This is a genomic window from Collinsella sp. TF05-9AC, from assembly GCF_003438495.1.
Taxonomy (GTDB): domain Bacteria; phylum Actinomycetota; class Coriobacteriia; order Coriobacteriales; family Coriobacteriaceae; genus Collinsella.
In genome coordinates this window covers 4826-62496 of sequence record NZ_QSSH01000012.1, presented here as the reverse complement: position 1 = coordinate 62496, position 57671 = coordinate 4826, and the positions used below count along the sequence as shown (strand labels likewise).

Genomic DNA, 57671 nt, shown 5'->3' with positions numbered 1-57671 from the left:
GGCCGGCCCGGTCCGCGTTCGGGTAGCGTGCGTGGAGCTGCATGGTAACGTGCAGACAAGATAAATGACCGTTCACGACAGAACCCGGCTTATAGGCCCACTTGGCAACTATGTTGACGCTGCGAACCCGTCAGCGCGGCAATCTGCCTTTCAAGCCTTCGGGCATGACCAAAAGGTCAATGCCCTCGTCTTTCAAGGCACCTTGCTCGCGCCGACGGGTTCTCGCTTTCGTTGACGGAATCATCGGCGGTTCCGTTCTATTTAGGCGGTTAACCGATGTGCCCTTTGCCGTATTATTGAGGCTGTTTGTTGCCGCGCTTAGTTTTGTTGAGGGGCTTTGTTGGACAGCTATTTTACTCTGCAATCGAATATTGAGGTTTCGGGCGAGTTTGTGGACCGCAAGAGCCGGTTTATTGCCCAGCTGGTCCATATTGAGTCCGAGGATGAGGCGAATGCCTTTATCGAGACAGTTCGCAAGCGCCATTACGACGCTCGACACAATGTTCCCGCGTGGATTTTGGTCGATGGACGCGAGCGCCAGAGCGATGACGGTGAGCCGAGCCGCACGAGCGGTATGCCGACGCTCGAGGTGTTGCGCGGCGCAGGGCTCAAAAATGTTTGCTGCGTAGTGACGCGCTATTTTGGTGGCACGCTGTTGGGTCCTGGTGGCTTGGTGCGTGCCTATACTGCGGCGACGCAGGCGGCGGTGGCGGCTGCTCGGGAGGCCGGGCGGATCGTCGAGATGACGAGCGTCGTGCCTGTTGACGTGCATGTGGCCTATCCGCAGTATGAGCAGGTGCTTCGTTTGGCGCAGGATTCGGGTGCCAAGGTTTCGGATACCGATTACGCGGATGCCGTGACACTTCATTTGGTGTTTAAAGCGGGGGAGCAGGGGCCGTTTTGCGCTAAGATGCGCGAGCTTATGGCGGGGCGCGAGGAGATCGAGGTCGGCGATCCCGAATTTGCCGAGTTCTAACGACGACGGCCGGCGTGCTTTTGGATGAATCCCAAGCGCGCCGGCCGTGGTTTTATGTTACTGCCGTTTACTCGGCAAGCTGCTTTAGCATATCACAGGCGATCTCGATGGCATCGTCGATGCAACCAGGGCAGCTGCGGAGCGGACCCTTATCCGATCCGATGCCCTTGAGCGTGCCGCAGACGGTCGTCGTGTTCTTCTCGCCAAAACGCTTGGCGATTTCGCGCGACAGCTTGTAGGTCTGGCCCTTGGTCTTGGGGTTTTCCATGCCGTCGCTCATTACAAAGCCCATGATGGCCACGGCTCCCGAGATGGCGCCGCAGGTTTCGGTCATGCCGCCCATGCCGGCACCAAAGCCCTCGGTGAGGGTAAAGGCGATCTGGGGGTCGAGCCCGACGGCGGGCGCGAGCGTGCAGGCGACGGCCTGGGCGCAGTTAAAGCCACGGGCGTGGTACTCGGCAGCCTGAGCCTGACAGGCGGTGATGTCGAGCTGGGCCGTATCGATTTGCTTCATCGTTGTCTCCTTGGTCACGGTGTACCCGCCTATGGTACCCGTGACGGTGCGTGTAATCATCGAGAGCTTCATGGATGCCTCATTTTATCTATCGAGCAAATGCCCAAGGCTTGAGATAAATACCCCTGATCAATTTGTCCCATAACCTACCTTGGGGATGGGTTGAGAGGGGTGCAGGGTAGCGGTATCGTGAACCGAATAAAACTAAAACCCAGGCAAGGGAGCTAGATATGAGCGAGCAGACCATCGGTACGACGTGTGTTCAGGGCGGTTATCGCCCGGGTGATGCAGAGCCGCGTCAGGTGCCTATCTACCAGTCAACCACGTGGAAGTACGATACGTCCGAGCACATGGGCAAGCTGTTCGACTTGGAGGAGTCGGGCTACTTCTATAGTCGTCTGCAGAATCCCACGTGCGATTTGGTTGCCGCCAAGATCTGCGAGATGGAGGGCGGTACCGCTGCGATGCTCACGAGCTCGGGCATGGCTGCGAACTTCCTCGCGATTTTTAACGTGGCCGGTGCCGGCGATCACGTGGTCGCAAGCTCTGCCATCTACGGCGGTACCTACAACCTGCTTGCCCATACCATGGGTCGTATGGGCTTGACCTGCACGTTCGTTGCCCCCGACTGCACCGACGAAGAGCTCGAGGCAGCCTTCCAACCCAACACCAAGCTCGTCTTTGGCGAGACGATCGCCAATCCCGCCCTTGCCGTGCTCGATATTGAGCGCTTTGCCAAGGCCGCGCACGACCACGGCGTACCGCTGATGGTCGACAACACCTTCCCGACGCCCGTGATGTGCCGTCCTTTTGAGTGGGGCGCCGACATCGTTACGCACTCCACCACCAAGTACATGGATGGACATGCGGCCTACCTGGGCGGCGTGATCGTCGACCACGGCCAGTTTGACTGGATGGCCCATGCGGACAAGTTCCCGGGTCTCACCACGCCCGACGAGAGCTACCACGGCGTGACCTATGCCGAGAAGTTCGGTCGCGAGGGCGCCTTCATTACCAAGGCCACCGCGCAGCTCATGCGCGATCTTGGTCCCATGCAGAACCCACAGGCGGCATTCTTCCTGAACAGCTCGCTCGAGAGCCTGCACGTGCGCATGCCGCGTCATTGTGAGAACGGCCTGGCCGTTGCCAAGTTCCTGCAGAGCCATCCCAAGGTGCGCTTCGTGAGCTATCCGGGTCTGGAGGGCGATAAGTACTATGACCTGGCTCAGAAGTACATGCCCAACGGTACCTGCGGCGTTGTGAGCTTTGGCTTTAACGGTGGTCGCGCGGCGGCCGAGACCTTTATGAAGAGCCTCAAGCTTGCCCAGATCGCCACGCACGTTGCCGACGCCCGCACGTGCTGCCTGCATCCCGCTAATGCCACGCACCGCCAGATGAACGATGAAGAGCTCATCGCCTGCGGCATCTCCGCTGACATGGTGCGCCTGTCGTGCGGCCTTGAGGACACGGCCGATCTGATTGCCGACCTTGAGCAGGCGCTCGAGCAGTGCTAGGCTAGCGTGCGTGCGAGGCGTGGGACGGCTTTTCGGCTGACGACGTCCTCATAGTTCCGATTCCGTAGGCGGGACCCCGATCGTGTCCGTTTGTAGGCGATTGGGGTCCCGTTTTTGCGTTGCACGATAGAAAGGATATACATGGAGAAAACTGCCGAGCAGCTGCGCCGCGAACACATTGCCCTAGAGGGCGATACCCACGGTAAGAATAAATGGGCGATTCTGTTCACCGTGCTCGTCATGACCTTTATGGCGTGTCTGGATGCGAGCATCGTGACGGTGGCGCTCCCAGTGATGCAAAAGGAGCTGGGGGTGGGTCTCGACCGCATTCAGCTCGTGAGCTCGGTGTATCTGCTCGCGACGTGCGTCGCCATGCTGCCGTTTGGCCGCTTGGGCGATGTACGCGGCAAGGTGAATGTGTTCCAGCTTGGTGTAATCGTCTTTACGGGTGGCTCGTTGCTTTGCGGGCTTTCGGCTTCGCTCGAGGTGCTTATCTTGGCGCGTTTCGTGCAGGGCGTTGGCTGTGCCGCCGCGATGGCCAACAATATGGGCATCATCACCGAGTCGTTTCCGGCGCGTGAGCGCGGCCGTGCCATGGGCATTCTGGCGACCTTTGTGGCTCTTGGCATGATGTGCGGCCCCGTGCTCGGCGGCGTGCTGGTGGCGAGCTTTCCCTGGGAGAGCATCTTCCTTATCAATCTGCCCATTGGCGTCATCTCGTTTATCGTGGGGCTCTATACGCTGCCGCATGTGAAGCCGGAGGCTGGCGAACGCCCTATGCCGTTGACAGAGGCGGCGCGTCGCTGCTTTGCGAGCTCGGCTTTCACTATTAACCTGGCTTGCATGCTTATCGTGTTCGTGGGTATCGGTGCCTCCGAGTTTGTGCTGCCGTTCTACTTTCAGGATGCCCACGGCTTTAGCTCCGATATCTCCGGCCTGTTGTTTTTGGCGATGCCGGTCGTGAATGCCTTTGTGGGCCCGCTTTCGGGCTCGGTGTCCGACCGTGTTGGTTGTGAAGCGCCCACGGCCGTTGGCCTGGGCGTGTACGTGTGCGGTCTCTTTGCGGTGAGCACGCTTGACGAGCACTCTTCCATCTTGATGATTGTGTGCTGCATCGCGTTTATGTCGTGCGGCACGTCGATCTTCCAGAGTCCCAATAATTCGCTGTATATGGGTTCGGCTCCGCGTGAGGCGCTTGGCTTTGCGGGCAGCTTGAGCAGCTTGGCGCGCTATGCGGGCATAGCGCTGGGTATTACGGCGGCGTCGCGCATCCTGTATGGACAGACGAGCGCGGCGATGGGCAAGACGGTCACGAGCTATGTGGCGGGTCGTCCGGACGTGTTCCTCTTTGGCTTCCGTTTGGTATTCTACGTGCTGATGGCCGTTGCTACCGTGGGCTTTGCGCTCACATTGGTACGTTTGGTGAGGACGCGCACCCGGCATTAGCGTGTTGGGAGGCTGTCTGCCACGAATCGGGCCTATCTACTGGTCTTGCAGCTTTATGGTGCGATGCGGCTTGTGGGGCGGGCGGGGGTCGGTCCGTGGTAGACTATCGAACAACGTTTATTAATCGCGCGGTATCGTTGCCGCGAGAAGGGGTTGCGCCATGCAGGAGCTTGAGGATCGTATTCGCCATGACGGCATCGTAAAGGCCGGTAACGTCCTTAAGGTTGATGCCTTCCTCAACCACCAGTGCGACGTTGAGCTGTTTGACCACATGGGTGCCGAGTGGGCCCGTCTGTTCGAGGGCGTCGAGATCAACAAGATCCTGACGATTGAGGCTTCGGGCATTGGCATGGCTTGCATCGCGGCTCAGCATTTTGGCGGTGTGCCGGTGGTCTTTGCCAAGAAGGCGCAGTCCATCAACCTCGATGGCGAGCAATATGCCACGACCATCTACTCCTTTACCAAGCAGAAGGAGTACCCGGTCATCGTTGGCAAGCGTTTCCTGTCCGAGGGCGACAAGGTCCTGATCATCGACGACTTCTTGGCCAACGGCTGCGCGCTCGAAGGTCTTATCAAGATCTGCGAGGCTGCGGGTGCCGAGGTGTCCGGTATTGGCATTGCAGTGGAGAAGGGCTTCCAGGGCGGCGGCGATAAGCTCCGTGAGCGCGGCTTCCGCGTCGAGAGCTTGGCCCGTATCGCCGATATGGACTGCGAGACCGGCGAGATTACCTTCGCCTAAGCGCGCAACACAAGCGATTGGTATGCGATGTGACAAAGGGACCGTCCCTTTGTCACATTTTTTGTATGAGGGGAGGTGTTGATATGGATGAGAACAAGATGGGATGGCGCGAGTATGCGCGCTATGCCGAGATGTCGGCCGAGGAGTTGGCGCGCGATTGCGAGGTGCAGGTGTTTCGCGCGACAGGTCCGGGCGGACAAGGCGTCAACACGACGGACTCGGCGGTGCGCATGAAACATATCCCTTCGGGAATTACCGTGACGGCGCGCGAGAGCCGCAGTCAGTTCCAAAACCGTAGTAGCTGCCTACGTAAGCTGCGCGCTGAGCTTGAGCGTCGCGGGCGTCCACCGCGCCGACGCGTAAAGACCAAGGTGCCTCAGCGCTCTCGCCAGCGCAGGCTCAATGACAAGCACTTCAACGCCATAAAAAAGGCCAACCGTCGCAAACCGGGCAGCGACGAATAGCTTCCTCATAAGTTGCGGTGAAATAGGGACTGTTTTGCGGCTTTAACTGCATAAACAGTCCCTATTTCACCGCAACTTATGGGGGGTTAGCGGGTTGGGTGCCAGACTTCGAGAGCGGCGGGAAGGACGTCGACCTCGATGCGCGAGGCGACAACGGGCTCGCCGTCGGCTTGGATGGGGTAGTCGGGCTCCTCAAAGGTGAGTGCGGCATGGCGGCAGCGGCGCATACGAACCGGCGGCAACTTGGTATGGTGACCGTCCTTGGCCGAAAGAAACATAGGCAGGGCAACCGCGCGAGGGACAGGGCCGCAGGCGTAGCAGACGTCGAGTGCACCGTCGCAGGGGTCGGCATCGGGGCAGATGCGATAGCCCGAGCCATACGTGGGGCCCAGCTGAATCGCCATAACGATCGCGCGTACGCGCTCGGCGGGCGCGCGATCAAAGCTGACTGTCATGGGGTAGTTGCGATAGCGCAGGCCAAACTGCTCAAGTCCCGAGAGGGTGTAGAGCGGCGCGCCCGTCAAACCGGTCTTTTTGCGCAGCTCGGTGGTGCCAAGGCCGATAGCAGCATCGATGCCGATCGAAAGCGTCTGGTCGTAGTACTCAACGGTAGCCTCGCCGCTGCCGCATGCGGGGTTCCATGAGCGAATCCGCCCGATGTCCTGACGCTGCAGCTCACAGGTGAGCAGCGCGCCAAAATTCTTGCCGGAGAAATCTTCGATACAGAGCGTTTGGGCAAAATCGTTGCCGGAGCCTACGGGCAGGACGGCAAGGGCAGGACGGGCGTCCTCATTCTGCGTCATGAGTCCATTGACGACCTCGTGGATCACGCCGTCGCCGCCAAGGGCGATAACGGTGCGATAGCCCGTTGCCTGCGCGGCGAGTTCCTTGGCATGTCCCATGCGCTCGGTCAGCACCAGGTCAAACTGGGATGCGCGTGCTGTCATGTCCAAAAAGCGTTGCAGGCGCTCGGCAACTTTGCGTGCCGCACCCGACTGGGCGGCTGGGTTGGCGATGATGAGCGTGCGACCAAAATCAGTTGCGTGCATGGGGCGACTCCCGGCGTGTGACATGACGGTGCGGTCGCGCTCAGGTCGAATTGCCCCCGATTGTGGCTGCACGGTGATTATTAGATCTACTCTATCAGGTCGTTGTGGCGCTCGATAGCCTCCGCTACCGTACCGCCCTCATCCACAATAAGAGAACGGCGCTTGGGTGAGATGATGCGCTGGGCGGGGTACACGCCGCGGTGGCCGCCGGCGAGATAGCTGATAAACGCCACGATGACAAAGAACCCGGCGGCCGTGCCGTGGAACAGGTCGATGGCCATCATACAGGTGGTGATGGGCACGTTGAGGCCGGCGCAGAAGACGCCGAGCATGCCGAGAGCCGCCAGAAAACTGGGGTCGAGACCGGTGAGGCAGCCGATCCAGCCACCGAGTGCCGCACCGATGCCAAACAGGGGCGTGACCTCGCCGCCTTGGAAGCCCGCGCCCAGGGTAAGCGCTGTGACGACCAACTTGATGGCTGCGTCCGCCAGGGTGGTGTTGCCTGCAAATCCGGCGCCGGAAAGCCACGTGGAAAGGCCGGCGTAGTCCCAGGCGTCGAGGAGGGCATAGGCGGCCAAAACCACGAGTGCGCCGATGAGTGCGCGAACAAGGTAATTGGTGATAAAGCGACCGTACAGGCTCTTGACGGTTCGAACCGACCAGGCAAAGAGACGTGCCGTCAGACCGAAGATGATGGCGCTGATAACAACGATGACAACCGTCCGTGGTGTCATGGTGGGAACGCTGGCGATGACATTAGCTTCGTACTCGGTACCCAGGACGAGTGATGTAAAGTAGCCGGTAAACGAGGCGACCAGGCAGTAGATGCCCGCGGTGTAGTCGATCTTGCCGATAAAGCACATCTCCATGCCAAAGAAGGCTCCGGCGAGGGGTGAACCGAATACGGCGCCAAAGGCCGACGAGATGCCGGCGAGCATGAGGTCGTGGTGATCATGCTTTTTGAGGTGGGCGAGGCTCGAGATGTTGCTGGCGATGGTGCCGCCAATCTGCACCGCGGCTCCCTCGCGACCGGCCGACCCGCCCGTGAGGTGCGTGAGCGTGGAGCAGACGAAGGTGAGAACGGCCATGCGCATATGGATAAGGCGTGTGCCCAGGGCGGAGTCGATGACCAGGTTGTTACCTCGTTTGGCGGCAAGGCCGTGGTTTTTGTACACCCATGCGGTGGCAACGCCCACAACGGGAAGCAACGCGTAAATCCACACGTGGTGCTCGCGATAATCGGTCGCGATATTCAGCGAGGCCAAAAATGCCCAAGCGGCAACACCCATGGCGAGCGAGACGATGACGACGAGCGCGAGCAGTTTGGCGCTTGCAAACAGGTTGCGGGCGTTGCGGCGTGTGTCGGCGGCCAAGAGCTGCTCGGAGCGGGTGAGTTGACGCCTGCCGGCCATGATGACGTCGCTAAGGGAGAAAAAGCCGCCATCGTCGAGCGGCTGGGAATGATCCTGCGCTTCGTTTGCGCTTTCGGGTTTGTTGTTATGAGCCATATATTCCTCTTTTAGGTTGCAACGCAAGCATTATAAAACGCGGCAAGCGCGACGAGCCGGTGGGTTGGTTTCCATTCTGTTTCGCGGCTTGCGGCCGACAGGTGTATTTGCGGGTACAGGCCAAATCGCGGTCGCGCGTCGGGGATTATACTGAGACAAGCATAAAGAATCGGCGCTCCTGTTGTGCGCCGTGGCATTAAGAGGTGCATATGGCAGAGAAACTCATTCCGCTGGAGGACGCGCAGTCGATTGTTCTGTCGCACGTTGCTCCGACCAATCTCGTAGAGATTCCCGTGTGGCAGGCGGCTGGTTTTCCCTTGGCCGAGGATGCTGTGGCCGATATCGACATTTCGCCGTTTGCCAACAGCGCTATGGACGGATATGCCGTGCGCTCGGCGGACTTGGCGCAGGCGTCTGGTGAGACGCCGGTGACGCTCGACGTTATCGGACACGAGGCTGCGGGCCATGTGTTTGAGGGTGCTCTTGGCCCGGGCGAGACGGTCCGCATTATGACAGGCGCGCCGGTGCCCGAGGGTGCCGACGCCGTAGTGAAATACGAGATCGTCGAGGTGCTTGTCGGCGATGGCAACGAGGGCTCGCACGTCCGCTTCTCGGCGCCGGCCAAGGTGGGGGAGAACGTTCGCTCTGCCGCCGAGGAGGCCCATGCCGGCGATGTTGTGATACACGCCGGCGAGGTCGTGGCTCCGGCGGGCGCGGGCTTGCTGGCAAGCGCCGGTTACGCGAGCGTGAAGGTGCACGCTGCCCCACGTGTGGGCATCATCTCGCTGGGCACGGAATTGGTCGCACCGAGTAAAGTACCGGCGCGCGGTCAGATTCGCGATTCCAACTCCTCGGCGTTGATGGCCGAAGCACTCGATGCAGGAGCCGAGCCCGTGTTCTACGGCATTGCGTCTGATGATGAGCAGGCGATTGCCGAGCTCGTGCATCGCGCGGTGCAAGAGTGCGATTTTGTCATTACGAGCGGAGGCGCCTCGGCGGGCGATTACGACTATGTGACGGCACTCGTCCGGCGCGAGGGCGAGGTGCTGTTCGATCGCATCTCGATGCGTCCGGGCAAGGCCATCACGTTTGGCTTGCTCGGGGGTAAGCCCTACCTGGGGCTTTCAGGCAATCCGGCTGCGGCGTATGTGGGCTTTGAGATGCTCGCCCGTCCGGCGATTCGCAAGATGCGCGGCTTTGCCGAGGGTCCGCGTCCCGTGCAGCAGGCGACGCTCACACACGGTGTGAAAAAGCGCCAGGACCGACGCTTCTTCGATCGCGCCACGGTTTTGCGCGACCCCAAGACCGGTGAGCTGATGGTGACCGAGGCCAAGACGCAGAATTCGGCGCTGCTCGGCACGATGCAGCGGGCCAACTGCCTGCTGCGTATTGACGAAGGACCGTGCGAGCTCAAGGCGGGAGATGTCGTGGACGTTGTTCGCGTCGACCTGCCCGAGGGCACCGTGTTGTAGGAGGAATGCTGTGGAGTTGAAGATATCGATTGTGACGTGCTCGGACACGCGTGATCTTGCCCAGGACGAGGCTGGAGCCGCACTCGAGGAACTTATCGAGGCACAGGGCTGGACGGTCGCCTCACATGTGGTCGTGCGCGATGACGTCAGCGAGATTGGTGATGCCATTGTGGAAGCCGCCGATGAGTGCCACGCCAATGTCGTGCTCACCTGCGGCGGCACGGGGCTTTCGATGCGCGATGTGACGCCCGAGGCGACGCGTGCCGTCTGCGACCGCGATGTGCCGGGTATTGTAGAGGCGATTCGCGCGTACTCCATGACCAAGACGCGCCGCGCCATGCTCTCGCGCGCTATTTGCATGCAACGAGGTCATACACTTGTCGTAAACTTTCCCGGTTCTACGAAGGCCGCCCGCGAAAGCTGGGAGGCCATAGCAGACCAGCTGGAGCATGCGGCTCAGATGACAGCGGGCGGCGGACATACCAACTAAGCGGTTTACCTGCGGCGGGGCGACCTGAACGGCTGCTCCGCCTTTGTTTTCCACCGAAGCGACGCCGAGGTGCACGCTAACTCGAAACTATATTCTCTGACGAGAATAATTTCTCACTATCATTATTCGCGCGAAAGTATAATCTGATTGCAGATTATAGCCCGCGGTGGGGTACCCGGGCACAAGGTCCGAAAGGGTTGAATATGTTCGATATGGTTTCTCGCCGCGGATTCGTCTCGCTTTCTGCTGTCGCCGCTGCCGGCCTTGGTCTTGCCGGCTGCTCGGGCAGCAAGACGTCCGAGCCGGCCGGATCCGATGCCGGTTCTGCCAAGGCATCTTCCAAGAAAGCTGTCGAGCTGCAAGTCTTTGCCGCCAACTCGCTTGAGAAGGCTCTGCCCGAGGTCCAAGAGCTTTACACCGACCAGACCGGCACCACCTTTGCCGACACGCAGTTTAAGGCCTCCGGCGACCTCGTTGAGCAGATGCGTGCCGGCGCCACGGTCGACGTGCTCATCACGGCCTCCAAGGGCACCATGGATGACGCTGAGACCGCCGAGCTCGTCGACGCCGACACGCGTGAGGACATGTTCGTCAACGACCTCGTGATCATTCGCGCCGAGGGCTCCGACACCAAGATCGAGGCCATTGCCGACGTCGCGAATCTGGACGGCAAGATCGCCATTGGCGACGCCAAGACCGTCCCCGCCGGCAAGTACGCCAACCAGGCGCTGGCTTCCGTGGGGCTCTATACCGGTACCGAGGGCGACGACGGCGAGTATGCTCCCGAGATTGCCGACAAGGTCGCACTGGCCGATAAGGTGGGCACCGCCGCCGCCTATGTCTCTACGGGCGACTGCGTAGCCGGTTTTGTCTACAGCTCCGATATCTTCCGCTACGACGGCATCGAGGAGGCTTTCGTGTGCCCCGAGGATTCGCACAAGCCCATCGTGTACCCGGGTGCCGTTGCCGAGAGCTCCGAGCATGCCGACGAAGCCAAGGCGTTCATCGACTTCTGCCTGTCTAACAAGAAGGCTCAGAAGATTTGGGCTAAGTACGGCTTTGAGCTTTCCGCGTAGTGCGGCTTGGCGCGATAATTCCATCGTTTTGTGTTTCACTCCGTCCTTGTATTCGCTTGGAGCTTTTCGTGCTTAATAGATTCCGCGTGCTTGTCGCCTGTGCTTTGACCTTCGCGCTTTGCTGGGTGCCGGGATTTGCGTTTGCTGGGGACGCTGAGGACGGGGCCCAGGTTGCTGCGACCGCTCATGGGCTTTCCTATGGGATTGAGGGTTTTGAGCGGTTAGCCAAGGGGACCGCTCGTGCCATGGAGGGCCAGCCTGAGGGCTACCGGTTTCCCGTTGCCGAGGACGTGGACCTTGTAGTGGCGCCTGCTGCCGATCGCGTTGTGGTGTGGATATCGCCCAAGGCGGTCGAGAAGTATGGATTGGATCCGCAGGACAACGAGTGCGTATCGGGTCTCAAGGCCCTCGTCTGTGAGCTCGACAGCGCAAACTGCATGGGAGGTGCGCAGCTAGGGGACGTGGATCTTCCTTGGTATGTCACGGCGGAAACAACGTTTGATGCCGGCGGGTATACCTATGGCTTTGACGAGCGTGGCGCGGATGGGGACCGCTATGTGGTGATTGCATCAGCCTCGGGTGATGCCAAGGGCGGCGCGCGTTGGCTTGATAGCGCTCAAATGGTAGAAGCATCGTCTGTCGTGATGCGGGATGAGCAGGGGCCCTTGACCTCTCTGGCTTCCTTTTTGGGCGACATCGACTATCGCCCGTTTTGGGTGTCCATAAAAACGAGTGGCCTTGCCCTGCTGATCTCCTTTGCGCTGGGCCTGTTCGCCGCGTGGAAGACTATGGGTACCTCGAGTCGCATCAAGGGCCTGCTCGATTCGGTCTTTACGGTTCCTATGGTGCTGCCGCCCACGGTCTGCGGCTTTCTGCTCCTCATGCTGTTTGGCCGCTCGACCGGGGTGGGCCAGTGGCTCATCGCGCACGGCATCTCGATCGTCTTTACCTGGCCCGCGGCGGTGATCTCTGCCGTCGTCGTGTCGTTCCCGCTCGTCTATCGTACGGCGCTCGGAGCCTTCGAGAGCCTCGACACGCAGATGCTCGATGCGGCGCGCACGCTGGGCTGGTCCGAGCGTCGCATCTTTACCAAGCTTATGATGCCGCTCGGCTGGCCCTCGATTGCCGCCGGCACGGTGCTTGCCTTTGCCCGCGCGATGGGCGAGTTTGGCTGCACCCTGTTCTTTGCGGGCAACTACGCTGGTATTACGCAGACCATTCCCATCGCCATCTACTTTGAGTGGATGGGCGGCAACACGTCCGTGGCCCTCTTTTGGGTCGTCGTCGTAATCGCCTTTAGCTTCTTGGTCATCCTGTTTATCAACATGTACACCGCTCATTCGCAAAAGTATCGCGAGCGGGGCCTTTCCCGTGCGGAGCGTAAACAGGCCAAAGATCTCGCCGGACAGGCCGATTCGCTCGACCCGGCGGGCGGCGATGCCCTGCGTATCGATCGCGAGGCGCTGACCGAGCTCATGCGCGATGATGCCGCTTTGCAGGGAGGTCGATAGGCCATGTCGCTCGTTCTGGATATCAAAAAGCGCTATCCCGGGTTTATGCTTGACATGCAGCTTGAGGCCGGCGAGGAGCGTGTGGCGCTGCTGGGTGCTTCGGGTTGCGGCAAGAGCTGCACGTTGCGCTGCATCGCCGGCGTGGAGACACCCGACGAGGGCAAGATCGCCGTCAACGGTGTGACCTTTTATGACTCGTCGGCGGGCATCAACCTGTCGCCCCAGGAGCGCAAATGCGCCCTGCTGTTCCAAAACTATCAGCTGTTTCCCAATATGACGGTGGCCGATAACGTGTGCGCCGGCGTAAAGGATGCGGGCGACGCCGCGGCGCGTAAAAATCTTGCCGAGCGCTACCTGGGCATCTTTGGTCTGGCCGATTTCGCCGATCGGTACCCCGCGCGCCTCTCGGGCGGCCAGCAGCAGCGCGTGGCACTCGCTCGCATGGTGGCGGCGCATCCCGGCATCTTTATGTTCGACGAGCCCATGAGCGCGCTCGATGCGTATCTCAAGAGCGCGCTTGAGCAAAACATGCTTGACCTGTTCGACGTATGCAACCGCACCGTGCTCTACGTGAGTCACGATATCGACGAGGCGTGCCGTCTGTGCGAGCGCATCTGCGTTATGCATAACGGGCATGTGGAGGAGATCGGCTCCGTCGAGGACGTGGTCCGCCGGCCGCAAACCTTGGCCGCGCTGCGCTTGACGGGCTGCAAGAACACGAGCCGGGCGCGCAAGATCGGCGACGAAGAAGTTGAAGCCCTCGACTGGGGCATGACCTTTAACGTGGGTCGCGAGGTTCCCGATAATGTGGAGTACCTGGGCATTCGCGCAAGCTACTTCCATGTTGACAATCGCGCTGAGCGGGGTCGCAACAGCTACGACCTGCACGTGGCGCGCGTGAGCGACTCGCGTTTTGAGCGCCTGGTGCTGTTGGATGCGCCGCGGGCCGATGCGCCCACCCGTCTTCAGTGGAAGGTCAACAAGGTGAGCATGCCTGTCGACGAGCTGCCGCAAGCAGGCGAGACGCTGCGCATGCATTTTGATGCCAGCAGGATCCATTTGGTTTGTCGATAGCGCTGGGTAATGCCGTCGGGGTATAAGCCTCGGCGGTTTTGTTTGCCGTTCGCTGAATGAGAGATGACAAACTCTTATTAATCAAGATAATAATTTATTAAACGACGGCACACGATGCTGTCGTACGAATGTCAACGGTGTTCGCATGGTCGATGACCGTTGATATAGTTGACATCAACTGGTTAAGGAGGGTGCGCACATGCCGCAGACGACATACATTTGCCGCGTTGCCGCGCGTGCCCTATATATCGCTCGGAGCCGCATATGAGCAGGTATGTTCACGGCTCCGGGAGAGACGACGCACAACTAAATAATCGACCGCAAAGCAGGTTCCCTAAAATTCCGGGTTTGAGCACGGTCGGGCAATCGCCGTCCGTCGTGCATCGATACCGTTGTTATCCGATTTTGGTTCGAGAGGGGGAACCGTCATGGCTGAAGAATTTGATTTCCATCCGATGTGGGAGAGCCTCGGCATGAATCTTGCCGACCATGATATGCTGCTGGGCGCCGTGGGCCAGATGTACGGGGACATGTTCCTGACGCAGAACAATCGCCCCAAGTCTACGTCCTACCTGGACTTTGTGGCCACCAACATCCACAGCGGCCGCATTAAGGAGATGCTCGACAAGAAGGAGGCCGGCGAGGCCACCAAGATCGTCGGTTCGTTCTGCGTGTATGTGCCCGAGGAGATTGTGCTCGCCTGCGACGGTATTCCTGTGGGCCTGTGCTCGGGTGCCGACTGGGCAACGGACAAGGTCGAGGAGCACCTGCCGCGCAACACCTGTCCGCTCATCAAGAGCTTTGCCGGCTTTAAGCTGGGCGAGGTCTGCCCCTACATTGAGTCGAGTGACCTGGTGGTAGGCGAGAACACCTGCGATGGCAAGAAGAAGGCCTACGAGTTCTTTGCAACGCAAAAGAACATGTACGTCATGGATATTCCCAACGTGCACGACGAGTCTACGCTCGTGACCTGGAAGGCCGAGGTCAAGAAGCTCGCCGCCAAGATCGAGGAAGAGTGCGGCGTCAAGATTACGCCTGAGCGTCTGAAGGCCGCCATCCACGCCGTCAATGAGAAGCGTCGCGCCCTGCAGCGCCTCGCTGCCACGCGCGCTGCAGACCCTGCGCCCATCAGCGGTCTCGACAGCCTGCTGACCGTTCAGGCCGCCTTTATGGACGACACGCCGCGTCTGACCGGAGCCATCAACGATATGGCGGCTGAGTGCGAGCAGCGTGTCGAGGCCGGCGAGGGCGTGGCGCCCAAGGGGACCAAGCGCATCCTGTACACCGGTACGCCCATGGCCGTGCCCAACTGGAAACTATTCAACCTCATCGAGAAGGCCGGCGGCGTTGTGGTAGGCGAGGAGTCCTGCACGGGCTCGCGCTACTACAAGGACCTGGTCGACGAGTCCGGCGAGACGGTCGACGAGATGCTCGATGCCATCGCCGAGCGCTACTTTAAGATCAACTGTGCCGTCTTTACGCCCAACGACCAGCGTATGAAGGATATTGTCCAGATGGCCAAGGACCTGCATGCCGACGGCATCGTGGACGTGGCCCTGCAGTTCTGCACGCTTTACGAGATGGAGTCCTTTGCCGTGGAGAAGGCCGCCGAGGAAGCCGGCATTCCGTTTTTGCACATCACGACCGACTACGCCGGCGAGGATGCAGGCCAACTGCAAACCAGGATCGAGGCTTTCTTGGAAACCATTTAGGGCTATCCGTCCCGGCGGCTTCCCCAGGCACCCGATCTTGCCGTTCAAACCATCGCTTGCGTACCAAAGTATGCGGCGCTCCTCTTTCACGGCAACCTCGGGCACCTTGGAAAGTTGTTTTCCTGGTTGGTTAAAAGGTTTAGGAGGTATATGTCGAAAAATATTGAGCAGTCGTTGCCGTCCACGTTTGAGGAGTTCAACGAGCAGCGCAAGGCGGCGTTTATTCGCGTCAAGGATTATAAGCAGGCGGGTAATCGCCTGGTCGGCTTTTTGTGCAGCTATACGCCACTCGAGATTATCGATGCCGCGGGGGCCGCAAGTGTCGCTCTGTGCGGTACGTCCGATGAGGTGATTCCCGAGGCCGAGAAGGTGCTGCCGGCAAACCTCTGCCCGCTCATCAAGTCGACGTACGGTTTTGCCTATTCGCAAAAGTGCCCGTTTACGTACTTTAGCGACATGATCATCGGTGAGACCACCTGCGACGGCAAGAAGAAGATGTACGAGCTGCTGGGGGAGCTTAAGCGCACGCACATCCTGCATCTTCCGCAGGGTCGCGATCGTGCCTATGAGCGCGATGGCTGGTATGAGGAGTGCCGCCTGCTCAAGGAAGAGCTCGAGAACTTCTACGGTATTACGATCACCGATGACGACCTGCGCGCCGCTGTCCGTCGTCGCAATCGCTTGTGTGCGGCCCAGCTCGAGATGTTCGCGCTGCAGGCCAACCAGCCGGCGGCCATGAGCGGCGTCGACCTGATGAGCACCATGTTCGCCGGTACGTTCAGCTTTGATATCGAGGCCTATACGCAGCAGCTGGAGCAAAAGGTCGCCAAGCTGCGTGAGTCCTACGAGGCTGGCGAGCGCCCGATTGCGGCGGATGCCAAGCGCATTCTGATCACTGGCTGCCCGGTGGGCGGCGTGATCAACAAGATCGGCCGCACCATCGAGTCCAACGGTGGTGTGGTCGTGTGCATGGACGACTGCTCGGGCGAGCGCACGGCGGCCATGATGATCGACCCGGATGCTCCCGACATCCTGCGCGCCATCGCCGACCGCTACCTGGACATCAACTGCTCGGTCATGACGCCTAACGAAGGCCGCATGGGAAACACGCTGGCTATGTGCGAGAAGTACCATGTCGATGGCGTGGTAGAGAGCGTGCTGCAGGCCTGCCACACCTTCAACGTTGAGAGCGCGCGCATGCAGGAGGCTGTCGAGGGTGCGGGCATTCCGTACATGATGATTGAGACCGATTACAGCAATGGCGACATGGGTCAGATTGAGACCCGCATCGCCGCCTTCATCGAAACCCTCTAGCTTTCTCAGGCACCGGATCTTGCCCCTCAAACCGTCGCTTGCGTACCCAAAGTACGCTGCGCTCCTCTTTCGGGGCAATCTCCGGCACCTGAGAAACCTAGAGCTAAGGCGCCTGAACGCGCCGCTGTCTTTGATGTTTAGATTGGGAGAGAGCCATGATAGGGGTCGGGATCGATATCGGGTCTACGGCGGCTAAGGCTGCTGTGGTCGACGGGGAGGGTTCGGTGGCGTGGACGTGCGTGCAGCCAACCGGGTTTTCCTCGGTCGATGCTTCCGAGCGGCTGCGCGAGGCACTGGCAGCGGCTGGCTATGACGTGACGGGTGACGATGTTCGCGTGGTCGCGACTGGCTACGGTCGTGTCGCCGTGCCCTATGCGCACAAGGTCGTGACCGAGATTACCTGCCACGGCACCGGTGCCGTGCGCCTGTTTGGCGATCACGGCACGGTGATTGACGTGGGCGGCCAGGACACCAAGGTCATTCAGCTTAAAAGTGGCCGCGTGGCCAAGTTTGCCATGAACGACAAGTGCGCCGCCGGCACGGGGCGCTTCTTGGAGATCATGGCCGACCGCCTAGGCATTACCCAGCAGCAGATGGCAGACCTCGCCCGCACCGGCGAGCCTACCAAGATCAGCAGCATGTGCACGGTGTTTGCCGAAAGCGAGGTCATCAGCCTGATCGGTCGCGGTGAGCCGCGCGAGAACATCGCCCGCGGTGTGATCGACAGCGTGGTCTCGCGCGTGGTGACCATGGCCGGGCAGGCCGCGGGCGCCCCGTACTACCTGACCGGTGGCCTGTGCGAGAACGCTTACGTTGTGGAGCGGTTGGGCGAGCTGCTGGGGTCGCCGGTGACCACCTCGCCCCAGGCTCGCTTTGCCGGAGCGATCGGCGCGGCGATTCGCGCACAGGCGCTCAATTAATGCACCCGCTGCAGGCTCGCATTCATGCGTATACTGGGAGAAAATGATTGACCGAAGAGGGAGGAGGTATCGATGGCTGACGATCAGATTAAGCTCACGTCCATGACGGCCGCGAGCGGTTGAGCCGCTAAGTTGGCTCCCGGAGTCCTCGTCCAGGTCCTGGGCGACTTACCCAATGTGCATAACGACAACTTGCTCGTGGGGTTCGATACCTCCGACGATGCGAGCGTCTTTCGCGTCGGCGATAACCTGGGCCTCGTTCAGTCCGTCGACTTCTTCCCGCCGATGGTCGACGACCCGTTTCTGTTTGGCCAGATCGCCGCGGCCAACTCGCTGTCGGACATCTACGCCATGGGCGGGCGGCCGAGCCATGCCATGAACCTGCTGTGCATTCCCAGTTGCCTGGGCGTCGAGGTCGCAGGTCAGATTCTGGCGGGCGGCGCCGACAAGTGCGTCGAGGCGGGTTGCTCCATCGCGGGCGGCCACACCATCAACGACGACGAGCCCAAGTACGGCCTGTCCGTGAGCGGCTTTGTCGCGCTCGATCGTATGCTTGCCAATAGCGGCGCGCGCGTGGGCGACGTCCTGTTGCTGACCAAGGCGATCGGCTCGGGCATCATCACCACGGCCATTAAGGGCGAGCTTATCGAGCAAGACGAGGCCGCGGCCATGTTTGACTCGATGCGCACCCTCAACGAGGCTCCGATTCGTTTGGCCGAGGGACTTGAGCTTCACGGCTGCACCGACATTACGGGCTTTGGCCTGATCGGGCATGCGTGCGAGATGGCCGAGGGCTCGGGCGTGCAGATTGAGCTTGCGTCGGGGGCGGTGCCGCTCTTTGATCAGGTGCTTGACATGGCGCGTCTGGGCATTATCCCCGCGGGCTCCTACCGCAACCAGGACTTCTTTGACCCGCGTGTGGCTGTCGACGAGGACCTGGAGCCGGGCATGCTCGACGCGCTGTACGATCCGCAGACGTCTGGTGGCCTACTCATCGCGGCACCTGCTGCCGATGTGGATGAGCTTGCGCGCCGTTTGCATGCCGAGGGGTGCATCGCCGCCGCCGTCGGTCGCGTGTGCGAGCCGGTGCCAGGCGGTCCTGCCGTCCACGTTGTCCGTTAACGACACGTTTATTGAGCTACGTGCCGTTCTAAAACGATTTATTCGAAAGGAAAAACTATGTCTACCAAGATTGAAGTCAATGCCATGGGCGATGCCTGCCCGCTGCCCGTCGTCAAGACGCTCAAAGCCCTGAAGCAGCTCGATGGCGAGGGCACTGTCGTGACCTCGGTCGATAACGAGACCGCCGTCAAGAACATCTCCAAGATGGCGCAGGAGAAGGGCTGTACGGCCTCGGTCGAGAAGGTTTCTGACGCCGAGTGGCACGTGACCGTGGCGACCTCTGGCGCCGTTGCCGTGGCTGATCCCGAGCAGGATGGCGCTGCCCTCTGTGATGCCAGCGCCGGCAAGGGCAAACTTGTCATTTCCGTCTACACCGATTGCATGGGCCGTGGCGACGACGAGCTGGGCCACAAGCTCATGAAGGCGTTTATCTTCGCCGTGACGCAGCAGGAGGAGCTGCCCGCGACCATGCTGTTCTACAACGGCGGCGCCAAGCTCACTGTCGAGGGCTCACCGGTACTCGACGACTTGAAGGGTCTGGCCGAGCAGGGTGTCGAGATCCTTACCTGTGGTACCTGCCTCGACCACTATGGCATTAAAGACCAGCTTGCGGTGGGCGAGGTCACCAACATGTACGTAATTGTAGAGAAGATGGAGCAGGCCGTGCGCGTCGTGCGCCCGTAGCGTATTGGTTGGAGTTGCCATGAGGGAGAAGCGCCCGGCGCTTGTCATCACGTTTCCCACCACGGCGGCCGCCATGGGGTGCGAGACCCTATGCATCGAGCGCGGACTTCCCGGGCGCACGATTCCCGTGCCCGGGGAGGTCGCTGCCGGCTGCGGTCTGGCGTGGAAGGCGTTGCCTGCCGATGAGGAACTGCTGCGCAGCGAGCTTACCGCGGCGGGCGTTCCTACCGAGGGCTATACCGTGATTGATATGTGGGAGGTCGTGCGATGATCTATCTGGATAACGCGGCGACGACCATGCACAAGCCGCAGACGGTCATTGATGCCGTGACGCAGGCGATGTGCTCGCTCGGCAATGCCGGGCGCGGCGCCACGTCGGGTGCCCTCGATGCCGCTCGTACGATTCACGCTTGCCGTGCCAAGCTCGCGCGCCTTTTGGGTTGCCCGAGGGCGAACCATGTGTGCTTTACGCCCAACTCAACCGCGGCGCTCAACACCGTCATCAATGGCGTGGTTCGCCCCGGCGACCGTGTGGTCACAACAGTGCTCGAGCACAACTCCGTGCTGCGTCCGCTCAACCGCTTGGCGGTAGAGCGGGGTGTGACCGTTGAGCATGCGGGCTGCGACGCGAACGGCGCGCTCGACTACGACGAGCTCGAACGGCTGGTCACGCCCGGTACGCGTGCCGTGGTGGTGACGCACGCCTCCAATGTGACCGGCAACGCGGTCGACATTGCACGCGTAGCCGCCATGGCCCATGCGGCCGGTGCACTCGTGATCGTCGATGCCTCGCAGTCTGCCGGCACGGCGCATATCGATATGCAAGCCATGGGGCTCGACGTCGTGTGCTTTACCGGCCACAAGGGGCTCATGGGACCCCAAGGCACCGGCGGTCTGGCCGTGGCAGAGGGCATTGACGTGTCTCCGTGGGCCATGGGCGGCACGGGCGTGCACAGCTTCGACCCACTGCAGCCGCTTGAGTGGCCTACGCGCCTGGAGGCGGGCACGCTCAACGGTCACGGCATCGCGGGCCTTTCTGCCGGCCTCGACTTTATCGAGGCCCAGGGTGGGGTCGAGGCGATTGCTGCCCACGAGCGTGCGCTCGCTGATCGCTTCCTTGCCGGGGTGCGCAAGATTCCGGGGATTAAGCTCTACGGTGCGTTTGACCAGCCGATGCGCTCTGCGATTGTGTCGCTCAACGTGGGCGATATCGATTCGGCCGAGATTTCGGACGCGCTCATGCAAGGGTGGGGGATTGCGACGCGCCCCGGCGCCCATTGCGCCCCGCTCATGCACCGTGTGCTGGGGACCGAACGCCAGGGCGTCGTCCGTTTCTCGTTTGGGTATTTCAACACGACCGAAGAAGTCGACACGGCTATCGATGTTCTGTGCGATTTAGCCTGCTAAAGCTGCTAGACCGTTTATACTTGCGGGACGGGTGTTTTTGCCCGTCCCGTTTTTGTTTCGACCCGAAAGGTGGTCCCATGGCTTCATCCGCCCCGCGCGGTCTGCGCTCCGACCATGTCGTCACCGTCGGCATCGCCCTGTTCTCGATGCTCTTTGGCGCCGGCAACCTCATTATTCCGCCGCTGCTGGCGCTGCAGGCAGGTTCTGCCACGCCGGTCGCCATGCTCGGCTTTCTGATTGCCGCCATCGGCCTGCCCGTCATGGGTTTTATCGCCGTGGCGCTTGCTGGAACGGCGCGCGAGCTTGCCGGCCGCGTGCACCCCAAGTTTGGTGAGTTCTTTGTCGCGGCGGTGTATCTGGCCATCGGCCCGTGCCTGGCCATTCCGCGCACGAGCTCCACGGCCTTCGAGATGCTGGTGCCGCTGCTGCCCGAGGGCGTCTCGCTCGGCACGGCTCGCCTGGTCTTTGCCATCGGGTTCTTCGTGGTCGCGTTTGCGCTCACGTTGCGCCCGGGTGTCATCACACGCGTACTCGGTCGCATTACGGGCCCCGCGCTCATTGCGCTCATCGTGCTGGTCGTGGGCGCTGCCGTGATCTCGCCGATGGGTCCCGCTGCCGCGCCGCAGGCTCCCTACAATGCCGGTGCTGCCGTGCAGGGCTTTTTGACCGGCTACCAGACCATGGACCTGCTCGCGTCGCTCGCCTTTGGCATCATCATCGCCGAGACCATCCATGAGCTCGGCGTTACCGACGATAGGCGCGTGGCCTTTGAGATTTCGCGTTCCGGTGTGATCGCCGGCGTGCTTATGGCCGTCATCTACTGCGGCCTGGCGCTTGCCGGCATGCAGCTCGGCACGGTCATGCCCGATGCCACTAACGGCGCCGCCATCCTCGCCCGCTCTGCCTCCATGCACTTTGGCCTTGTCGGCACGGTCGTGGTCTTTGCAATCTTTTTCCTCGCCTGCATGAACGTGTGCATCGGCCTTATCAGCTGCTGCTCGCGTTACTTCTGCGAGACGTATGTGGTCGAAGGGGGAGCGGAGGCTTCCGAGGAGGCCATGCGCCGTCCCTTTGCGATTCTCGCCTTTGTGTTTGCAGCGTTTTCGTGCGTGCTCTCCAACGTGGGCCTCGACGTGATCCTTATGTTCTCGGTGCCCATGCTCAACGCTTTGTATCCCGTTGCCATTGTGCTGGTGCTTATGGGCCTGGTGCACGGCTTTTGCGATGCGCATCCGCAGGTGTGGGTCTGGGTCGGCGGCGTTGTCGCGGTGCAGAGCGTAATCACTTCGGTCCGCGATGCGTTCTTTGCTGGCGCGTGGCTGCCGTTCGATGCGTTGCCGCTGGCAGATATCGGTGCTGCGTGGGCACCGGTTGCTGTGGTGGCGTTTGTGATCGGTCTGGTTCATAGCCAGTTTGTCGCACATTCGAGGAGCTAAGGTTTCTGCGCTTGCACAGGCGGGGAGTCTCCCCTATAATTTCCTTCGCTTTGGGACACGCAAGGTTTAGACCTTAGCTGCTCAACACCTTCGGGACGTGGCGCAGTTTGGTAGCGCGCCTGCTTTGGGAGCAGGATGTCGCAGGTTCAAATCCTGTCGTCCCGACCATATCTTGCGGGCGTAGTTCAATGGTAGAACCCCAGCCTTCCAAGCTGATGACGCGGGTTCGATTCCCGTCGCCCGCTCCATAGGATAGATGAATGGCTCTGGTTCCTTTTGGGAATCAGAGCCGTTTTCGTAAGTGTACGGGTGACGGGAATCGATGCCGCCCCACGCCCCACCTAAGTTGCGGTGAAATACGGACTGTTTTTCGGCTTTTATGGCCCATGTAGTCCGTATTTCACCGCAACTATTTGTAAGGTTGGATTTTGATGCCGTTGGGAGGGTCGTAGCGACCGTCTACCGAGAGTGGAAATATTTTTTGAAGCCTTGACCTGCGACGTCAAGCTTTTGGTCAGCTTTTGGCAAGGCCTGCGGACGGAAGCATGCGATAGCGTAATGGTATTCTCTCCGCCGTGATGGTTATGGGGGTTGGCCATGCTCGATAAAGGCAAACATTTTCCGCAGTCATATGCCAAGATGCTGTTTTCCACTCTCGGGATTCATCATGACGAGCAGCTATTGATAACGATTGATCCTTGGGATGAGCGGCGCGCGCGTGAGCTTATGCAAGAAGAACTTTTAATTCGACTCTATAACCATGTGTACGCCGATCCTGTTTATTGGAACCACCTTGACGTGGAAGCCCGCATTTTCCAGCTTGCATCTGCTATTGCGGCCGTCGAGCCGGATGCCATTTTCTGCGGTTCAACGGCGGCACTGCTGTACGGTATCGGCTCCGCTTACTCGCTGCTTAATGCCGTTCAGATGTTGTTGCCGAGATCTTCCAGGCGCGATACATATGAGTTCGTTGAGTATCGTCGATGGCGCCCGGGTGAGGTATGGCGGCTCGGCCCGTTTACGCTGACAGACCCCTATCGGACGGTGGTCGATATTGCCCGCACGAGTGCATTTCGGTATGCGCTTGGCTACGTCGATGGATTGGCTCGCGAGTATGATGTCGACCGCGAGGAGCTGCGTGCGTATGCGCAGACCAATTGCCGCGGTTTGCATGGCATCTCCCGTGCGTTTGGCGTGTTCGAGTATATGGACGGAAGGTCGGATAACGGGGGAGAGTCCGAGGCGCGAGCGGCAATGATCCTTGCTGGCGTCGCTGCGCCTGAGCTTCAGGTTGAGATTGCTCGGCCAGGAAGCGCCGGCTATTATCTGGCAGATTATGGTTGGCAGATGCCAGATGGGTCATGGATGTTGGCAGAGCTTCATGGTTTGGGTAAGTTTGAGGACGAAACTCAAAAAGATTTGGAACATGCTGCGGCAAAAACCTATCGAGCCGCCTTATTGCGCGATGCGAACTTGCGCGCCATGGGTCATAACGTCATTCATTTCAAACTCTCGGACACATATGATGTCGAAGAGTTTGGCGCTATGATGCGCGGTTGCGGCATTCCGACAACAAAACCCTACGCCGACTCCCGATAGTGAAATCATTTGCAGCCAACCTTCAATAAGTTGCGGTGAAATGCGGACTGTTGAGGCCTTTAAAGGCATGAAACAGTCCGTATTTCACCGCAACTTAGGAGGGGATGGGGCTGAGGGGCGGGCGATGCCGTTGTCTGTCGGTTAGTGGCGACCGTGGTGGCGGAGCTTGTCGATGGTGGAGTCGGTGCTTCGGCTGCGGGCTTCGGCGGCGCGGTCGCGAGCATCGGCGGCGGTTTGGCGCTTGCGACGGTAATCGATCATGCCTTGGATGATGGGCTTGCCAAAGCTCACGACATCATCGTTGTAGATGGCGGTTCGGGCTGCGAGGAGGCAGTCGGTAAAGTCCATATGGGTCTTGCCAAAGAGCTTGACGGCAAGGGCGACAACGGTGGGCTCGTCGACCATGACGTCATCGAGCAGCCTTTTCATGGCCGCAGCAATCTCAACGCGGGGAACCTTATAGACGTCGCGCAGCGTGACCACGACGCGCGTGATGATTTCGGGATAGACACGAGCGGTGCGCGTGGCGATGACCTTGGCGGCGCGCGGTGACAGGACCTCGTCGTCGAGCAGATAGCGAAGGATGACGGTCTCGTCGATGATGGTGCTACTCATGGATATCTACTTCCTCGGGACCCAAAATCGAATCGTCGCTTTCTGTAGCGAGGTACTCAATCCAGGCATTGCGCTCCTCGGAGCGGCGATTGGGGTCACCGTATGCTTTGAGCGATCCATAGGCGGCGGTGCCGTCCTTTGAGCGCACGGCGACCGGCTGAAAGGGGAGCTTGCGCATCAAAATGCTCTGCGCGACAAATAGACGGACGGCCTCGGCGAGCGATGTGCCCATGGCGTCGTAGAGATGTTCGGCATGCTGCTTGTCTTCCTCGCGAATGCGCACCTGCAGGATGGCTCGTTTTTGAGTCGATGACATCACTGGCCCCCTTAATGAGCGTGCAATATAGTCGGTCAAATGCGGCATGTGCCGATACTTGAGCATCTTATAACGATTACTTTATTTCGCTCAAGTAAATAACCATTAACTTGAATACAAGCGTAGTACATCTAAAATGAGAGCGCGTAAAAATCTCTGAGGCGTACGCATGTAATACACTCACCTTTATAGCTTCTAGAGAATAATTCCAACCTGCCAAAACCCCTGCAATACACCCGTATTGCAGGGCCTATGCTCAAGTTTGCCCCCTGCAACTGCGTATATTTAACCTGTATATCGTTGGAGGAATTCTATCGAAGTGCCTGTTTCGCCGCATGCACTCGATACGCCGATGCCAGGCCACGGGCGGCTTGGGGCAACGTCGACAGGGTCTCTCCGGCATGGGATTCAGGAGGGAGTGAACAACATGGGCAATAAACGAGTCGTGGCTGATTCTTCACGCTGCATTGGGTGCCAAACCTGTATGGCGGCGTGCATCGAGGCACACGATATTCCCGGCAACATCGCCGCACCTCGCTTGCGCGTAACGCGCACCTACGAGATCTCCGCACCGGTGGCTTGCCATCACTGCGAGGACGCTCCGTGCGCCAAGGCCTGCCCCACGGGCGCCTTGTTCTTTGACCCAAAGAACCATCGCATCGGCGTCAACGAGGACAACTGCATCGGCTGCAAGAGCTGCGTCATGGCATGCCCCTTTGGCGCCGTGAGCGTGGCGACCACGCAGGTCCCCGTCTTGATGGGCGACGTGCGCGTGGGTTCGCAGACTAAGAGCTTCGTGCTCAAGTGCGACCTGTGCGTGGACCGTCCCGGCGGTCCGGCGTGTGCCGAGGCGTGCCCGACCAAGGGCCTCACCTTGGTAGACGAGGAACGCTTGGCAGAACTGACCGCCGAGCGTGCCCGCGCCACCATCGAAAACGAGGCGTAGGCGGACGGCCAAACAGGCCCAATGATTGTCAAATAAGTACCGAGCATTCGGTAGCAGAGAAAGGAAGGAGGGTGTCATGGAGAAGCATAAAGTGATCTGCCCGTACTGCGGCGCCGGTTGCCAGTTTAACCTCTTGGTCCAAAACGGCCAGGTCGTGGGCACCGAACCGCTCAACGGCATCACCAATCAGGGCGAGCTGTGCCTTAAGGGCATGAGCGGCTACGACTTCATCAACGACACCAAGATCTTGACTCCTCGCGTACTGCACCCGATGATCCGCCGCACTAAGGGCGCGGATCTTGAGCGCGTAAGCTGGGACGAGGCACTGGATTTCACCGCATCTAAGATGCAGGCCATAATTGACGAATATGGTCCTAACGCTGTCATGACCACCGGCTCTTCGCGAGGCGGCGGCAATGAGGCGAACTACGTCATGCAGAAGTTTACGCGTGCGTGCATCGGCACCCACAGCGTGGACAACTGCGCCCGTACTTGACACGGCCCTACTGTCCTCGGTCTGATGGACACGGTTGGTTCAGGTTGCATGTCATGCTCCATCCCCGGTATGGAGGATGCGGGCTGCATTTTCCTCTTCGGCTATAACCCTGCCGATTCGCACCCCATCGTCGCAAGGCGTATCGTGCGAGCCAAAGAAAAGGGTTGCAAGATCATCGTCGCCGATCCGCGCCATATCGAAACCGCGCGTATCGCCGATCTCTACCTTCCGATCAAGAACGGTTGCAACGTTGCGTTCCTCAACGCCTTTGCCAACTGCTTGGTCAACGATGGCCTCTACGACAAGGAATTCGTCGCCGAGCATACGAACGGCTTTGACGAGTGGTGGGAGACCATCAAGAACTACACTCCCGAATCCGTACAGGACATCACGGGTGTCGAGCCCGCGTTGATTCACCAAGCTGCCGAGATGTACGCCACGGCGAAGCCCTCTGCCATCATTGGCTGGGGCATGGGCGTATGCCAGCAGAAGCAGAACCTGAAGACGGTGCACACCATCGCCTCCATCGCCTGCGTTGCCGGCCAGATCGGCAAACCCAATTCCGGCCTCGCGCCCGTGCGTGGTCAGAACAACGTCCAGGGCTCCTGCGATATGGGCATGCTGCCCAACCTGTACCCTGGCTACCAGAAGGTCACCGACCCGGCTGTGCGTGCCAAGTTTGCCAAGGCTTGGGGCGTGCCCGAGGAAAAGCTCCCGCTCGAGGAGGGCTACAAGCTCACCGACCTGGGCCACCTGGTCGACGAGGGTAAGGTGCACTGCTTCTACAACTACGGCGAGGACCCGGTGCAGACCGAGCCCGATTCGGCCGGCATGCGCAAGACGCTCTCCGAGCTGGATCTGTTCATTTGCCAGGACATCTTTATGACGCAGACGACCATGCTCGCCGACGTCATCCTGCCCGCTACCTCTTGGGGCGAGCACGAGGGTGTCTTTACCGCATCCGACCGTAGCTTCCAGCACTTTGACGCGGCCGTTCCGCCCAAGGGCGAGTGCCGTCACGACTGGGAGATCTTCGCGGACCTGTCCACGCGTATGGGCTATCCCATGCACTACGACAACACCGAGCAGATCTGGAACGAGTGCATTAGCCTGTGCCCCAACTTTGTGGGCGCGACCTACGAGAAGATGGCTCCCGAGGGCGGTTACGCCCAGTGGCCCGTCAAGAGCACCGATGTGAACGACCACGGTACGCCCGACATGTTCGCTGGCGGCAAGTTCACCACCAAGGACGGCCGCGCCAACCTGATGGCGCACGACTGGGAGGCGCCCTCCGAGCTTCCCGACGATGAGTACCCGCTCATCCTGTGCACCGTCCGCGAGGTCGGTCACTACAGCTGCCGCTCGATGACCGGCAACTGCAAGACGCTGGCGCTGCTTGCCGACGAGCCCGGTTTTGTCCGCATGAATCCCGCGGACGCCCAGGCACGCGGCATCAAGAATGGCGACATCGTCTCGATCCACAGCCGCCGCGGCCAGGTATACAGCCGCGCCGACGTGAGCGACCGCATCAACAAGGGCACGGTCTACATGACCTACCAGTGGTGGATCGGCAAGTGCAACGAGCTGACCATGCACAAGGTCGACCCGGTCTCGCATACGCCCGAGGACAAGTTCTCCGCCTGCCAGGTCGACGCTATCGCCGACCAGGTCTGGGCCGAGGGCGAGGTCGAGCGTCAGTACACCGAGCTCAAGCAGGCTCTGGTGGACGCTGCCGCTCCCCAGGACGTTGAGCCTGGCGCCGCCAAGTTCGACGACGAGACGCACGTGAATCAAATCGTGTAGTCCCGTTCTCGTTGGCTTTTTGGGCCGGGCGTCCCGTACGTTCGGGAGCCCGGCCCGTTATTTTGAAAGGAAGTGGGGATGAACCGCTTCATCGACATCAACCCGGAGAGGTGCATCGGCTGCGGAACATGCCAGTCCGCCTGTGCCGACGCCCACCGGATGCAGGGTCTTCAGGATACGCCGCGCCTGGCGCTCGTGAAGACCGGCGGTATTTCGGCCGCCCTTGCCTGCCACCATTGCGAGGGTGCCCCCTGCGCCGAGGTCTGCCCGGTGAATGCCATCGAGCACGATGGCGATCGCATCCACGTCAAGGAGCAGGAATGCATCGGGTGCAGGCTGTGCGCCATCGCGTGCCCCTTCGGAGCCATCCATCCCGATGGCACGTCTATCGCCGGTGTCGCAGGCATGTGCGACCCGACGCCTTCGTATCCTAAGTCCCTGAGCAGCCTGCTTACGTGGGCTCCCGGCCAGTACACCTGCGCTGTCAAGTGCGACCTGTGCGCCTTCGATCCGGACGGCCCGCATTGTGTGGCGGCGTGCCCCACCAAGGCGCTGACCGTCATGGGCGGCGCGGCCGATCGCGAGCTCGACGAGGCCAAGCGCCTGCGCTCGATTGAAAACGGTCCGTCCGTCGACGTTACCGCTGTGGCCCAGGGCCTGTCCGAGAAAGCAGAAGGGAGCGTAAACAATGGATAGCATGACGCTGTTTATCGCATCGCTTGCCGTCTCGTGCATCGGTGCGCTCGCCTCGGTTCTGCTGATCAAGGCCGATAACGCCGCCAAGACCGCCGGCTGCCTTGTCGGCGCCGTCGCGGCCGTGCTGTCGTTCATCGCGGGCCTCGAGGCCGTGCTTGGCGACGTTTCGTCCCTCAACACGGTCTTCTTCTTCCCGTTCGCCCGTCTCGAGCTCTTGCTCAACGGCCTTGCGGGCCTGATCGTGGTCCTCATCTCGATTCTCGCCTTTGCGGGCTTCATCTACGGTCTGTCCTACTTCGACGAGTACCCGGGCAAGGTCGGGCGCGCCGGCTTCTTTATGAACACCTTCGTCGCCTCGATGATGCTCGTCATCACCGCCGACAACGTGTTCTGGTTCCTGGTCGCCTTTGAGCTCATGTCCCTTACGAGCTACTTCCTTGTCGTTATCGAGGAGAACAAGAACTCCATTAGGGGCGGTTGGCTCTACTTCGTCATCGCGCACGTGGGCTTCGTTCTCATCATGGCGAGCTTCCTGCTCATGACCAACGGCGTGGGCGGTTCCTTCAGCTTCAGTGATTTCCGTACGCATGACTTTGGACCCGCCGTCTCCTCCGCGTGCTTCGTCCTCGCGTTCTTCGGATTTGGCGCGAAGGCCGGTATCATTCCGCTGCACTCCTGGCTGCCCCAGGCGCACCCCGAGGCGCCGTCCAACGTGTCCGCCCTCATGTCCGGCGGCATGATCAAGATCGGCATCCTGGGAATCCTCAAGGTCGGTCTCGACCTGCTCGCGGGTTCGGGCGTCCAGCTCTGGTGGGGCCTCATGGTCCTGGTCTTCGGATCCATCTCGTCGGTCCTGGGTGTCGTCTACGCCCTCCACGAGCACGACATCAAGCGCCTGCTTGCCTATCACTCCGTCGAGAACATCGGCATCATCTTGCTCGGTGTCGGCGCGTCCATGACGGCGCACGCCCTGGGCAACGACGTCATCGCGACGATCGCGCTCATGGCCGCCCTCTACCACACGCTCAACCACGCCATGTTCAAGGGCGAGCTGTTCCTCGGCGCGGGCTCCCTGCTCTATGCCACGGGTACGCGCAACATGGAGAAGATGGGCGGTCTGTTCCGCCGCATGCCGGTCACGGCCGTCTGCTTCCTCATCGGTGCCCTTGCCATCTCGGCCATCCCGCCGCTCAACGGCTTCGTTTCCGAGTGGTTCACCTACCAGTCCCTGTTCAACATCTCGACGCTCTCCGACCCGGTCGTCATGGTGTTCGCCGTCGCCTCCGCGGCCGCCCTCGCCATCACCGGTGCCCTGGCCGTCACGTGCTTCGTGAAGGCCTACGGCGTCTCGTTCGCGAGCAGCCCTCGTTCCCAGGAGGCCGCGAACGCCAAGGAGTCCCCGGCCCCGATGTTGTTCTCGCAGATGCTCCTCGCGGCCATCTGCGTGGTGCTGGGAATCGGCTCTCCCGTCATCGCCCCGGTTCTGGGCGACGTCGCCCAGAGCGTGCTTGCCGGCTCTGCCATCACAGCCACCTCGGGCGTGTCTCTGGTGAACGAGATTTCCGGTGCCGCCACCTCCACCCCCGCGATCGCCATCGCGCTCGTGGTCCTCACCGGCCTCGCGTTCGTGTTGAGGTCCTGCCTCGGCACCAAGGCCCCCGCTAAGAAGACCGACCCTTGGGCGTGCGGCTACGAGCCCAACGAGCACATGCCCGTCGTCGCCACGAGCTTCGCGTCAGACGTAGAGCTCTTCATGGGCCCGCTCTACACCCTGCGCGAGGTATGCACCAAGATCTGCTGGTCCATCGCGCACGTGTTCCAGAAGCTCACCGGTGTCGCCCAGGGCGTTGAGCCCCTGCCCGACCGCTTCCTGGTCGATGCACCGAGCGAGGGTGCCGATAAGCTGGCCGGCCTCGCCTCCAAGATCGAGGGCGGCAACTACTCCGTATACATCTGCTACATCGTCGCGGCGCTCGTGGTCTTCCTCGTGCTCGCCGTGGTCATGGTCTAGAGAGGGGAGAGGATATTATGAACATCGTTCTTGCGATAGCGCAGGGCCTCGTGGTCATGCTGGTCGCGCCCTTCTTCTCCGGCCTCGCCCGTGTGATTCGCGCGAAGATGCACAATCGCCGCGGTCCGTCCATCCTTCAGGATTACCGGGACCTCGCGAAGCTCATGGCGCGTCCCGAGTCCGTGAGTTCCGACTCGAGCTTCGTGCTGCGCATCATGCCGCCGCTGTTCCTCGCGGTGTCGTTCATGCTCGCCATGGGCCTGCCCATGTTCACGCTCGAGAGCCCCATGCCCGTCTTTGGTGACGCCATCACCATCATGTACGCGCTCGCGCTGTCCCGCTTCTTCTTCGCGCTGTCCGGCGTGGATTCCTCCAACGCCTACGCGGGCTTCGGCGGTATCCGCGAGCTCCTCATGAGCGTGCTCATCGAGCCGTCCATGCTCATCGCGCTGTTTACCGTCGCCATCGTGTGCGGCTCCACGGGCATTGCGACCATGGGTCAGCACATCGTTACGGGCAACGTCTCGAGCGTCGTCGCCGTTATCCTCGCCGGCGTCGCCTTCGCGGCCGCCTGTTACATGGAGCTCGGCAAGCTTCCGTTCGATCAGGCCGAAGCCGAGCAGGAGCTCCAGGAGGGCCCGCTCGCCGAGCTCTCCGGCCCGTCCCTGGCCATGATGAAGCTCGCCATGGGCATGAAGCAGGTCGTGGTCGTCGCTTGGTTCACCTCCATCTTCATCCCCTGGGGAGAGCCCGCGACCATCGGCGTCACCGCTCTCGTGGGCGCCGTCGTCTTCCTCGTCAAGTGCCTGGTCGATTTCGTCGTCTGCGGCGTGCTCGAGAACTCCGTTTCCCGTTCGCGCTTCAAGGTGCTCGGTAACCAGACCTGGGCCGTCGTCGGCATCGCGGTCCTCGCGTTCGTCTTCGTCGTCGTAGGCGTGTAGGGAGAAGGGAGAAACTATGTCAATCGAATCGAGCTTGTCCCTCTTTGCCATGGTGGCGATCGCCGTCCCCATGCTGGGCTCCCTGCTCATCGTCATGCTGCCGCGTCCCTACGCTAAATGGATCTGCGCCTTTGCCGGCGGCATCGCCACGGTCGCTTCCGTTGGCTTGGCCGCGACGTTTGCCGGAAACGGCATGAACGCGGTCGATGTAACCTGGGCGAGTATGGGCCAGACCTTGGTCATGGGCTTCATATTCGACCGGATGAGCACGCTGCTCGCACCCGCGTTCGTCGCTATCGGCCTGCTCGTCGTCATCTATTCGTTCCCGTACATGAGCGATAAGAATAAGGAGCATCCCGACGCGCCCCGTCGTCGCTTCTACGTGTACTTCTCCACGTTCATCGGCGCCATGGCCGGTCTCGCCTACAGCTCCACCATCGTCGGCCAGCTCGTTTTCTTCGAGATCACCGGTGTGTGCTCCTGGGGCCTCATCAGCTACTACATGACGCCCACGGCCAAGAAGGCCGGTATGAAGGCGCTCATCATCACCCATATCGGCGCTCTGGGACTCTACATCGGCGCGGCCTTCCTGTTCGCCGGAACCGGCACGTTCGCGCTGAGCGCGATCTCCCAGCTCGATTCCGGTATGAAGACCGTCGTGCTGCTGCTCATCCTGTTCGCTGCTTGGGCCAAGTCCGCCCAGTTCCCGCTCTACATGTGGCTGCCCTCCGCAATGGAGGCCCCCACGCCCGTTTCCGCCTACCTTCATGGCGCGTCCATGGTTAAGGTCGGCGTGTGCGTGTTCGCCCGCGCTCTTGCGAGCGCCGGCGATATCCCCGAGATCGTCGGTTGGGTCGCCATCATCGACGCCGTCGTGACCATGCTCTTCGGCTTCCTCATGTACCTGCCCCAGAAGGATATGAAGCGCCTGCTCGCCTTCTCGACGATCGCGCAGCTCGCCTACGTGTTCTTTGGCCTGGGCCTCTCCGTGTTCGGAAGCCAGATGGCGTTTAACGGCGCCGTCGAGCACATCTTCAACCACGCGTTCACCAAGACCCTGCTCTTCCTCATCGCTGGCTCTCTCAGCTTCACGCTGGGAACCCGTATGCTGCCCAAGATCCAGGGCCTCATGAAGAAGTACCCGGTCACGGGCGTGGGCTTCGCGGTCGCCGCGACCGCTATCGCCGGCGTGCCCCCCATGAGCACGTTCTTCTCCAAGTTCCAGATTATTTCCGGTGGCTTCGCGGTTGGTGCTTCCAACACGGTCATCTTCGTCCTCGTGTGCGTCATGGTCGTCGAGACCGTCGCCACCTTCGCATGGTTCCTGCGTTGGATGGGTAAGGTCCTGCCCGGTGAGCCGAGCGAGACCGTGGCCGCCGGCCAGCCCCTTCCGCGCGCCATGGCGTTCGTGTTCGTCGTCCTTATGATCATGGTCGTCGTCGCCGGTCCTCTGTCCTCTAGTTGGATGGGTTAGGAGGTAGGACATGGGTTATTCGTTAGTCAATATCCTGGGCGGTCTTCTGATCGTGACCTCCACCATGGTGGTCGTCTCGAAGACCATCCCGTCCGCCATTAAGTGGTACGCGATCCAGTCGGTTGTCCTGGTGGGCGTGCTGCTCACCCTGGGCCTCACCACCGGTGCCACCGAGCTTCTCATGTGGGCCGCGTCGGCCTTCGTCACCAAGGTGATCCTCGTTCCGTTCATTCTCAACCGTGCCTACAAAAAGATGGGTTCGCCTGCCGATAGCACGCTGACCTCCTCCATCAAGCCGGCCTGGACCATCATCCTCACCGGTCTGGAGGTGGCCATCTGCTTCGCGGTGGTCACGCGCCTGAGCCTGCCCACCGCTGAGGTGGCTACTCCGGCCCTCGCCATCAGCTTCGCGCACTTCTTCGTCGGCCTCACGTGCATCATCTCCCAGCGCAACATCCTCAAGCAAATCTTCGGGTACTGCCTTATGGAGAACGGTAGCCACGTGACGCTCGCCCTGCTCGCGCCCACGGCCCCCGAGATCATCGAGATCGGCATCGCCACCGACGCCATTTTCGCCGTCATCATCATGTCCGCCGTCGTCGTGAGGATCTGGAACGACACCAAGTCGCTCGACTCCCACGACCTGACCGAATTGAAGGGGTAGGCCATGGATGTTTCAATGCTGACGGTCGCCCTGCTCGCTTGTCCCCTCGTGTTCTCCCTGATTATGGCTGCGCTCCCCAAGACGACGTCCTACAGCGTCTTTGCGGGGCTCAACACCATCTCCGTCGCGGCGACCCTCGTCCTTTCGGTCGTCACCGCGGGAACCATGCTCTCGAGCGGGCAGAATATCGACGCTTTGGGTCTGTGGCTCCATCTCGATTCGCTCTCGTCGATCTTCGTCCTTCTGGTAGGCATCATCGGGTTCATCACCGGCGTGTACTCCATCTCCTATATCAAGATCGATATCGAGGAGAAGACCATGCCGGCCGAGCGCACCAAGCAGTACTACGCGCTGTTTAGCCTGTTCGTTTTCACGATGCTGCTCGCCTGCCTGTCCAACAACATCATCCTCACCTGGGCGGCGGTCGAGGCCACCACGTTGTCGACCGTGTTCCTCGTAGGCATCTACAAGAACAAGCAGGCGCTCGAGGCGTCTTGGAAGTACGCGATGGTCTGCACCGCCGGCGTGGCCTTCGGCCTGTTCGGCACGCTGCTCATCTACGCGAACGCCGCCGATATCATGCCCAACGCGCATGAGGCAGCCTTCCTCACCTCCATCATGCCCTACGCCGACCAGTTCGACCCGATGCTCGTGCGCCTCGCGTTCGCGTTCATCGTCATCGGCTTCGGCACCAAGGCGGGCCTGTTCCCCATGCACACTTGGCTGCCCGACGCGCACTCCCAGGCTCCGAGCCCGGTCTCCGCGCTGCTCTCGGGCGTGCTGCTCAAGTGCGCCATGCTGGTGATCATCCGCTTCTACTCCCTGTCCATCATCACGGTGGGCGACACCTATCCGCGTACGCTCCTGCTCATCCTGGGCACGCTGTCCATCCTGGTGGCCGCCCTGTGCATCTTTAAGCAGGACGATATCAAGCGCCGCTTCGCGTACTCCTCCGTCGACAACGTCGGCGTGGTCGCGCTGTGCCTGGGTATCGGTGGTCCGCTCGGTATCGCCGCCTGCCTGCTGCACTGCATCTTCCACGGTTTCACGAAGGCGCTCGCCTTCTGCATGGCCGGTAACATCCAGCACATCTACCACACCCGCGACCTGAACAAGATCAAGGGCGTCGTCGAGATCGCTCCCGTCACGGCAGCGCTCACCATCATCGCCCTGCTCGCGCTCGCCGCCTTCCCGCCGTTCGCCCTGTTCATCTCCGAGTTCCTCACCTTCGTGGCCGGCGTCCAGTCCGGTCCCATCTGGGTGGTCGTGCTCGTGGCCATTGGCCTCACCGGCGTGTACTTTGCCCTTACCGGCATCGCGCTCAAGTCCATCTTCGGCAAGGCGCCCGAGGGCATGAAGCGCCACGAGGTGTCCGCCCTCATGATCATCCCCGAGATCGCCCTCGCGATCGTGGTCATGTGGTTCGGTATCGCCACCCCGGTCGCCATCACGAGCGGCGTCGAGGATGCAACGTCCGTCGTTTTGAACCAGAGCGTCGAAGAGCTCCACGAGGCTCCTCTCTACCGCATGGTGTTCAGTTCCCAGACCAAGACAAGCGAGGTGAATTAGCACCATGGCAGAACCTGAAAAGAAGGACTACGCTCGTCGTTGCGAAAGCCACGTCGAGGCCCTGCGCGCCGCAGTGCCGGGCGCTATCGAGAAGGTCGAGTGGCAGTGCGAGGACCAGCTGACGATCACCGTCAAGCAGGACAAGCTGCCCGAGGCCGTCCACTACCTGTATTACGAGCGCTACGGCTGGATTCCCGTGATCATCGGCAACGATGAGCGCAGCCTGTGCGGCTGTTACGCCGTGTACTATGTCATCTCCATGGAGGGGGAGGATCCCGGTTGGGTGACCGTGCGCACCGAGGTCGATCCCGCCAAGATGACGTTCCCGTCCGTGACACCGTTCGTCCCCGCCTGTGTGTGGGGCGAGCGCGAGCTGCGCGACATGTTCGGCTTGATTCCCGAGGGTCTGCCCGACCGTCGTCGCCTGGTGCTGCCCGACGATTGGCCCAGCGGCCTGTACCCGCTGCGCAAGGATTCGATGGACTACCGCTTCCGTCCCGCTCCCGCGAGTGACATGGAAAACTACGAGTTCTTGGCCGATACCAAGGGCAAGGAGACGACTCTTGTCCCCATGGGCCCGTTGCACATTACCTCCGACGAGCCCGGCCACTTCCGCCTGTTCGTTGAGGGCGAGACGATCGTCGACGCCGACTACCGTCTGTTCTACGTGCACCGCGGCATGGAGAAGGTCGCCGAGACGCGCCTGAACTATGACGCCGTGACGTTCCTCGCCGACCGCATCTGCGGCATCTGCGGCTGCGCCCACTCGGTGGCCTATGCCGAGGCCGTCGAGCGCGCCCAGGGCATCCATGTCCCGCCGCGCGCCCAGTACATCCGTGCCATCATGCTTGAGGTCGAGCGTCTGCACTCGCATCTGCTCAACATTGGCCTGGCGTCGCACTACACGGGCTTCGACTCCGGCTTCCAGCAGTTCTTCCGCGTCCGCGAGAAGTCCATGGACCTGGCCGAGAAGCTCTCCGGTCACCGCAAGACCTACGGCCTCAACGTGATCGGCGGCGTGCGTCGCGACATTTTGGCCGAGCAGAAGCTCTCCACGCTCACGACCATCCACCAGCTGCGCTCCGAGGTTCAGGAGCTCGTCGACGTCTTGCTCTCCACGCCCAACTTTATTGAGCGTACGAGCGGTATCGGCATCTTGGACCGCAAGATTGCACGCGACTTCTCGCCGGTCGGCCCGCTCATGCGTGGCTCGGGCTATGCCCGCGACGTGCGCTTTGACCATCCCTTCGACGGCTACGCCGATCCGGACGTTCAGAAGATGCATGCTGCTACGGCAGACACCTGCGATGCCTTCGGCCGCACCGCCGTCCGTATCCAGGAGGTCTACGATTCGATCGACATGATCGAGACCATGCTCGAGAACTGCCCGTCGGGCCCCATCCTTACCACGGATTGGGAGTACACCCCGCACAAGTACGCCATCGGCGCCACCGAGGCTCCGCGCGGCGAGGACGTGCACTGGGCCATGCTCGGCAACAACCAGAAGTGCTACCGCTGGCGCGCCAAGGCGGCCACGTACAGCAACTGGCCGGTCCTGCGCTACATGTTCCGCGGCAACACCGTGGGCGACGCGGCGCTGATCGTCGGCTCGCTCGACCCGTGCTACTCCTGCACCGACCGCGTGACGGTGACCGATGTCGCCGCCAAGCGCGACCACGTGCTCGACAAGGAGCAGTTCGAGAACGTCTGGCGCGACAAGTCGCCGCTTGCGGGCGAGGGCACCATGGCCGCTCCGCTCGATGAGGAGGCGCTCTAATATGCTGAAGCTTTGGAAGGTTAACGCCAAGGCCGGCGACGCGACGGTCAAGTACCCGTTTGCGCCGTTTCCCACCAACAAGGACATGCGCGGCAAGCCCGAGCACAATGCCGAGCTCTGCATCGCCTGTGGAGCCTGCGGCGTGGCGTGCCCGGCCGATGCCATTCGCATGGACACCGACCTTGCGGCCGATACCATCACCTGGTCGATCGACTACGGTCGCTGCATCTTTTGCGGCCGCTGCGAGGAAGCCTGCCCCATGGAGGCCATCAAGCTCACCGAGGAGTTTGAGCTGGCCGTCATGAGCAAGGACGACCTCACCAGCAAGAGCGTCTACACGCTCGAGCACTGCTCGCGCTGCGGCAAGCCGTTCGCCCCGCACAAGGAGATTGACTACGCTAAGCGCCTGCTGCAAAAGGCCGGCGGCATGGAGGCCATCCAGGCTGCCCGTACCGTCGGTATGTGCCAGGAGTGTAAGCGCGAGCTCGACGCCCTGCGCGCCGCCTCGGCCGTAAAGACCGGCAACGCGCACGGCATGGCTGCCAACGAGACGCTTGCGTCCGGTGAGCCCCAGGGCCCCGGCATGGAGTATCTGGGCGGCCACGGTGTGAACCCGGAGTATATCGACCGCGAGCTCAACCCCGATGCGCCCGAGATTCCCGCCGGTCCGGCGCCGGTCGAGGGCATCATCATGGATTTTGAAACGAAGGAGGAGTAACCATGGCCGAACCCACGCTTTTGCCCGAGCGGCTTCAGTACCGCCCGACCAAGATCGAGCTCGACGAGAGCATCGAGAAGGCCAAGGCGACCCTTCTTAAGAAGATCAAGCGCTCGGTGTACGTCTACCGTGTCGACTGCGGCGGCTGCAACGGCTGCGAGATCGAGATCTTCGGTTCCATCACGCCCGTCTTTGACGTCGAGCGCTTTGGCATCAAGGTCGTGCCCTCGCCCCGTCACGCCGATGTGCTGCTGTACACCGGCGCCGTGACGCGTGCCATGCGCATGCCGGCCCTGCGCGCGTTTGAGGCCGCACCCGATCCCAAGATCGTGGTGTCCTATGGCGCGTGCGGCTGCACCGGCGGCATCTTCTACGACAACTACTGCGTCTGGGGCGGCACGGATAAGATTCTGCCGGTCGATGTCTACATCCCCGGCTGCCCGCCCAGCCCCGCGCAGACCGTCTACGGCTTTGCCATGGCACTTGGCCTGTTGGACCAAAAGCTCCATGCCGAGACCACGGTGGAGGCTGCCGGCGAGCAGGCCGATATCCTGCACCCCGGCGTGCCGTACAAGCTGCGCGTTGCCATCGAGCGCGAGGCTCGCGCCATGAGCGGCTACCGTTACGGCCGCGACCTGGCCAACGAGTTTATGGATACGCTCGAGGGCGCGCCCAAGGGCGATATCCGCGGTGCCATGGCGCTGCTCATCGACAAGCAGGACGATCCTCGCCGCGTTGAGGTCTACTCTGCGCTGCAGGATCTGGTGCTGGCCGGAGGTCGCTAGATGGAGCTCACGGACCGCTCTGGTTACTTTGCGGGCCCCGGCATGCTCGGCGGCTCCTTTGGCGATGCCTCGCGCGCAAGCGACGAGGCCGCCGAGGGCGTCGCCGACCCCTGCTTGGGCCATGCGCCCGACCAGGTGGTCTTCTATGAGCTCACGCGTAAGTTTGTGGAGACCGAGGAAGACGTTCCCCAGGAGGCCTGCGACGTGCTGTACTACACGCTCGCCGTGGGCCACCACACCGGCGTGCTCGATTGCTTTGAGCCGCGTCTGTCGGTGCCGGTGGATGTGTTCTATTCGCTCGTCGACGCGTTGCCGGAGGGGGAGGCCAAGACCAAGTTCGAGGCCATCCGCTCCTTTGGCGAGTGCCAGCTTGACAAGGCGGCGGTGCCGTCGCTGCTCGAGGCCTGCGACACGCTGCTCGACGAGCGCGGTTTTCGCGGGTCGGCCAAGGCCGGCATCTCGGTGTTCGACGACGACTTTGGCCTGCATGCCCAGCAGGTCGCGTTCTTAATGAAGTTCCGCGATCTGGTGGAGCGCGTGCGCGATGTGTCGGGCGTGTATCTGACGGGGAGGTTGCAGTAATGGGTCGCGTTGTGGATGGTCGTGTGAACGGCGCCCCGTTTGCGGGTATCGTGCTCACGGCGGGAAGCGTGCTGCGTGCCGACGATGCTGCCGGCCCCGTGCTCTCCAAAAAGATGCAAGACGCGCCCATCGCCGGTTGGTACACCATCGACGGCGGGCAAACGCCCGAGGATGACATCATCGAGGTCAAGCGCGAGCGTCCGCCGCGTTTGGTTTTGGTCGATGCCGCCGACATGGCGCTGCCCGTCGGCGCCATCCGCTTGCTCGACAAGCGCGATGTGGCCCGCAAGTCGATGTTCACCACGCATTCGCTCCCTTTGTCGATTCTGATCGAGGAAATCGAGCAATCGTGCGAAGATATCGTCTTCATAGGGATTCAGCCGGGCGATACGGAGTTTTACAACCCCATGTCCCCGGAAGTCTTTGACGCCGTCGACGCCGTGTACGACGCCGTGGCCGCCAACGACTTTTCCCACTTTGTCCGCTTGGGACAAGAGCAATAGGAGCGCTTGTCCCTGCTGATTAGGAAAGAAGTGATTGACATGGCAGATTCCAAGGCGGAGTACCCCGCTCCCGATTGCCTGGCGCCCGCCGCGATCGAGGCCAAGACCGAGGCCGCCGGCGTGACCAAGGCCAACCTGCCGGTCGCAAAGGCCTTTCTGTTGGCAATGTTCGCCGGTGCGTTTATCGCCTTCGGCGGCCTGTTCTTTACCGTGTTTTTGAGCGACAGCACGCTGGGCTGGGGTGCCCAGCGCGTCGTGGGCGGCCTGTGCTTTTGCCTAGGCCTGGTGCTGGTGCTGGTGTGCGGCGCCGAGCTGTTTACCGGCAATTCGCTTATGGTCTGCGCGCTCAAGAGCAAAAAGATCACTCTGGTCCAGATGCTCAAGGCCTGGGTCGTCGTGTGGGTCGGCAATTTTGTCGGTGCCCTGTTCATCGTCTTTTTGGTGTACATGGCCGGCATCTATAAGCTTAACGGCGAGGCGGTCGCCAACTCCATGGTGAGCGTCGCCGCCGGCAAGGTGACGATCGACTGGGTGACGATCTTCTTCCGCGGCATCCTGTGCAACATCTTTGTGTGCCTTGCCGTGTGGATTGGTACCGCCGGCAAGACCGTGGTCGATAAGGTCGTGGGCATTCTGCTGCCCATCGCCGCCTTTGTGGCCTGCGGTTTTGAGCACTGCGTTGCCAACATGTACTTTTTGCCCATGGGTGCCGTGATGCACGCGTGCGGCTATGGTGCCGACGTCGCCGGCGCCGATGCGCTCAACGCTGCGGGCATTGCGTTTAACCTGTCCGCCGCCACGTTGGGCAACATCGTGGGCGGCGCGGTTCTGGTCGCGCTCGGCTACTGGTTTATCTACGCTAAGAAGTCCGAGGCGTAAGGTACCGTCTGTTTGACGTTGGGCCTCCCGCGGGGCGTTGCCGTGCGGGAGGCTTTTTGGGTCCGGGGCTCGTTGCCGGGCTGTTGGCCTGTTGTGTTTGGCTGATGAAAGGGGTAATCGAGATGGCATCTGCTGTGAAGCGTGACGGTCACGCCGTGGTGACCACATGCGGGGGATGCTATGCCGATTGTGCCTTTGCTGCACGCGTGGAGGACGGTCGCGTGGTGGCCGAGTTGCCGGTGCCGGGACATCCATGCGCGGCGCGTGCCCTGTGCGCCCGCGGACGGCATCGCCTAGCGATGCCGTTTGACGAGCGCGACCGGATTTTGCACCCCATGCGCCGACGTGCTGATGGCTCGGGGTTTGATGCGATTACCTGGGACGAGGCGTTCGCGCAGATCGCTGTGCGCCTTGGGGGGATTGTTGACGAGTGCGGGCCTCGTGCACTGGGTATGACGCTCGGCGTTCCCTCGTTCGACCGCTACTGGGCCTATCGCTTTATGCATGCGCTGGGTTCGCCCAACGTGTACGGTGCCGATGGTGCCTGCGAGGTAAGTCGTCTCACCGGATGGGAGCACAGCCTGGGCTACAGCCCCGCCTCCGACCTGGCGCATACCGACTGCATCATGTACCTGGGGCGTTCCATCGTCGATTCATCGACGATGGGGGCCGTCGATGCGCTCAACGATGCGCGCCGGCGCGGGGCGAAGATCATCGTGGTTGACCCCCGGCGCAGCGGTTCGGCCGCGCTTGCCGACCGCTGGCTGCGCGTGCGTCCCGGATGCGATCTGGCGTTGCTGCTGGGTATCGCACATGTGCTGGTAGCCGAGGACCTGTACGATCACGAGTTCGTTGCCCGCTATACCACGGGTTTTGAGGAGCTGGCGCAGGCGGCCAGTGCTTGGACGCCCGAGTGGGCCGAGTCGATGTGCGACGTGCCGGCCGCAGAGATTGTCGCCACGGCGCGCGATCTCGCTGCCGCCGCGCCTGCCGCTGTGGTGGATGCGGGCTTTCATGGCGGCATCGGAATCGCGTATGCCAACAGCACCCAGACCGCGCGCGCTATCTGCTTGGTCGACGTACTGCTAGGCTGCATCGGACACGCGGGCGGTGCCCTCAACCCGCCCACGCCGCTTGTGTTGGGCGGCCTCGATCCCGCACGCTTTGCGACGCCGCCGGTGCCGCTCGGGCCCAAGCTGGGGTCCGAGCGCTATCCGCTGGTCGATCCGGTGCGCGGCCTGTGCACGACCATCGGTCAGTCGATTCTTGCCGGCGATTTGCGTGGGCTCATCGTCTATGCCAGTAACCCCGGTGCGGGCTATGGCAATGCACAGGCTTGGTTGAGTATTTTGCAGCAGCTCGACTTGCTTGTGACGATTGATATTCGTTGGTCCGAGACGGCGCGCGCTTCTAATTTCGTGCTGCCCGACGTGACGTATCTGGAGGCCGACCGCGGTGTAGGCACGGTCGTGGGCGCCAACGATTCGCGCGTGTTCTACCGCAACGCCGTGCTGCCCATTTTGCATGACGACACGAGACCGGGGCGGGAGATCTTTGCCGGGCTGGCTGCGGCCTGCGGCGTTGGCGAGTGCTTCGACTTTACGTCCGACGATCTGGCCGCTTCTCAGGTGGCTCCGTTTGGGATTGATCTTGCTGCACTTAAGGAGCGCGGTTGGGCCGATACGGGCGTGGCACTGCCGTCGCGCACGGGTGAGCCGGTGATTCCGCTTGCCGGCGGCAAGATTGCGCTGGCAAGTGATGTATGGGAGCGTGCCGGCATGGGACGCGTGCCAGGTTGGATCGCGCCGATGGTGGAGCCCAACCCGGGGATGTTTCGCCTCATTAGCGGCAACCGTCCCTTTGAGTCGCATACCTCGCGCAGGCTCGCGGCGGCAGGTGCCGCCGAGGCGGGTTCCGACTTGGACGCCGTGCAGATGAATGCCGATGCCGCCGCTCGCATGGGTATCGCCGATGGCGAGGTCGTCGAGCTTGTGAGCGACATGGGCCGCGATCGCGTGCGCGTGGAGACGACGCCCTATCTGCATCCGGCGTGCATCTTCACCTCGGCCGCCCCCGGTGGGCGTTCGTTTGGCGCCGATGCCGGTGGCGCTCAAGCCCTGGGCGTGGGCCCGCTCGACCATACACCGTTGCGTTGGGACCCGTTGACGGGCGCCGCGCTCACCCAGGAAAACGCCGTTCGCGTGGAAAAGATCGCCGCGCACGGGGATAATGACGAGTAATTGACTCAGCTGATGTATTTGACTAATCCACGTTTCTTTTGAAAGGCCGCACATGAGCGATAGCCAGAACATGTCCGATGAGGTGCGCGCCCGTCTGCGTGCCATTCCTTCCGTCAACGAGCTGCTCACCGAGTGGCCGGTGGTGAAGGCGGCAGGGGAGACCTGCGACGCGGTGGTCCATGCCGCCGTCACGGCCGAGCTTGACGAGGAGCGCGCCGCGATTCGTGCCGGCGCCGCTCCGCGTTCCAAGCGCGAGTTAGCCTCGGCCATCGAGTGGCGCGCCCACCGTTCTGCGCTGCCGAGCCTGCGCCCCGCCGTCAACGCCACGGGTGTTGTTATCCATACCAATCTGGGTCGAGCCCCGCTCGCGGAGTCGGCCGCCAAGGCCGTGGCCGAGGTCGCGCGCGGCTACAGCACACTCGAGTACAGCGTGGACACCTGTTCGCGCGGGTCGCGCAAGGAGCATGCCGCGCAGCTGATTCGCTCGCTCACCGGTGCCGAGGACGCGCTCGTGGTCAACAACAACGCCGCCGCGGTGCTGCTGGTGCTGGCGACCCATGCCGCAGGCAAAGAGGTTATCGTCAGCCGCGGCGAGCTTGTCGAGATTGGTGGCAGCTTCCGCATCCCCGACGTCATGGCGGCTTCGGGCGCCAAGCTCGTCGAGGTCGGCGCCACCAACCGCACACATCTGGGCGACTACGAGCGCGCCATCACGCCCGAAACGGCCATGATCTTGAAGGTCCATCCTTCCAACTATCGCATCGAGGGTTTTCACGAGGAAGTGAGCTCAAGGGAGCTCGCCGCACTGGCCCATAAGCATGGCCTGCTGTTCTATGAAGACCAGGGCTCAGGGGCGCTGTTGCCTGACGACATCCTGGTTCGCGGCGGCGAGGAAACCACGCCGGCTTCGGTTTCGGCAGGGCTCGATCTGGTGTCGTGCTCGGGCGATAAACTGCTCGGTGCCGCACAGGCGGGCATCATCATGGGCCGTCGCAATCTGGTCCAGGCCTGTGGGTCACATCCGCTTATGCGCGCCCTGCGCCCGGGTAAGCTCGCACTGGCGGCGCTCGAGGCTACACTGCGCATTTACATGGATGGGGCGGACGTGGCCCATCGCGAGGTGCCAGTGCTCAACATGCTCACGCTTCCGCAGGCTCATCTGGAGCGCCGCGCACGCAAACTGCGCGAGCTGATAGTGGCGGGCCTCGATAAGGCGAGTTGCCCGCGCGCCGTTCAGATGGAGATCGTCGAGGATTCGTCGACTCCCGGCGGCGGCTCGCTGCCTACCGTCGAGCTGCCCACCATGTGCGTTGCCGTGCGCCTCGTCGATGAGCGTCTTTCCGTTGACGCACTCAAGCGCTCGCTCGTCCAAGATTTCGACACGCCGGTTGTCACGCGCGCCTCGCACGATCGCGTCCTGTTTGACGTGCGCACACTCGTGGGTGACCGCGATATCGAGACGGCGGCAACGACGCTCGTCGCGTGCGTTAAGAAGGCGATTGCTCGATGAGTGAGGTTAAAGCGCTGGTGGAGTGTCCCGTTATCGTTGGCACGGCGGGCCACGTCGACCACGGTAAGTCGGCGCTGATCGAGGCACTGACCGGCAAGAATCCCGATCGCCTTGAGGTCGAGCGTCGTCGCGGCATGACGGTGGAGCTTGGCTTTGGCGAGCTGGCGCTGCCGAGTGGCAAGATCGTCGGCCTGGTCGACGTGCCGGGCCACGCGCATTACCTGCGCGCCATGGTGCAGGGCGCCACGGGCATCGACGTTGCCGTGCTGGTGGTTTCGGCCGTCGAGGGCGTGATGCCGCAGACCCGCGAGCACGTGCACGTGCTGGAGATGCTGGGCGTCACGCATATGGTGGTGGCGCTGACCATGCGCGATCTGGCCGACGCCGAGATGACCGAGCTTGCCGAGCTCGATGTCGATGACTTTTTGTCGGGTACCGTGTTTGCGGGCGCGCCGATTGTGCCCGTGTCGTCTAAGACGGGCGAGGGGATCGACGGGCTGCTTGCGGTGCTCGACGAGCAGGTAAGTGCCCGCTGGGATGCCTGCCGCGACCGTGCCGAGCGCACCGATGCCGCGCCGCGCTTGCCGATTGACCGCTGCTTTACGATCAAGGGCGCCGGTACTGTGGTGACGGGAACGCTGCACGATGCGCCGGTTGCGGTGGGCGATGAGCTCGTCGCGCTGCCGTCGCGCACGGCCTGTCGCGTGCGTGGGATCCAAGTGCATGGCGACACTCAGCAGGCGCTGCCCGGTCAGCGTGTGGCGCTCAACCTAGTTGGTGACGGTGTCGCGGCGCTTGACCGTGGCGAGATGCTGGGCGTGGCGGACCGCTTTGGCCAGACGTTGCGCTTTATGATGACGTTCACCTACCTGGGCCGCGAGGGCACCAAGCCACGCGTGCTCGAGTCGGGCGCGCGTGTGCATGTGATGGCCGGAACGGCCGAGGTCGTCGGCCGCATCATGCTTTTGGAGGGCGAGGCCCCCATGGCGGTGGGCGAGACCCGTACCGTGCAGGTGCGCCTGGAGGAGCCGCTGCCGCTGTGTGCCGGAGACCATGCCGTGGTGCTGTCGTATTCGCCCGTTATGCTCATCGGCGGCGGGCGCGTGCTGCTTTCGCGCTGCCGTCGCTCGCGCGAGCTTTCTGCCGGCGAGCGCGCACTGTTTGCGGCGCTTGAGTCCGGCGATACCGCGGGCGGTGTGGGCGCTTGGCTGGCGCTGCAGATGCTGCCAGTTACGGCGGTTGATGTTACCGACGCTTTGGATCTTGGTGTAGGCGAGGTCGATGCCGCACTGCGCGGGTTGGTGTCGCAGGGCTCTGTTCGCAAGCTTGCTGTGGGTGATGCGGACTACTTGGCGGACGCCGTGGTGCTCGACGCTGCGATGGATGCACTGGCGGCGACCCTGTCAGCCATGCACGCGGCGTCTCCCAAGGAGACGGGCTTTACGCCCGGCGCCGTTGCCCATGCTGCGTGGCCTGCCGCTGATGATGGCGTTGCCGCGGCTCTGATTGCCGAGGGCTGCTCGCGTGGCGTGTGTGCCGCCGAGGGTGCCGAGGTATTCGACCCGCACTCCGCTGCTGCCGCGGCGCGTGTGGTGCGCGAGGCCTGCGAACGTATCGTTGCCTTGCTGGACGAAGCCGGCCTCGATGCACCGATATTGCCCGAGGTGGGCGAGCAGTTGCAGCTCGATCGCGACACCATGACGCGTGCCCTGCGCGAGCTTTCGCTCAATCGCTCGATCGTTAAGGTCGAGCGCGACGTTGCCCTGTCCGCTGCCGCCGAGGCCCATGCGCGCGAGCTTGTTGCCGCCGCCATTGAGGCATCCGGTGGCGCTGCCACCACGAGCGTGCTGCGCGAGGCCCTGGGCGTGTCGCGCAAACGCGCCATCAGCATCTTGGAGCACCTGGATGCCGTGCGCTTTACGGTGCTCGACAAGGATGCCGGCGGCCTGCGCTCCCTGCGCTAGGCCGGTCACTCGCTCCCGCCTCCTCAGTTGCGGTGAAATAGTTCCTATTTGGAGGCTTTGGCAGCAAATACAGGAACTATTCCACCGCAACTTCTTGCTCGTCTTTTTGGGATGGGGACCGCTCGGTTTGGTAAAATACCGCCGCACTTGGGAACGGATGGGCTCCGGTGGGCTCCGCGGTCCTCAAAACCGTTGCGAGGCGTGCAAAACGTCTTGGATGTGTTCGATTCACATACGTTCCCGCCATACGCTACCAGCGCTTTTGTGCTCGCGGTCTTGCTGCGTGCCGCAAAGGCGCTGTTTTGTTTTTGCACGAGCTTTTCGTAGCGCCGCTATTTCGGCGGCTGTATTTAGCTTCGTGCACCGGGTTTCGAGCATGCCGATGGAGGTGTTTTGCCGTATGACTACCGTAAGACGTGCCGATCTTTCTTGTGTCGTCCAGGCGGGCGGGTTGTCGTCGCGCATGGGCTGCGATAAGGCGCGCATGACGTTTTGCGGCGAACCGCTCATCGAGCGCGTGCTGGGTCGGCTGGCGACAGTTGCCGGCGAGTTGGTCGTGACGACTTCGCGTCCCAGCGAGCTTGCCTATCTTGAGGAGCGCGCGTTTGGCGGCCTGGTGCCGCGTGTGGTGGCGGACCTTGAAGGCTCGGCGGGCGCCATGCGCGGCATCGCGAGCTCGCTGGCCGCGGCTCGGCTGCCGCTCGTGGCGATCGTCGCCTGCGATATGCCGTTTGTCTCGCCGGAGCTCATCGGCGCGCTTGCCGATCATGTTGAGGCCGAGGCGCTCGATGTGTGCGTGCCGCACGAGGAGCGTGGCATTGAGCCGCTTTGCGCCGTCTGGCGCCGTGACGCGTGTGCGCCGGTTGCCCAAGAGCTGCTCGCCTGCGACCGTCAGCGCATTCGCTGCCTGATCGACCGGGTGAACGCCGGGTATTTGGACGAGCCTCAGATTGTCGCGGTCGCCGGCTCGACGCTCTGCTTCGAAAACGTCAATACACCCGAGGAGTTTGCGGCGGCCGAGTTGCTCGCCTAGACGATTGGAGTTGCCATGTCTCACGATATCTGTCCCGATACGGGAGAACCTTGCACTTGTGACGGGTCCGAGCCTTGCACCTGCGGCTGTGGCGGCTGTGGACATACGGCCGAGGAAGAGGCAGCGGCGGCTGCGTATCGCGAGTCGCACCGCGAGTCCTCGTCCGGTGATGCCCTCGACCACGAGCGCAAGATTATCGTTTCGTTCGACAGCACCTTCGATGTGATGGAATGCGAACAGCTGTGCCTTGCCGCCGGTGTTCCTGGGCGCATCATGCCACTGCCCGGCTCCATCACCGCCGGCTGCGGACTGTGCTGGGCCATGCCGTTCTCGGGCGATGCGCTCGCGGCCTTCCGCGCTGCCACCGAAGGCCGCGTAACCCCCGCCGACTATCATCAGCTCGTCCTCTAACCACCAACATCACCACAAAGGTGCCTGTCCCCAATGTGGTGGTTTGGAACATGTGGACGAAACAGGTTTGAAACACGGGTTTTGCATGTCAGGCACTCAAAAACGCTTCTACCTGCATCGTAATCAAAACGAAACATCTGCCCGTCTGCTTATGCGAAACTTTCCCGCAACAGTGCGATATTATCCATACTCGATAAAGTTCGCGGCGCATAGGGTGCCGCGACCGACATTTTTCGTTTCCCATCATTGGAGGAAGCATGAGCTACACGCAGAAAGTTCTCGACGAGCTCAAGGCCCGCTATCCCGAGCAGCCTGAGTTCATCCAGGCCGCGACCGAGATTCTCGGCACCATCCAGCCGGCGCTCGACGCCCACCCCGAGTACGAGGAGGCCGCCCTGCTGGAGCGCCTCGTCGAGCCCGAGCGCATCGTCATGTTCCGTGTTCCCTGGGTCGACGATCAGGGCAAGGTTCAGGTCAACCGCGGCTATCGCGTCGAGTTCAACTCAGCCATTGGACCCTACAAGGGCGGCCTGCGCTTTAACCCGACGGTCACCCTGGGTATGCTCAAGTTCCTGGGCCTGGAGCAGATCCTTAAGAACAGCCTGACCACCCTTCCCATGGGCGGCGGCAAGGGCGGCTCCGACTTTGACCCCAAGGGCAAGTCCAACAACGAGATCATGCACTTCTGCCAGTCCTTCATGACCGAGCTCTATCGCCACATCGGCCCCAACACCGACGTTCCCGCCGGCGACCTGGGCGTTGGTGGCCGCGAGGTTGCCTACCTGTTCGGTCAGTACAAGCGCCTGACCAACGAGTGGACCGGCGTTCTCACCGGCAAGGGCCTCTCCTTTGGCGGCTCGCTCGCCCGTACCGAGGCCACCGGCTACGGCCTGGCCTACTTTGTGGACGAGTACCTCAAGAGCCGCGGCGACTCCTTCGAGGGCAAGAACGTCGTCGTTCATGGCTCCGGCAACGTCGCCATCTACGCCGTCCAGAAAGTCTCCCAGCTCGGCGGCAAGGTGCTGGCCTGCTCCGATACCCACGGCTGGGTCGAGGATCCCGACGGTATCGACTACACCGTGCTCGAGCATGTCTACAACAAGAAGCGCTCCGGCCACGACAAGGGCGTTACGCTCGCCATGTACGTTGACGAGAAGCCCAACGCCGTGTGGCACGAGGGCGACGGCCGCGGCGTGTGGCAGCTGCCCTGCGACATCGCGCTGCCCTGCGCTCGTGAGAACACGCTGCTGCTCGAGGACGCTCAGGCGCTCGTCGCCAACGGCTGCAAGGTGGTCGGCGAGGGCGCGAACATGCCCACGACCATCGAGGCCACGACCTACTTCCAGGAGAACGGCGTTGCCTTTATGCCCGGTAAGGCTGCCAACGCCGGCGGCGTGCTCGTGTCCGGCCTGGAGATGAGCCAAAACGCCGAGCACCTGTCCTGGACCTTCGAGGAGGTCGACGGCAAGCTCGAGCAGCTCATGCGCGGCATGTTCCACAACGTGGACGACACCGCCAAGGAGTATGGCCAGGAGGGCAACTTCGTCATGGGCGCCAACATCGCCGGCTTCCTGAAGGTCGCCGACGCCATGCTCGCCCAGGGTGTCTGCTAAGTCTTCGCTCGACATAGCATGTGATAAGGCTCCCAGCCATTCCGGCTGGGAGCCTTTTCTATCCCGGAGGACTCCTCATAACTTGCGGTGATATACGGACTGTTTAGCGTCCCAGAACGGCTAATCAGTCCGTATATCACCGCAAGTTATGTATGGGTGGGTGGATTTTGTCCTAAAACGGTGTGCGGCCCCTCGTTTGGTACACTTAAACGTACTGGACAAGTGAAGAGATGGGGGAGAACGTGCTCAAGTTCGGTACCTACGTCCGTGTTGGAAACGCGGCCGAAGCCTATGAGCTCTTACAGAAGAACCGCAACAACAAGATTGTGGGCGGCGGCATCTGGATGCGCCTGGGTTCGCGTCGCGTGGCGACGGCGATTGACCTTTCGGCCTGCGGACTCGATCAGATCGAGGAGACCGAGACCGAGTTTCGCATCGGTGCCATGTGCACCCTGCGCCAGCTCGAGCGTCATGCCGGGCTCAACGCGCTTGTCAACCATGTCTTTGAGTTCGCCGTCCACGACATCGTGGGCGTGCAGCTGCGCAATACCGCCACGGTGGGCGGCAGCATCTACGGCCGCTTTGGCTTCTCGGACGTTCTCTCCGCCTTCCTCGCGCTCGATTCTTACGTTGAGCTGACGGGCGCCGGCCGCGTGCCGCTCGCGGAGTTCGTTGACATGGGCTACGTGCGCGACGTTATTGAGCATGTCGTGGTCGTCAAGCACGATTACCGTGCGAGCTACGAGGCCGTGCGCAAGGCCGCGACCGACTTTCCCTCGCTGAACGTTACCGCCGCCTGGTGGGACGGCTCCTGGCATGTCACCGTGGGTGCCCGCCCGCTGCGCGCGACCCTGCTGCAGGGCGAGGCGTGCGGCCTGGTGAATGAGCGTCCTTGCGAAAACGAGCTGCGTGCCCTGGCCGCGTCCGTACGCGCGCTGAGCTACGGCACCAACCTGTGGGGCTCGGCCGACTACCGCCGCCGCATCTCGGCCCCGCTGGCGATTCAGGCCGTGCGCCGCGCCGCCGGTATCGAGCTTTCGGCCGCGCTTGCCCGCGAGCTCGAGACCGTGCAGGTGCCTAAATTTGCCACGGACGAGTATTCCTGCCGCCGCGTGCCCGGCGTCGATTCTAGCGAGGTGCGCTAATGGCTGCCAAACTCATCGATCTTTCCTTTACGCTCAACGGCCGTAAGGTCAAGGTTCAGATTGCCCCCGACACTATGCTCTTTGCGCTGCTGCGCGAGCAGGGCTGCGCGTCGGTGCGCTGCGCCTGCGAGACCACCAACTGCGGCCTGTGCACGGTGTGGCTCGATGGCGATCCGGTGCTGAGCTGCTCGGTTCCCGCCGCGCGCGTCGAGGGCCGCTCCATCACCACGCTCGAGGGCCTCAAGGCCGAGTCCGAGGCGCTTGCCCGTGCGATGGCTGCCGAAGGCGCCGAGCAGTGCGGTTTTTGCGCCCCTGGCCTTATCATGAACGTGCTGGCGCTTGCCCGCGCCGCCAAGGAGGACCCGAGTCTCGTCGCCACGCGTGAGGAGCTCTCGCGTCAGCTTGCCGGTAACCTCTGCCGCTGCAGCGGCTACGAGAGCCAGCTGCGCGCTATCGTGCGCTTCCTCAACGAGTCCGGCGTGCAGGTGGGCTTCGAGATGCCCGAGCTGCCCGTCAACGAGACGAGCTCCGACGGTGTCGCGTACAAGCAGATCACCCACAAGCAGCCCAAGAAGGACTCGAAGGCCCTGCTCGAGGGTCGTCCCGTCTACACCGGCGATATGGTGCCCGCCGGTGCGCTCATCGTCAAACTCAAGCGCAGCCCCTATGCCCGCGCCAAGATCCGCTCCATCGATACGTCGCGCGCACTGAAGGTGCCCGGCGTCGTGGGCGTCTACACCTACGAGGACGTGCCCAAGCGCCGCTTTACCATCGCCGGTCAGAGCTATCCGCAGCCGAGTCCCTACGACCGCCTGATTCTTGAGAACCTCGTCCGTTACCAAAACGAGGAGGTGGCGATCGTCGCCGCCGAGACTGAGGAGGCTGCCGACAAGGCGCTCAAACTCATTAAGGTCGACTATGAGGTGCTCGAGCCGCTGCTCGACTTTACCCAGGCACTCGATAACGACATCGTGGTCCACCCCGAGGGCGACGTGACCTTTATGTTCCCGCAGGGCGGCGACGTCCCGCGCAACCTGGTCTGCAGCGGTACCAGCGATTATGGCGACCTTGACGAGGCCTTCGCCCAGAGCGACATCGTCTTTACCCGCACCTACACCAGCCAGGCCACGCAGACCGCGCCCATGGAGACCTTCCGCGCCTTTGCGACGACCGACGCGTTCGGCCGCATCTCGGTGACCACCTCCACGCAGGTGCCCTTCCACGTGCGCCGCATGGTCGCGCAGTCGCTCGATATCCCGCAGTCTCAGGTGCAGGTCATCAAGCCGCGCATCGGCGGCGGCTTTGGCTCCAAGCAGACGGGCTGCTGCGAGATCTTCGTGGCGTTCGTTACCCAGCAGACCGGCCGTCCGAGCTACTGCTGCTACACCCGCGAGGAGACCATCACCGCGGGCAACTCGCGCCACCAGATGCAGATGACCGTTAAGCTGGGCGCCTTGAACGACGGCACCATCACGGCCATCGACCTGCATACGCTGTCCAACGCCGGCGCCTATGGCGAGCATGCCACCACGACGATCGGCCTTTCGGGCCACAAGAGCCTGCCCATCTACAACCACGTGAAGGCGAGCCGCTTTAGCTGGGACGCCGTCTACACCAATACCAACCGTGGCGGTGCGTATCGCGGCTACGGTGCCACCCAGGGCCAGTTTGCCGTGGAGAGCGCCGTCAACGAGCTCGCCGATATGCTGCACATGGACCCCGCCGACCTGCGCCTTAAGAACATCGTGCGCGAGGGCGAGATCATGCCGCAGTACTACAACGAGAAGCTCAACGCCTGCGCACTCGACCGCTGCCTGCTGCGCGCGATGGACATGATCGGCTGGCGCGACAAGCCGCTAGCCGTCGACCTGGGCGACCGCGTGCGTGCCCTTGGCTGCGCGCTCACCATGCAGGGCTCGGGCATCTCTAACGTGGACATCGCCGGCATCGATATGCGCCTGGAAGAGGACGGCTTCATTACCATCGGCACCGGAGCCACCGATAACGGCATGGGCGTCGACACGATCCTGGCGCAGATTGCCGCCGAGGAACTGGGCGTGGAGAGTTCGATGATCGTGGTGCGCGGCGTGGACACTGATGTGTCGCCGTTCGACGCCGGCTCGTACGCGAGCTCGGGTACGTACGTGACGGGCCTTGCCGCCAAGAACGCCGCGACCGAGCTGCGTGAGAAGATTTGCTCCAAAGCCGCCCAGATGTGGGACGTGGACGCCGCCGATGTGGTCTTCGATGGTCAGTACGTGCGTCTGTCCGACGAGCGTGCCGCGCGCGAGCAGAACCGCTACCTCACGCTGCGCGACTTTGCCAACCTGTGCGTCAAGAACATCGCGGGCGGCGACGCGCTGACCTCGCATGCCTCTGCCTGCCTGCCCGTTTCGCCCCCGCCGTTTATGGCCGGCATTGCCGAGGTCGAGGTCGACAAGGCCACCGGCAAGGTGACTGTTGTGGACTACGCGGCGGCTGTGGACTGCGGCACCGTGATCAACGAGGCGCTTGCGCGCGTCCAGGCCGAGGGCGGCATTGCCCAGGGTATCGGCCACGCGCTCTACGAGATTGTCGAGCACGATGACCGCGGCCGTCTGCGCACCGGCAACTTTATGAGCTACAAGCTACCCACGCGCCTGGATATCGGCAGCATACGCGTGGCCTTTGAGCCGAGCTACGAGCCGACGGGTCCGTTTGGTGCCAAGTCGATCGGCGAGGTCGTCATCAACACGCCGCTCGCCGCCGTGGCCTCGGCCGTGGCACACGCCACCGGCCACCAGGTGCGCTCACTGCCGATCACGCCCGAGAAGGCCCTGCTGGGGGAGTAGCCGAGGCGCCGCCGCCCTTTGGCAAGCCCGGGGAAACCGCATCCCGCTTTTCGTCCGAATTACGGGATGCGGTTTCCGTTTGAGGCCCCTGGCGGAAAGTGCATCCCGGAATAGGGGCTCAAAACGGGTTGCAGTTTCCGGTTGATGGCTATAGCGGAAATTACATCCCATTCCGAGGCCCCAAACCGGGACACGCTTTCCGGCGCATGGCCAGCATCGCCAGGCTGCCGAGTCCCGCCGAAGTTGCGGTGGAATAGGGACTGTTTTGGAGGGCTGGAGCCCCCAACAGTCCCTATTCCACCGCAACTTCGATGGGGCGGCGGGGGATCCGATGCGTACTCGTGGTGAGGTCGTGAGCCTGTAAAAGGTGTGCGTGCGCTTGCCGTTCGTATCTGCTATCATTCCTAGTCTGTGCGCTCATGCGGGCGTGGCGGAATTGGTAGACGCGCCAGATTTAGGTTCTGGTGGGATTCCCGTGAAGGTTCGAGTCCTTTCGCCCGCACCAACGCACTAGCGTCGGCCTCGGCCGTCGCGACACTTTGTTGCATAAAGGTACCAGCACCTCAGATAAGCTGGGCAGTATGAGGAGGAACGTGTTGAACATCACCGCTTCTGACGTCAAGGACGCCAAGCTCACCGCTACGGTCACCATCCCGGCCGCCGACGTCGACGCCGCGATCAAGAAGGCCTACAAGGACACCGCCAAGAAGTACCGCTTCCCGGGCTTCCGCGCCGGTAAGGCTCCCCGTCCGGTCATCGACTCTGCTCTTGGCGCCGAGGCTACCCTCGCTCAGGCCACCAACGACCTGATCGCCGCCAACGAGCCCGCCGTCCTCAACGAGCTGGACATCGTCCCCACCAAGAACGGTGACTACAAGGAGCTCGACCTCGCCAAGGATCACGAGGACTACACCTACACCGTCGAGTTCTCCCTGCGTCCCGCCGCTGAGCTCTCCTCCTTCGACGCTGTCGAGATCGAGATGCCCCCTGCGGAGGTCACCGAGTCCGAGATTAACAACCAGGTCGAGATGCTCCTCAACTACCGTGCCACCTTCGAGGACGTCGAGGGTCGTGCCGTCGAGGCCGAGGATTACGTCACCGTCGACCTCAAGGCCGTCGAGAACGCCGACAACTTTGCCGCCGAGGGCCGTATGCTCATCGCCGGTAGCGACAGCAACCCCAAGGAGTTCAACGAGACCCTGATCGGCGCTAACGTCGACGACGTCAAGACCGTCACCTGGACCGACGAGGTCGAGGAGGGCGAGGAGGCCGAGACCCACACCGTCGAGGTCACCGTCAAGGGCATCAAGGTCCGCAACACCCCCGAGCTCACCGACGAGCTCGTCAAGTCCGACTTTGGCTTTGACAACATCGAGGCCATGCGCGACGCCATCAAGATCGAGATCGAGCAGGACAAGGCTTCCCGCCTGCCGGCCGAGAAGGAGAACCGTTGCGTCTCCGCTCTCGCCGAGCGTCTGCAGCTCGACGAGATGGACGCCGACTACGAGCAGTCCGTCTTTGAGGAGCTTGGCCAGAACTTCCTGTCCAACCTTGCTGCCCGCGGCATGACCCTGGACACCTGGCTTCCCGCTTCCGGTCTGACCATGGAGCAGTTCATCGGCGACCTGCACAAGCAGGCCAACGACGTTGCCCGTGAGTCCCTGGCTCTGGACGCCCTCGCCCGTGAGCTCAAGATCGAGGTCACCGAGGACGACATCAACGCCGAGTTCGAGAAGGCCGGCGTCAAGGACGTCGAGGCTTCCAAGGCTGAGTTCATCGCTGATGGCCGCATGCCTGCCGTCCGCGAGTCCATCCGTCGTTCCAAGGCCGTCGACCACCTGGTCGAGAACGCCAAGGTGACCGAGGTCGACGAGACCGCCAAGGACGCCGAGTAATTCTCGCCACCTTGCCCGCGAGCGCATGCGTGCGCTCGTGATGGGGTAAAGTTATACACCGGTTATCCGGTTGCTTCGTACGGTGCCAGCCAATGCATAGCATGCGGGCACCGTACGTTTATCTAGAACCAATTTGGTCCGCAAGAGAGAAATGGAGATGCGTATGATCGCAAAGTTCGATTCCGCCCTCGTGCCATACGTTATCGAGCAGACGCCGCGCGGCGAGCGCAGCTACGATATCTATTCGCGCCTGCTCAACGACCGCATCATCTTCTTGGGCGAGGAGATCAACTCCGTAAGCGCCAACCTGGTCGTTGCCCAGCTGCTGCATCTTGAGAGCCAGGATGCCGAGAAGGATATCTCGCTCTACATCAATTCGCCCGGCGGCGAGGTCTACTCCGGCCTGGCGATTCTTGACACTATGAACTTTATTAAGCCGCAGGTCTCGACCATTTGCGTCGGTATGGCCGCGTCCATGGCCGCCGTGCTGCTTTCGGCCGGCGCCAAGGGTAAGCGCTTTTGCTTGCCGCACTCCAAGGTCATGATTCACCAGCCCAGTGGCGGTGCCCAGGGTCAGCAGACCGAGATCGAGATCGTTGCCGAGGAGATCAAGAAGACTCGTCGCGAGCTCAACCAGATCCTGTCCGATGCCTCGGGCCAGCCGATCGAGAAGGTCCAGGCCGATACCGAGCGCGACAACTACCTGACCGCTGCCGAGGCCCTCGACTACGGCCTGATCGACCGTATCATTACCTCGCGCGATCTCGCCGCGAAGGACGCCTAGGATGGCAGGAAACATGCAGGACAACTTTGACGAGAACGGCAACCCCATCCGCTGCTCCTTCTGCGGAAAAGAGCAGGGCCAGGTCCGTCGCCTCGTAAAGGGTCCGACCAACATCTTTATCTGTGACGAGTGCGTCGCCGCCTGCTCCGAGATTTTGGAGGAGTCGCTGGCTTCGGACTTTATGGACGCTGCCCGCAACGGCAAGCTGCCGGGCTTCCTCAACGACCATGGCCAGGCTGCTGGGCAGCCCGCCGTGGACCCCGAGACCGAGGGCTTTGAGCTCGAGGACGACCGCCAGGTCATCACGCACGTGCCGACGCCGCACGAGATCTATGACGAGCTTTCGGCCTATGTAATGGGCCAGGAGGACGCCAAGCGCGCCATGTCGGTTGCCGTGTACAACCACTATCGCCGCGTGATCGAGGGCGGCGCTGCGGTGTCTGCCTTTGATGACGACATGGGCTCGCAGTTCGATGACGATATGGACGAGGTAGAGCTCGCCAAGTCCAACATCCTGTTGCTCGGTCCCACCGGTACCGGTAAGACCTTGCTCGCCCAGACGCTCGCCCGCATCCTCGAGGTGCCGTTTGCCATCGCCGACGCCACCGCGCTCACCGAGGCCGGTTACGTTGGCGAGGACGTGGAGAACATCCTGCTCAAGCTCATCAATGCCGCCGACGGCGACATTGAGCGCGCTCAGGTGGGCATTATCTACGTAGACGAGATTGACAAGATCGCCCGCAAGGCTGAGAACCTCTCCATCACCCGCGATGTTTCGGGCGAGGGCGTTCAGCAGGCACTGCTTAAGATTCTTGAGGGCACGGTGGCAAGCGTTCCGCCCACCGGCGGCCGCAAGCATCCCCAGCAGGAGCTGCTGCAGATCGATACGACCAACATCCTGTTCATCTGCGGCGGTGCCTTTGTGGGTCTGGACAAGATCATCGCCGATCGCGTGGGCAACAAGGGCGTGGGCTTCAACTCCGAGATCGCCGGCCCCACCTCGGTCGACGAGAACGACCTGCTGCGTCAGGTGCTCCCGCAGGACCTCAACGCCTTTGGCATGATCCCCGAGTTTGTGGGACGTACGCCCGTCGTCACCCAGACGCAGGCGCTCGACGAGGATGACCTGGTGTCGATCCTGACCGAGCCCAAGAACGCCGTGGTGCGTCAGTACCGCAAGATGTTCCAGCTCGAGGACGTTGAGCTTGAGTTTGAGGACGCCGCCCTGCACGAGATCGCCCGCATGGCGCTTGCCCGCAAGACCGGCGCCCGCGGCCTGCGTTCCATCTGCGAGGACGTGCTGCAGCAGACGATGTTCGACCTCCCCAGCGAGGAAGGCGTTTCCAAGGTCATTGTGACCGAAGCCTCCGTAAAGGGCGAAGAACAGCCCCAACGCATCTACGGTTAAATAGCTTGAATCCAGGCCCCGCGGCAACCACCGCG

49 protein-coding genes, 4 tRNA genes and 1 other RNA gene (1 of these 54 cut by a window edge) are annotated in these 57671 nt (G+C 62.1%); 49 read left to right on the top strand and 5 right to left on the bottom strand.

Features of this window, described 5'->3' with window-relative positions; genetic code table 11:
• Window positions 1-108: RNase P RNA component class A (rnpB, locus tag DXC52_RS05120), an RNA gene on the top strand; it begins 254 nt to the left of the window's first position.
• Between the two features lie 229 nt (window positions 109-337).
• Entirely contained in the window at window positions 338-976 is a 639-nt protein-coding gene (locus DXC52_RS05115; RefSeq protein WP_199409465.1) for a YigZ family protein, read from the top strand.
• Between the two features lie 67 nt (window positions 977-1043).
• Here the strand turns inward: DXC52_RS05115 and DXC52_RS05110 are convergent, their stop codons facing one another.
• Entirely contained in the window at window positions 1044-1490 is a 447-nt protein-coding gene (locus DXC52_RS05110) for a C-GCAxxG-C-C family protein (protein ID WP_233504848.1), read from the bottom strand.
• A 230-nt stretch (window positions 1491-1720) separates the two neighbouring features.
• Here DXC52_RS05110 and DXC52_RS05105 point away from each other — a divergent pair, with 230 nt between their 5' ends.
• The 4 genes from DXC52_RS05105 to DXC52_RS05090 all read left to right on the top strand — a co-directional run bounded on the left by DXC52_RS05105 (window position 1721) and on the right by DXC52_RS05090 (window position 5653).
• Window positions 1721-3004 carry an O-acetylhomoserine aminocarboxypropyltransferase/cysteine synthase family protein gene (locus DXC52_RS05105; RefSeq protein WP_117746415.1) on the top strand — a complete coding sequence of 428 codons (1284 nt, stop codon included), beginning with the start codon at window positions 1721-1723 and terminating at the stop codon, window positions 3002-3004.
• 141 nt (window positions 3005-3145) lie between these two features.
• The gene (locus tag DXC52_RS05100) at window positions 3146-4450 is read left to right on the top strand and encodes an MFS transporter (protein WP_117746414.1); all 1305 of its coding nucleotides are present in this window, start codon (window positions 3146-3148) and stop codon (window positions 4448-4450) included.
• A 160-nt stretch (window positions 4451-4610) separates the two neighbouring features.
• Entirely contained in the window at window positions 4611-5189 is a 579-nt protein-coding gene (locus DXC52_RS05095) for a xanthine phosphoribosyltransferase (protein ID WP_022095227.1), read from the top strand.
• A gap of 83 nt (window positions 5190-5272) precedes the next feature.
• A complete protein-coding gene (locus DXC52_RS05090) occupies window positions 5273-5653 on the top strand; it encodes a peptide chain release factor-like protein (protein ID WP_192919550.1) in 381 nt (126 codons plus the stop codon).
• An 86-nt stretch (window positions 5654-5739) separates the two neighbouring features.
• Here the strand turns inward: DXC52_RS05090 and DXC52_RS05085 are convergent, their stop codons facing one another.
• Entirely contained in the window at window positions 5740-6702 is a 963-nt protein-coding gene (locus DXC52_RS05085; protein ID WP_117746413.1) for a diacylglycerol kinase family protein, read from the bottom strand.
• Between the two features lie 86 nt (window positions 6703-6788).
• Window positions 6789-8210: a chloride channel protein gene (locus tag DXC52_RS05080; protein WP_199409463.1), complete on the bottom strand. Its 1422-nt coding sequence runs from the start codon at window positions 8208-8210 to the stop codon at window positions 6789-6791.
• 209 nt (window positions 8211-8419) lie between these two features.
• On the opposite strand from DXC52_RS05080, the gene glp reads away from it, so the two are divergent.
• The 16 genes from glp to DXC52_RS05000 all read left to right on the top strand — a co-directional run bounded on the left by glp (window position 8420) and on the right by DXC52_RS05000 (window position 24027).
• Window positions 8420-9682, top strand: coding sequence for a gephyrin-like molybdotransferase Glp (gene glp, locus DXC52_RS05075; RefSeq protein ID WP_117746412.1), 1263 nt, complete (start codon window positions 8420-8422; stop codon window positions 9680-9682).
• A gap of 10 nt (window positions 9683-9692) precedes the next feature.
• Window positions 9693-10172: a molybdenum cofactor biosynthesis protein B gene (locus DXC52_RS05070; protein WP_117746411.1), complete on the top strand. Its 480-nt coding sequence runs from the start codon at window positions 9693-9695 to the stop codon at window positions 10170-10172.
• 203 nt (window positions 10173-10375) lie between these two features.
• A complete protein-coding gene (modA, locus tag DXC52_RS05065) occupies window positions 10376-11248 on the top strand; it encodes a molybdate ABC transporter substrate-binding protein (protein ID WP_117746410.1) in 873 nt (290 codons plus the stop codon).
• A gap of 68 nt (window positions 11249-11316) precedes the next feature.
• Window positions 11317-12759 carry a molybdate ABC transporter permease subunit gene (gene modB, locus DXC52_RS05060; RefSeq protein WP_233504846.1) on the top strand — a complete coding sequence of 481 codons (1443 nt, stop codon included), beginning with the start codon at window positions 11317-11319 and terminating at the stop codon, window positions 12757-12759.
• 3 nt (window positions 12760-12762) lie between these two features.
• The gene (locus DXC52_RS05055; RefSeq protein WP_117746408.1) at window positions 12763-13833 is read left to right on the top strand and encodes a sulfate/molybdate ABC transporter ATP-binding protein; all 1071 of its coding nucleotides are present in this window, start codon (window positions 12763-12765) and stop codon (window positions 13831-13833) included.
• Between the two features lie 428 nt (window positions 13834-14261).
• Window positions 14262-15545 carry a double-cubane-cluster-containing anaerobic reductase gene (locus DXC52_RS05050; protein WP_117746407.1) on the top strand — a complete coding sequence of 428 codons (1284 nt, stop codon included), beginning with the start codon at window positions 14262-14264 and terminating at the stop codon, window positions 15543-15545.
• Window positions 15546-15695: 150 nt separating this feature from the next.
• The gene (locus tag DXC52_RS05045) at window positions 15696-16859 is read left to right on the top strand and encodes a double-cubane-cluster-containing anaerobic reductase (RefSeq protein WP_117746406.1); all 1164 of its coding nucleotides are present in this window, start codon (window positions 15696-15698) and stop codon (window positions 16857-16859) included.
• Window positions 16860-17014: 155 nt separating this feature from the next.
• Window positions 17015-17779 (top strand): acyl-CoA dehydratase activase, encoded by a 765-nt coding sequence (locus tag DXC52_RS05040; protein ID WP_117746405.1) that lies wholly within the window; start codon window positions 17015-17017, stop codon window positions 17777-17779.
• A 72-nt stretch (window positions 17780-17851) separates the two neighbouring features.
• Entirely contained in the window at window positions 17852-18901 is a 1050-nt protein-coding gene (selD, locus tag DXC52_RS05035; RefSeq protein ID WP_117746404.1) for a selenide, water dikinase SelD, read from the top strand.
• A 57-nt stretch (window positions 18902-18958) separates the two neighbouring features.
• The gene (gene yedF / locus DXC52_RS05030) at window positions 18959-19585 is read left to right on the top strand and encodes a sulfurtransferase-like selenium metabolism protein YedF (RefSeq protein WP_117746403.1); all 627 of its coding nucleotides are present in this window, start codon (window positions 18959-18961) and stop codon (window positions 19583-19585) included.
• A 19-nt stretch (window positions 19586-19604) separates the two neighbouring features.
• Window positions 19605-19856 (top strand): DUF3343 domain-containing protein, encoded by a 252-nt coding sequence (locus DXC52_RS05025; RefSeq protein ID WP_117746402.1) that lies wholly within the window; start codon window positions 19605-19607, stop codon window positions 19854-19856.
• Complete coding sequence (locus tag DXC52_RS05020) at window positions 19853-20992, top strand: aminotransferase class V-fold PLP-dependent enzyme (RefSeq protein ID WP_117746401.1); 1140 nt, start codon at window positions 19853-19855, stop codon at window positions 20990-20992. The genes DXC52_RS05025 and DXC52_RS05020 overlap by 4 nt, the downstream gene beginning before the upstream one ends.
• A 77-nt stretch (window positions 20993-21069) precedes the next feature.
• Window positions 21070-22428 (top strand): branched-chain amino acid transport system II carrier protein, encoded by a 1359-nt coding sequence (brnQ, locus tag DXC52_RS05015; protein ID WP_117746400.1) that lies wholly within the window; start codon window positions 21070-21072, stop codon window positions 22426-22428.
• A 91-nt stretch (window positions 22429-22519) separates the two neighbouring features.
• Window positions 22520-22596 (top strand) — tRNA-Pro (locus tag DXC52_RS05010).
• 6 nt (window positions 22597-22602) lie between these two features.
• Window positions 22603-22676: transfer RNA gene (locus DXC52_RS05005), tRNA-Gly, on the top strand.
• A 349-nt stretch (window positions 22677-23025) separates the two neighbouring features.
• Window positions 23026-24027 (top strand): hypothetical protein, encoded by a 1002-nt coding sequence (locus tag DXC52_RS05000; RefSeq protein ID WP_117746399.1) that lies wholly within the window; start codon window positions 23026-23028, stop codon window positions 24025-24027.
• A gap of 141 nt (window positions 24028-24168) precedes the next feature.
• Here the strand turns inward: DXC52_RS05000 and DXC52_RS04995 are convergent, their stop codons facing one another.
• Window positions 24169-24642: a PIN domain-containing protein gene (locus tag DXC52_RS04995; protein ID WP_199409461.1), complete on the bottom strand. Its 474-nt coding sequence runs from the start codon at window positions 24640-24642 to the stop codon at window positions 24169-24171.
• Window positions 24635-24958, bottom strand: coding sequence for a type II toxin-antitoxin system RelB/DinJ family antitoxin (locus DXC52_RS04990; protein WP_158554596.1), 324 nt, complete (start codon window positions 24956-24958; stop codon window positions 24635-24637). Before DXC52_RS04990 ends, DXC52_RS04995 begins: the two co-directional genes overlap by 8 nt.
• 427 nt (window positions 24959-25385) lie before the next feature.
• Here DXC52_RS04990 and DXC52_RS04985 point away from each other — a divergent pair, with 427 nt between their 5' ends.
• The 27 genes from DXC52_RS04985 to clpX all read left to right on the top strand — a co-directional run bounded on the left by DXC52_RS04985 (window position 25386) and on the right by clpX (window position 57636).
• Window positions 25386-25904: a 4Fe-4S dicluster domain-containing protein gene (locus tag DXC52_RS04985; RefSeq protein ID WP_022095206.1), complete on the top strand. Its 519-nt coding sequence runs from the start codon at window positions 25386-25388 to the stop codon at window positions 25902-25904.
• A 76-nt stretch (window positions 25905-25980) separates the two neighbouring features.
• Entirely contained in the window at window positions 25981-28203 is a 2223-nt protein-coding gene (gene fdhF, locus DXC52_RS04980; RefSeq protein WP_117746397.1) for a formate dehydrogenase subunit alpha, read from the top strand.
• 78 nt (window positions 28204-28281) lie between these two features.
• Entirely contained in the window at window positions 28282-28899 is a 618-nt protein-coding gene (locus tag DXC52_RS04975; protein ID WP_117746396.1) for a 4Fe-4S dicluster domain-containing protein, read from the top strand.
• The gene (hyfB, locus tag DXC52_RS04970) at window positions 28892-30910 is read left to right on the top strand and encodes a hydrogenase 4 subunit B (protein WP_117746395.1); all 2019 of its coding nucleotides are present in this window, start codon (window positions 28892-28894) and stop codon (window positions 30908-30910) included. Before DXC52_RS04975 ends, hyfB begins: the two co-directional genes overlap by 8 nt.
• Before the next feature lie 17 nt (window positions 30911-30927).
• Window positions 30928-31851 carry a respiratory chain complex I subunit 1 family protein gene (locus tag DXC52_RS04965; RefSeq protein WP_117746394.1) on the top strand — a complete coding sequence of 308 codons (924 nt, stop codon included), beginning with the start codon at window positions 30928-30930 and terminating at the stop codon, window positions 31849-31851.
• Window positions 31852-31867: 16 nt separating this feature from the next.
• The gene (locus DXC52_RS04960) at window positions 31868-33325 is read left to right on the top strand and encodes a hydrogenase 4 subunit D (RefSeq protein WP_117746393.1); all 1458 of its coding nucleotides are present in this window, start codon (window positions 31868-31870) and stop codon (window positions 33323-33325) included.
• A 10-nt stretch (window positions 33326-33335) separates the two neighbouring features.
• A complete protein-coding gene (gene hyfE / locus DXC52_RS04955) occupies window positions 33336-33989 on the top strand; it encodes a hydrogenase 4 membrane subunit (protein WP_035138044.1) in 654 nt (217 codons plus the stop codon).
• Window positions 33990-33992: 3 nt separating this feature from the next.
• The gene (locus tag DXC52_RS04950; RefSeq protein ID WP_117746392.1) at window positions 33993-35558 is read left to right on the top strand and encodes a hydrogenase 4 subunit F; all 1566 of its coding nucleotides are present in this window, start codon (window positions 33993-33995) and stop codon (window positions 35556-35558) included.
• Between the two features lie 4 nt (window positions 35559-35562).
• Window positions 35563-37335, top strand: coding sequence for an NADH-quinone oxidoreductase subunit C (locus DXC52_RS04945; RefSeq protein WP_117746391.1), 1773 nt, complete (start codon window positions 35563-35565; stop codon window positions 37333-37335).
• Between the two features lies 1 nt (window position 37336).
• Entirely contained in the window at window positions 37337-38053 is a 717-nt protein-coding gene (locus DXC52_RS04940; RefSeq protein ID WP_117746390.1) for a formate hydrogenlyase complex iron-sulfur subunit, read from the top strand.
• Between the two features lie 2 nt (window positions 38054-38055).
• Complete coding sequence (locus tag DXC52_RS04935) at window positions 38056-38838, top strand: NADH-quinone oxidoreductase subunit B family protein (RefSeq protein WP_006234107.1); 783 nt, start codon at window positions 38056-38058, stop codon at window positions 38836-38838.
• Complete coding sequence (locus tag DXC52_RS04930) at window positions 38839-39420, top strand: formate hydrogenlyase maturation HycH family protein (protein WP_055286175.1); 582 nt, start codon at window positions 38839-38841, stop codon at window positions 39418-39420.
• Window positions 39420-39923: a hydrogenase maturation peptidase HycI gene (hycI, locus tag DXC52_RS04925; protein WP_117746389.1), complete on the top strand. Its 504-nt coding sequence runs from the start codon at window positions 39420-39422 to the stop codon at window positions 39921-39923. Before DXC52_RS04930 ends, hycI begins: the two co-directional genes overlap by 1 nt.
• Window positions 39924-39962: 39 nt before the next feature.
• The gene (locus tag DXC52_RS04920) at window positions 39963-40802 is read left to right on the top strand and encodes a formate/nitrite transporter family protein (protein ID WP_117746419.1); all 840 of its coding nucleotides are present in this window, start codon (window positions 39963-39965) and stop codon (window positions 40800-40802) included.
• Window positions 40803-40924: 122 nt separating this feature from the next.
• Entirely contained in the window at window positions 40925-43042 is a 2118-nt protein-coding gene (locus tag DXC52_RS04915; RefSeq protein WP_158554595.1) for a molybdopterin-dependent oxidoreductase, read from the top strand.
• Between the two features lie 52 nt (window positions 43043-43094).
• Window positions 43095-44552, top strand: a complete 1458-nt coding sequence (gene selA, locus DXC52_RS04910; protein ID WP_199409460.1) for an L-seryl-tRNA(Sec) selenium transferase — start codon at window positions 43095-43097, stop codon at window positions 44550-44552.
• Window positions 44549-46516 (top strand): selenocysteine-specific translation elongation factor, encoded by a 1968-nt coding sequence (gene selB, locus DXC52_RS04905; RefSeq protein ID WP_117746387.1) that lies wholly within the window; start codon window positions 44549-44551, stop codon window positions 46514-46516. Before selA ends, selB begins: the two co-directional genes overlap by 4 nt.
• Before the next feature lie 149 nt (window positions 46517-46665).
• Window positions 46666-46762 (top strand) — tRNA-Sec (locus DXC52_RS09985).
• Between the two features lie 154 nt (window positions 46763-46916).
• A complete protein-coding gene (locus DXC52_RS09980) occupies window positions 46917-47549 on the top strand; it encodes a molybdenum cofactor guanylyltransferase (protein WP_158554594.1) in 633 nt (210 codons plus the stop codon).
• A gap of 15 nt (window positions 47550-47564) precedes the next feature.
• Entirely contained in the window at window positions 47565-47960 is a 396-nt protein-coding gene (locus DXC52_RS04895; RefSeq protein ID WP_117746385.1) for a DUF3343 domain-containing protein, read from the top strand.
• Between the two features lie 257 nt (window positions 47961-48217).
• Window positions 48218-49573 (top strand): NADP-specific glutamate dehydrogenase, encoded by a 1356-nt coding sequence (gene gdhA / locus DXC52_RS04890; RefSeq protein ID WP_117746384.1) that lies wholly within the window; start codon window positions 48218-48220, stop codon window positions 49571-49573.
• A 242-nt stretch (window positions 49574-49815) separates the two neighbouring features.
• Window positions 49816-50718, top strand: coding sequence for a xanthine dehydrogenase family protein subunit M (locus DXC52_RS04885; protein ID WP_199409459.1), 903 nt, complete (start codon window positions 49816-49818; stop codon window positions 50716-50718).
• Window positions 50718-53549 carry a molybdopterin cofactor-binding domain-containing protein gene (locus tag DXC52_RS04880; protein WP_117746382.1) on the top strand — a complete coding sequence of 944 codons (2832 nt, stop codon included), beginning with the start codon at window positions 50718-50720 and terminating at the stop codon, window positions 53547-53549. The genes DXC52_RS04885 and DXC52_RS04880 overlap by 1 nt, the downstream gene beginning before the upstream one ends.
• A 421-nt stretch (window positions 53550-53970) precedes the next feature.
• Window positions 53971-54054, top strand: a tRNA-Leu gene (locus DXC52_RS04875).
• Window positions 54055-54142: 88 nt separating this feature from the next.
• Window positions 54143-55444 (top strand): trigger factor, encoded by a 1302-nt coding sequence (gene tig / locus DXC52_RS04870; RefSeq protein ID WP_233504842.1) that lies wholly within the window; start codon window positions 54143-54145, stop codon window positions 55442-55444.
• 163 nt (window positions 55445-55607) lie between these two features.
• Window positions 55608-56228: an ATP-dependent Clp protease proteolytic subunit gene (locus DXC52_RS04865; RefSeq protein WP_117746380.1), complete on the top strand. Its 621-nt coding sequence runs from the start codon at window positions 55608-55610 to the stop codon at window positions 56226-56228.
• A 1-nt stretch (window position 56229) separates the two neighbouring features.
• The gene (gene clpX, locus DXC52_RS04860; protein WP_117746379.1) at window positions 56230-57636 is read left to right on the top strand and encodes an ATP-dependent Clp protease ATP-binding subunit ClpX; all 1407 of its coding nucleotides are present in this window, start codon (window positions 56230-56232) and stop codon (window positions 57634-57636) included.
• Window positions 57637-57671 lie beyond the last annotated feature (35 nt).

Bases quoted from the DNA above. Each gene is read 5' to 3' on its own strand.
- gdhA (WP_117746384.1), top strand. From the start codon at position 48,218: ATGAGCTACACGCAGAAAGTTCTCGACGAGCTCAAGGCCCGCTATCCC.
- DXC52_RS04865 (WP_117746380.1), top strand. From the start codon at position 55,608: ATGATCGCAAAGTTCGATTCCGCCCTCGTGCCATACGTTATCGAGCAG.
- DXC52_RS04965 (WP_117746394.1), top strand. From the start codon at position 30,928: ATGAACATCGTTCTTGCGATAGCGCAGGGCCTCGTGGTCATGCTGGTC.
- glp (WP_117746412.1), top strand. From the start codon at position 8,420: ATGGCAGAGAAACTCATTCCGCTGGAGGACGCGCAGTCGATTGTTCTG.
- DXC52_RS04930 (WP_055286175.1), top strand. From the start codon at position 38,839: ATGGAGCTCACGGACCGCTCTGGTTACTTTGCGGGCCCCGGCATGCTC.
- hyfE (WP_035138044.1), top strand. From the start codon at position 33,336: ATGGGTTATTCGTTAGTCAATATCCTGGGCGGTCTTCTGATCGTGACC.
- brnQ (WP_117746400.1), top strand. From the start codon at position 21,070: ATGGCTTCATCCGCCCCGCGCGGTCTGCGCTCCGACCATGTCGTCACC.
- DXC52_RS09980 (WP_158554594.1), top strand. From the start codon at position 46,917: ATGACTACCGTAAGACGTGCCGATCTTTCTTGTGTCGTCCAGGCGGGC.
- DXC52_RS05020 (WP_117746401.1), top strand. From the start codon at position 19,853: ATGATCTATCTGGATAACGCGGCGACGACCATGCACAAGCCGCAGACG.
- DXC52_RS05095 (WP_022095227.1), top strand. From the start codon at position 4,611: ATGCAGGAGCTTGAGGATCGTATTCGCCATGACGGCATCGTAAAGGCC.
- DXC52_RS04990 (WP_158554596.1), bottom strand. From the start codon at position 24,958: ATGTCATCGACTCAAAAACGAGCCATCCTGCAGGTGCGCATTCGCGAG.
- DXC52_RS04895 (WP_117746385.1), top strand. From the start codon at position 47,565: ATGTCTCACGATATCTGTCCCGATACGGGAGAACCTTGCACTTGTGAC.
- hyfB (WP_117746395.1), top strand. From the start codon at position 28,892: ATGGATAGCATGACGCTGTTTATCGCATCGCTTGCCGTCTCGTGCATC.
- DXC52_RS04960 (WP_117746393.1), top strand. From the start codon at position 31,868: ATGTCAATCGAATCGAGCTTGTCCCTCTTTGCCATGGTGGCGATCGCC.
- DXC52_RS04945 (WP_117746391.1), top strand. From the start codon at position 35,563: ATGGCAGAACCTGAAAAGAAGGACTACGCTCGTCGTTGCGAAAGCCAC.
- DXC52_RS04915 (WP_158554595.1), top strand. From the start codon at position 40,925: ATGGCATCTGCTGTGAAGCGTGACGGTCACGCCGTGGTGACCACATGC.
- DXC52_RS05105 (WP_117746415.1), top strand. From the start codon at position 1,721: ATGAGCGAGCAGACCATCGGTACGACGTGTGTTCAGGGCGGTTATCGC.
- DXC52_RS04995 (WP_199409461.1), bottom strand. From the start codon at position 24,642: ATGAGTAGCACCATCATCGACGAGACCGTCATCCTTCGCTATCTGCTC.
- DXC52_RS05055 (WP_117746408.1), top strand. From the start codon at position 12,763: ATGTCGCTCGTTCTGGATATCAAAAAGCGCTATCCCGGGTTTATGCTT.
- DXC52_RS05090 (WP_192919550.1), top strand. From the start codon at position 5,273: ATGGATGAGAACAAGATGGGATGGCGCGAGTATGCGCGCTATGCCGAG.
- DXC52_RS05110 (WP_233504848.1), bottom strand. From the start codon at position 1,490: ATGAAGCAAATCGATACGGCCCAGCTCGACATCACCGCCTGTCAGGCT.
- DXC52_RS04950 (WP_117746392.1), top strand. From the start codon at position 33,993: ATGGATGTTTCAATGCTGACGGTCGCCCTGCTCGCTTGTCCCCTCGTG.
- modA (WP_117746410.1), top strand. From the start codon at position 10,376: ATGTTCGATATGGTTTCTCGCCGCGGATTCGTCTCGCTTTCTGCTGTC.
- DXC52_RS05080 (WP_199409463.1), bottom strand. From the start codon at position 8,210: ATGGCTCATAACAACAAACCCGAAAGCGCAAACGAAGCGCAGGATCAT.
- hycI (WP_117746389.1), top strand. From the start codon at position 39,420: ATGGGTCGCGTTGTGGATGGTCGTGTGAACGGCGCCCCGTTTGCGGGT.
- DXC52_RS04920 (WP_117746419.1), top strand. From the start codon at position 39,963: ATGGCAGATTCCAAGGCGGAGTACCCCGCTCCCGATTGCCTGGCGCCC.
- DXC52_RS05000 (WP_117746399.1), top strand. From the start codon at position 23,026: ATGCTCGATAAAGGCAAACATTTTCCGCAGTCATATGCCAAGATGCTG.
- DXC52_RS05045 (WP_117746406.1), top strand. From the start codon at position 15,696: ATGTCGAAAAATATTGAGCAGTCGTTGCCGTCCACGTTTGAGGAGTTC.
- DXC52_RS04940 (WP_117746390.1), top strand. From the start codon at position 37,337: ATGCTGAAGCTTTGGAAGGTTAACGCCAAGGCCGGCGACGCGACGGTC.
- selA (WP_199409460.1), top strand. From the start codon at position 43,095: ATGAGCGATAGCCAGAACATGTCCGATGAGGTGCGCGCCCGTCTGCGT.
- clpX (WP_117746379.1), top strand. From the start codon at position 56,230: ATGGCAGGAAACATGCAGGACAACTTTGACGAGAACGGCAACCCCATC.
- DXC52_RS05050 (WP_117746407.1), top strand. From the start codon at position 14,262: ATGGCTGAAGAATTTGATTTCCATCCGATGTGGGAGAGCCTCGGCATG.
- selB (WP_117746387.1), top strand. From the start codon at position 44,549: ATGAGTGAGGTTAAAGCGCTGGTGGAGTGTCCCGTTATCGTTGGCACG.
- DXC52_RS05040 (WP_117746405.1), top strand. From the start codon at position 17,015: ATGATAGGGGTCGGGATCGATATCGGGTCTACGGCGGCTAAGGCTGCT.
- DXC52_RS04935 (WP_006234107.1), top strand. From the start codon at position 38,056: ATGGCCGAACCCACGCTTTTGCCCGAGCGGCTTCAGTACCGCCCGACC.
- yedF (WP_117746403.1), top strand. From the start codon at position 18,959: ATGTCTACCAAGATTGAAGTCAATGCCATGGGCGATGCCTGCCCGCTG.
- DXC52_RS04975 (WP_117746396.1), top strand. From the start codon at position 28,282: ATGAACCGCTTCATCGACATCAACCCGGAGAGGTGCATCGGCTGCGGA.
- DXC52_RS05085 (WP_117746413.1), bottom strand. From the start codon at position 6,702: ATGCACGCAACTGATTTTGGTCGCACGCTCATCATCGCCAACCCAGCC.
- DXC52_RS05025 (WP_117746402.1), top strand. From the start codon at position 19,605: ATGAGGGAGAAGCGCCCGGCGCTTGTCATCACGTTTCCCACCACGGCG.
- DXC52_RS05100 (WP_117746414.1), top strand. From the start codon at position 3,146: ATGGAGAAAACTGCCGAGCAGCTGCGCCGCGAACACATTGCCCTAGAG.
- DXC52_RS04985 (WP_022095206.1), top strand. From the start codon at position 25,386: ATGGGCAATAAACGAGTCGTGGCTGATTCTTCACGCTGCATTGGGTGC.
- DXC52_RS04880 (WP_117746382.1), top strand. From the start codon at position 50,718: ATGGCTGCCAAACTCATCGATCTTTCCTTTACGCTCAACGGCCGTAAG.